The organism is Antarcticimicrobium luteum (assembly GCF_004358185.1).
In the GTDB taxonomy this organism is placed as follows: Bacteria; Pseudomonadota; Alphaproteobacteria; order Rhodobacterales; family Rhodobacteraceae; genus Antarcticimicrobium; species Antarcticimicrobium luteum.
The window spans coordinates 277,362-332,707 of sequence record NZ_SMUV01000074.1 but is presented as its reverse complement, the minus strand read 5'-3'; the positions used below and the strand labels follow the sequence as shown (position 1 = coordinate 332,707).

At 66.1% G+C, this 55,346-nt stretch carries 56 protein-coding genes and 1 tRNA gene (2 of these 57 cut by a window edge); 31 read left to right on the top strand and 26 right to left on the bottom strand.

Annotated elements, in window-relative coordinates; genetic code table 11:
- The 5 genes from atpA to E1832_RS21675 all read left to right on the top strand — a co-directional run.
- A protein-coding gene (gene atpA / locus E1832_RS21695) for a F0F1 ATP synthase subunit alpha (RefSeq protein ID WP_133361870.1) crosses the window boundary here: on the top strand, positions 1-813 show its 3' portion. 726 nt of this gene lie to the left of the window's left edge; the window shows 813 of its 1,539 coding nt (coding positions 727-1,539); the start codon falls outside the window, past its left edge; its stop codon occupies positions 811-813.
- Between the two features lie 14 nt (positions 814-827).
- On the top strand, positions 828-1,700 hold the full coding sequence (locus E1832_RS21690) for a F0F1 ATP synthase subunit gamma (protein ID WP_133361869.1): 873 nt from the start codon (positions 828-830) through the stop codon (positions 1,698-1,700).
- 19 nt (positions 1,701-1,719) lie between these two features.
- Entirely contained in the window at positions 1,720-3,144 is a 1,425-nt protein-coding gene (gene atpD / locus E1832_RS21685) for a F0F1 ATP synthase subunit beta (RefSeq protein WP_133361868.1), read from the top strand.
- 11 nt (positions 3,145-3,155) lie between these two features.
- Positions 3,156-3,572, top strand: coding sequence for a F0F1 ATP synthase subunit epsilon (locus E1832_RS21680; protein WP_133361867.1), 417 nt, complete (start codon positions 3,156-3,158; stop codon positions 3,570-3,572).
- Between the two features lie 123 nt (positions 3,573-3,695).
- Complete coding sequence (locus E1832_RS21675; RefSeq protein ID WP_133361866.1) at positions 3,696-4,046, top strand: H-type lectin domain-containing protein; 351 nt, start codon at positions 3,696-3,698, stop codon at positions 4,044-4,046.
- Positions 4,047-4,071: 25 nt separating this feature from the next.
- On the opposite strand, the gene E1832_RS21670 is transcribed toward E1832_RS21675, so the two are convergent.
- Positions 4,072-5,091, bottom strand: a complete 1,020-nt coding sequence (locus E1832_RS21670; RefSeq protein ID WP_133361865.1) for a ribose-phosphate pyrophosphokinase — start codon at positions 5,089-5,091, stop codon at positions 4,072-4,074.
- Between the two features lie 108 nt (positions 5,092-5,199).
- On the opposite strand from E1832_RS21670, the gene E1832_RS21665 reads away from it, so the two are divergent.
- Positions 5,200-5,802 (top strand): 2-hydroxychromene-2-carboxylate isomerase, encoded by a 603-nt coding sequence (locus E1832_RS21665; protein ID WP_133361864.1) that lies wholly within the window; start codon positions 5,200-5,202, stop codon positions 5,800-5,802.
- Positions 5,802-6,614: an alpha/beta fold hydrolase gene (locus tag E1832_RS21660; protein ID WP_133361863.1), complete on the top strand. Its 813-nt coding sequence runs from the start codon at positions 5,802-5,804 to the stop codon at positions 6,612-6,614. The genes E1832_RS21665 and E1832_RS21660 overlap by 1 nt, the downstream gene beginning before the upstream one ends.
- Positions 6,615-6,794: 180 nt before the next feature.
- Here the strand turns inward: E1832_RS21660 and E1832_RS21655 are convergent, their stop codons facing one another.
- The 7 genes from E1832_RS21655 to E1832_RS21625 all read right to left on the bottom strand — a co-directional run bounded on the left by E1832_RS21655 (position 6,795) and on the right by E1832_RS21625 (position 12,271).
- A complete protein-coding gene (locus tag E1832_RS21655) occupies positions 6,795-7,838 on the bottom strand; it encodes a threonine aldolase family protein (RefSeq protein ID WP_133361862.1) in 1,044 nt (347 codons plus the stop codon).
- Positions 7,838-8,308 carry a YcgN family cysteine cluster protein gene (locus tag E1832_RS21650; protein ID WP_133361861.1) on the bottom strand — a complete coding sequence of 157 codons (471 nt, stop codon included), beginning with the start codon at positions 8,306-8,308 and terminating at the stop codon, positions 7,838-7,840. The genes E1832_RS21655 and E1832_RS21650 overlap by 1 nt, the downstream gene beginning before the upstream one ends.
- Positions 8,305-9,237 carry a bifunctional riboflavin kinase/FAD synthetase gene (locus E1832_RS21645; protein ID WP_133361860.1) on the bottom strand — a complete coding sequence of 311 codons (933 nt, stop codon included), beginning with the start codon at positions 9,235-9,237 and terminating at the stop codon, positions 8,305-8,307. Before E1832_RS21645 ends, E1832_RS21650 begins: the two co-directional genes overlap by 4 nt.
- A 62-nt stretch (positions 9,238-9,299) precedes the next feature.
- Positions 9,300-9,743: a MaoC family dehydratase gene (locus E1832_RS21640; RefSeq protein WP_133361859.1), complete on the bottom strand. Its 444-nt coding sequence runs from the start codon at positions 9,741-9,743 to the stop codon at positions 9,300-9,302.
- A gap of 102 nt (positions 9,744-9,845) precedes the next feature.
- Positions 9,846-10,721: an HAD family hydrolase gene (locus E1832_RS21635; protein ID WP_133361858.1), complete on the bottom strand. Its 876-nt coding sequence runs from the start codon at positions 10,719-10,721 to the stop codon at positions 9,846-9,848.
- A gap of 156 nt (positions 10,722-10,877) precedes the next feature.
- Positions 10,878-11,288, bottom strand: coding sequence for a DUF1294 domain-containing protein (locus E1832_RS21630; protein ID WP_133361857.1), 411 nt, complete (start codon positions 11,286-11,288; stop codon positions 10,878-10,880).
- A 62-nt stretch (positions 11,289-11,350) separates the two neighbouring features.
- Entirely contained in the window at positions 11,351-12,271 is a 921-nt protein-coding gene (locus E1832_RS21625; protein ID WP_133361856.1) for a manganese-dependent inorganic pyrophosphatase, read from the bottom strand.
- A gap of 133 nt (positions 12,272-12,404) precedes the next feature.
- Here E1832_RS21625 and E1832_RS21620 point away from each other — a divergent pair, with 133 nt between their 5' ends.
- From E1832_RS21620 to E1832_RS21590, 7 genes are all read left to right on the top strand, one after another.
- The gene (locus E1832_RS21620; protein WP_133361855.1) at positions 12,405-13,076 is read left to right on the top strand and encodes a DUF2161 domain-containing phosphodiesterase; all 672 of its coding nucleotides are present in this window, start codon (positions 12,405-12,407) and stop codon (positions 13,074-13,076) included.
- A 150-nt stretch (positions 13,077-13,226) separates the two neighbouring features.
- Entirely contained in the window at positions 13,227-13,514 is a 288-nt protein-coding gene (locus E1832_RS21615) for a co-chaperone GroES (RefSeq protein WP_133361854.1), read from the top strand.
- A gap of 44 nt (positions 13,515-13,558) precedes the next feature.
- A complete protein-coding gene (gene groL / locus E1832_RS21610) occupies positions 13,559-15,202 on the top strand; it encodes a chaperonin GroEL (RefSeq protein ID WP_133361853.1) in 1,644 nt (547 codons plus the stop codon).
- 206 nt (positions 15,203-15,408) lie between these two features.
- Positions 15,409-16,548: a DUF8173 domain-containing protein gene (locus E1832_RS21605; protein ID WP_245514079.1), complete on the top strand. Its 1,140-nt coding sequence runs from the start codon at positions 15,409-15,411 to the stop codon at positions 16,546-16,548.
- A gap of 13 nt (positions 16,549-16,561) precedes the next feature.
- Positions 16,562-17,413 (top strand): DMT family transporter, encoded by an 852-nt coding sequence (locus E1832_RS21600; protein WP_133361852.1) that lies wholly within the window; start codon positions 16,562-16,564, stop codon positions 17,411-17,413.
- Positions 17,414-17,626: 213 nt separating this feature from the next.
- The gene (locus tag E1832_RS21595) at positions 17,627-18,400 is read left to right on the top strand and encodes an alpha/beta fold hydrolase (protein ID WP_133361851.1); all 774 of its coding nucleotides are present in this window, start codon (positions 17,627-17,629) and stop codon (positions 18,398-18,400) included.
- The gene (locus E1832_RS21590) at positions 18,397-19,548 is read left to right on the top strand and encodes an alpha-D-ribose 1-methylphosphonate 5-triphosphate diphosphatase (RefSeq protein ID WP_133361850.1); all 1,152 of its coding nucleotides are present in this window, start codon (positions 18,397-18,399) and stop codon (positions 19,546-19,548) included. Before E1832_RS21595 ends, E1832_RS21590 begins: the two co-directional genes overlap by 4 nt.
- Before the next feature lie 115 nt (positions 19,549-19,663).
- Here E1832_RS21590 and E1832_RS21585 read toward each other — a convergent pair whose 3' ends face one another.
- From E1832_RS21585 to E1832_RS21575, 3 genes are all read right to left on the bottom strand, one after another.
- Positions 19,664-20,749 (bottom strand): 5-(carboxyamino)imidazole ribonucleotide synthase, encoded by a 1,086-nt coding sequence (locus E1832_RS21585; protein WP_133361849.1) that lies wholly within the window; start codon positions 20,747-20,749, stop codon positions 19,664-19,666.
- Complete coding sequence (gene purE / locus E1832_RS21580) at positions 20,742-21,230, bottom strand: 5-(carboxyamino)imidazole ribonucleotide mutase (protein ID WP_133361848.1); 489 nt, start codon at positions 21,228-21,230, stop codon at positions 20,742-20,744. The genes E1832_RS21585 and purE overlap by 8 nt, the downstream gene beginning before the upstream one ends.
- 73 nt (positions 21,231-21,303) lie before the next feature.
- The gene (locus tag E1832_RS21575; protein WP_133361847.1) at positions 21,304-21,528 is read right to left on the bottom strand and encodes a YdcH family protein; all 225 of its coding nucleotides are present in this window, start codon (positions 21,526-21,528) and stop codon (positions 21,304-21,306) included.
- A gap of 163 nt (positions 21,529-21,691) precedes the next feature.
- Here E1832_RS21575 and E1832_RS21570 point away from each other — a divergent pair, with 163 nt between their 5' ends.
- On the top strand, positions 21,692-22,105 hold the full coding sequence (locus tag E1832_RS21570) for an Hsp20 family protein (RefSeq protein ID WP_133361846.1): 414 nt from the start codon (positions 21,692-21,694) through the stop codon (positions 22,103-22,105).
- Positions 22,106-22,110: 5 nt separating this feature from the next.
- Entirely contained in the window at positions 22,111-22,335 is a 225-nt protein-coding gene (locus E1832_RS21565) for a DUF1150 family protein (protein WP_133361845.1), read from the top strand.
- Positions 22,336-22,344: 9 nt separating this feature from the next.
- Here E1832_RS21565 and E1832_RS21560 read toward each other — a convergent pair whose 3' ends face one another.
- The 5 genes from E1832_RS21560 to trxB all read right to left on the bottom strand — a co-directional run bounded on the left by E1832_RS21560 (position 22,345) and on the right by trxB (position 29,230).
- Positions 22,345-23,211, bottom strand: a complete 867-nt coding sequence (locus E1832_RS21560) for a glycosyltransferase family 10 domain-containing protein (RefSeq protein WP_133361844.1) — start codon at positions 23,209-23,211, stop codon at positions 22,345-22,347.
- Between the two features lie 50 nt (positions 23,212-23,261).
- Positions 23,262-24,389 carry a glycosyltransferase family 10 domain-containing protein gene (locus E1832_RS21555; protein WP_165978949.1) on the bottom strand — a complete coding sequence of 376 codons (1,128 nt, stop codon included), beginning with the start codon at positions 24,387-24,389 and terminating at the stop codon, positions 23,262-23,264.
- A 134-nt stretch (positions 24,390-24,523) separates the two neighbouring features.
- Positions 24,524-26,242, bottom strand: a complete 1,719-nt coding sequence (locus E1832_RS21550; protein ID WP_133361842.1) for a bifunctional sulfate adenylyltransferase/adenylylsulfate kinase — start codon at positions 26,240-26,242, stop codon at positions 24,524-24,526.
- Positions 26,243-26,415: 173 nt separating this feature from the next.
- The gene (locus tag E1832_RS21545) at positions 26,416-28,101 is read right to left on the bottom strand and encodes an adenylate/guanylate cyclase domain-containing protein (protein ID WP_133361841.1); all 1,686 of its coding nucleotides are present in this window, start codon (positions 28,099-28,101) and stop codon (positions 26,416-26,418) included.
- A gap of 184 nt (positions 28,102-28,285) precedes the next feature.
- Positions 28,286-29,230: a thioredoxin-disulfide reductase gene (gene trxB / locus E1832_RS21540; protein WP_133361840.1), complete on the bottom strand. Its 945-nt coding sequence runs from the start codon at positions 29,228-29,230 to the stop codon at positions 28,286-28,288.
- A gap of 222 nt (positions 29,231-29,452) precedes the next feature.
- Here trxB and E1832_RS21535 point away from each other — a divergent pair, with 222 nt between their 5' ends.
- Positions 29,453-29,953 (top strand): Lrp/AsnC family transcriptional regulator, encoded by a 501-nt coding sequence (locus E1832_RS21535; protein WP_133361839.1) that lies wholly within the window; start codon positions 29,453-29,455, stop codon positions 29,951-29,953.
- 20 nt (positions 29,954-29,973) lie between these two features.
- On the opposite strand, the gene E1832_RS21530 is transcribed toward E1832_RS21535, so the two are convergent.
- From E1832_RS21530 to lgt, 5 genes are all read right to left on the bottom strand, one after another.
- On the bottom strand, positions 29,974-30,756 hold the full coding sequence (locus tag E1832_RS21530) for a Hint domain-containing protein (protein ID WP_133361838.1): 783 nt from the start codon (positions 30,754-30,756) through the stop codon (positions 29,974-29,976).
- Positions 30,757-31,006: 250 nt separating this feature from the next.
- Positions 31,007-31,138, bottom strand: a complete 132-nt coding sequence (locus E1832_RS23155; RefSeq protein WP_280960212.1) for a hypothetical protein — start codon at positions 31,136-31,138, stop codon at positions 31,007-31,009.
- Positions 31,139-31,302: 164 nt separating this feature from the next.
- The gene (gene pgeF, locus E1832_RS21525) at positions 31,303-32,058 is read right to left on the bottom strand and encodes a peptidoglycan editing factor PgeF (protein WP_133361837.1); all 756 of its coding nucleotides are present in this window, start codon (positions 32,056-32,058) and stop codon (positions 31,303-31,305) included.
- The gene (locus tag E1832_RS21520) at positions 32,055-33,125 is read right to left on the bottom strand and encodes a class I SAM-dependent methyltransferase (RefSeq protein ID WP_133361836.1); all 1,071 of its coding nucleotides are present in this window, start codon (positions 33,123-33,125) and stop codon (positions 32,055-32,057) included. Before E1832_RS21520 ends, pgeF begins: the two co-directional genes overlap by 4 nt.
- On the bottom strand, positions 33,122-34,036 hold the full coding sequence (gene lgt / locus E1832_RS21515) for a prolipoprotein diacylglyceryl transferase (RefSeq protein ID WP_133361835.1): 915 nt from the start codon (positions 34,034-34,036) through the stop codon (positions 33,122-33,124). The genes E1832_RS21520 and lgt overlap by 4 nt, the downstream gene beginning before the upstream one ends.
- A 95-nt stretch (positions 34,037-34,131) precedes the next feature.
- Between lgt and E1832_RS21510 the strand changes: the two genes are divergently transcribed.
- From E1832_RS21510 to E1832_RS21490, 5 genes are all read left to right on the top strand, one after another.
- On the top strand, positions 34,132-34,380 hold the full coding sequence (locus tag E1832_RS21510; protein ID WP_133361834.1) for an accessory factor UbiK family protein: 249 nt from the start codon (positions 34,132-34,134) through the stop codon (positions 34,378-34,380).
- Positions 34,381-34,699: 319 nt separating this feature from the next.
- Positions 34,700-35,200 carry a type III secretion system chaperone family protein gene (locus tag E1832_RS21505; protein ID WP_133361833.1) on the top strand — a complete coding sequence of 167 codons (501 nt, stop codon included), beginning with the start codon at positions 34,700-34,702 and terminating at the stop codon, positions 35,198-35,200.
- Between the two features lie 39 nt (positions 35,201-35,239).
- Positions 35,240-36,055 carry a pyrroline-5-carboxylate reductase gene (gene proC, locus E1832_RS21500; RefSeq protein ID WP_133361832.1) on the top strand — a complete coding sequence of 272 codons (816 nt, stop codon included), beginning with the start codon at positions 35,240-35,242 and terminating at the stop codon, positions 36,053-36,055.
- Positions 36,048-36,386, top strand: a complete 339-nt coding sequence (locus E1832_RS21495; RefSeq protein WP_133361831.1) for a tRNA-binding protein — start codon at positions 36,048-36,050, stop codon at positions 36,384-36,386. Before proC ends, E1832_RS21495 begins: the two co-directional genes overlap by 8 nt.
- On the top strand, positions 36,383-37,339 hold the full coding sequence (locus E1832_RS21490) for a 2-hydroxyacid dehydrogenase (RefSeq protein WP_133361830.1): 957 nt from the start codon (positions 36,383-36,385) through the stop codon (positions 37,337-37,339). The genes E1832_RS21495 and E1832_RS21490 overlap by 4 nt, the downstream gene beginning before the upstream one ends.
- Before the next feature lie 16 nt (positions 37,340-37,355).
- Here the strand turns inward: E1832_RS21490 and E1832_RS21485 are convergent, their stop codons facing one another.
- Entirely contained in the window at positions 37,356-37,949 is a 594-nt protein-coding gene (locus E1832_RS21485; protein WP_133361829.1) for a thymidine kinase, read from the bottom strand.
- Positions 37,950-37,976: 27 nt separating this feature from the next.
- Here E1832_RS21485 and E1832_RS21480 point away from each other — a divergent pair, with 27 nt between their 5' ends.
- Positions 37,977-38,192, top strand: a complete 216-nt coding sequence (locus E1832_RS21480) for a hypothetical protein (RefSeq protein ID WP_133361828.1) — start codon at positions 37,977-37,979, stop codon at positions 38,190-38,192.
- Positions 38,193-38,290: 98 nt separating this feature from the next.
- Positions 38,291-38,749, top strand: coding sequence for a hypothetical protein (locus E1832_RS21475; protein WP_133361827.1), 459 nt, complete (start codon positions 38,291-38,293; stop codon positions 38,747-38,749).
- Positions 38,750-38,806: 57 nt separating this feature from the next.
- Here the strand turns inward: E1832_RS21475 and E1832_RS21470 are convergent, their stop codons facing one another.
- Entirely contained in the window at positions 38,807-39,931 is a 1,125-nt protein-coding gene (locus E1832_RS21470) for a beta-ketoacyl-ACP synthase III (RefSeq protein WP_133361826.1), read from the bottom strand.
- 398 nt (positions 39,932-40,329) lie between these two features.
- Between E1832_RS21470 and E1832_RS21465 the strand changes: the two genes are divergently transcribed.
- The 3 genes from E1832_RS21465 (at position 40,330) to E1832_RS21455 (ending at position 43,132) form a co-directional block, all read left to right on the top strand.
- Complete coding sequence (locus tag E1832_RS21465) at positions 40,330-42,093, top strand: PHA/PHB synthase family protein (RefSeq protein WP_245514078.1); 1,764 nt, start codon at positions 40,330-40,332, stop codon at positions 42,091-42,093.
- A gap of 204 nt (positions 42,094-42,297) precedes the next feature.
- Entirely contained in the window at positions 42,298-43,008 is a 711-nt protein-coding gene (locus E1832_RS22735; RefSeq protein ID WP_133361825.1) for a hypothetical protein, read from the top strand.
- A gap of 48 nt (positions 43,009-43,056) precedes the next feature.
- Positions 43,057-43,132 (top strand) — tRNA-Ala (locus E1832_RS21455).
- A 227-nt stretch (positions 43,133-43,359) separates the two neighbouring features.
- Here the strand turns inward: E1832_RS21455 and carB are convergent.
- The 3 genes from carB to E1832_RS21440 all read right to left on the bottom strand — a co-directional run bounded on the left by carB (position 43,360) and on the right by E1832_RS21440 (position 49,951).
- Complete coding sequence (carB, locus tag E1832_RS21450; protein WP_133361824.1) at positions 43,360-46,719, bottom strand: carbamoyl-phosphate synthase large subunit; 3,360 nt, start codon at positions 46,717-46,719, stop codon at positions 43,360-43,362.
- Positions 46,720-46,913: 194 nt separating this feature from the next.
- Positions 46,914-48,536: a M10 family metallopeptidase C-terminal domain-containing protein gene (locus E1832_RS21445; RefSeq protein WP_133361823.1), complete on the bottom strand. Its 1,623-nt coding sequence runs from the start codon at positions 48,534-48,536 to the stop codon at positions 46,914-46,916.
- A 212-nt stretch (positions 48,537-48,748) separates the two neighbouring features.
- Positions 48,749-49,951: a class I SAM-dependent methyltransferase gene (locus tag E1832_RS21440; protein ID WP_342635573.1), complete on the bottom strand. Its 1,203-nt coding sequence runs from the start codon at positions 49,949-49,951 to the stop codon at positions 48,749-48,751.
- Between the two features lie 219 nt (positions 49,952-50,170).
- On the opposite strand from E1832_RS21440, the gene aspS reads away from it, so the two are divergent.
- From aspS to E1832_RS21420, 4 genes are all read left to right on the top strand, one after another.
- Positions 50,171-51,949: an aspartate--tRNA ligase gene (gene aspS / locus E1832_RS21435; RefSeq protein ID WP_133361821.1), complete on the top strand. Its 1,779-nt coding sequence runs from the start codon at positions 50,171-50,173 to the stop codon at positions 51,947-51,949.
- 115 nt (positions 51,950-52,064) lie between these two features.
- Positions 52,065-53,459: a DUF1800 domain-containing protein gene (locus E1832_RS21430; protein ID WP_245514077.1), complete on the top strand. Its 1,395-nt coding sequence runs from the start codon at positions 52,065-52,067 to the stop codon at positions 53,457-53,459.
- A gap of 11 nt (positions 53,460-53,470) precedes the next feature.
- The gene (locus E1832_RS21425) at positions 53,471-54,706 is read left to right on the top strand and encodes a DUF1501 domain-containing protein (protein WP_133361820.1); all 1,236 of its coding nucleotides are present in this window, start codon (positions 53,471-53,473) and stop codon (positions 54,704-54,706) included.
- Between the two features lie 40 nt (positions 54,707-54,746).
- Positions 54,747-55,346, top strand: partial view of a GNAT family N-acetyltransferase gene (locus E1832_RS21420; RefSeq protein ID WP_425358990.1) — the 5' portion only. Its footprint extends 129 nt past the window's final position; the window shows 600 of its 729 coding nt (coding positions 1-600); it begins with the start codon at positions 54,747-54,749; its stop codon lies beyond the right edge, outside the window.

The window sequence follows — 55,346 nt, the reverse complement described above, 5'->3', positions numbered from 1 at the left end:
CCGATGCAGTACCTGGCGCCCTATACCGCCACCGCGATGGCCGAGTATTTCCGCGACAACGGCAAGCACGCGCTGATCATCTACGATGACCTGTCGAAACAGGCCGTGTCCTATCGTCAGATGTCGCTGCTGCTGCGCCGTCCGCCGGGGCGTGAAGCCTATCCCGGCGACGTGTTCTATCTGCACTCCCGCCTGCTGGAGCGCTCGGCCAAGCTGAACGAGGATTTCGGCTCGGGCTCGCTCACCGCGCTGCCGATCATCGAAACCCAGGGTGGCGACGTGTCGGCGTTCATTCCGACCAACGTGATCTCGATTACCGACGGCCAGATCTTCCTGGAAACCGAGCTGTTCTATCAGGGCATCCGCCCCGCCGTGAACACCGGTCTGTCGGTGTCGCGCGTGGGCTCCTCGGCGCAAACCAGCGCGATGTCCTCGGTTGCCGGTCCGGTGAAACTGTCGCTGGCCCAGTACCGCGAGATGGCGGCCTTTGCCCAGTTCGGCTCGGACCTCGACGCCGCCACCCAGCAGCTGCTGGCCCGTGGCGCACGTCTGACCGAGCTGATGAAGCAGCCGCAGTATTCGCCGCTGACCAACGCCGAGATCGTCTGCGTGATCTTCGCCGGCACCAACGGCTATCTCGACAAGGTCGATGTCAGCGATGTGGGCCGCTACGAGGCGGGTCTGCTGGCGCACCTGCGCGGCAAGCATCAGGATCTGCTGGAATGGATCACCTCCGAAGATCCCAAGATCAAAGGCGACGCCGCTGATCGTGTCAAAGCTGCGCTCGACGAATTCGCCGCTGATTTCGCTTAAGGGGAGATAAGGCAATGCCAAATCTCAAGGACCTTAAAAACAGGATCGCGTCGGTCAAATCGACCCGCAAGATCACCAAGGCCATGCAGATGGTGGCCGCGGCGAAACTTCGCCGCGCCCAGGAATCCGCCGAAGAGGCCCGCCCCTATGCCGAACGGTTCAATGCCGTGATGGCGGGGCTGGCCGCCTCGGTCGGGGGCAGCGACAGCGCCCCCAAACTTCTGCGCGGCACCGGCAGCGATCAGGTTCATCTCCTGATCGTGCTGACGGCCGAGCGGGGCCTGTGCGGCGGCTTTAACAGCAATATCGCCAAACTGGCGCGCCAGCACGCGGCGTCGCTCAAGGCCAAGGGCAAGACGGTCAAGATCCTGACCGTCGGCAAGAAGGGCCGGGACGCGATGAAACGCGATTTCGGCAGTCTGTTCGTGGGTCACGTCGATCTGACCGAGGTCAAGCGGGTCGGCTATGCCGATGCGCAGGGCATCGCCAAGGACATCCTCGACCGCTTCGACGCGGGCGAGTTCGACGTTGCGACGATCTTCTTCGCGGAGTTCGTCAACGTGGTCACTCAGGTGCCGACCGCACAACAGATCATCCCGGCGACCTTCGATCAGGAGGCCGCGGGTGAGGGCACGCTCTATGATTACGAGCCCGACGAAGAGGCCATCCTGGCCGATCTTCTGCCCAAGGGTGTGGCGACCGCCATCTTCAGCGCGTTGCTCGAGAACGGCGCCTCGGAACAGGGCGCGCGGATGAGTGCGATGGACAATGCGACCCGCAACGCGGGCGAGATGATCGACAAGCTGACCATCCAGTACAACCGCTCGCGCCAGGCCGTGATCACCAACGAGCTGATTGAAATCATTTCGGGCGCGGAAGCCCTGTAAAAGAACCGGAGACGAAACAATGGCAAACAAACAAGGCAAGATCACTCAGGTGATTGGCGCCGTTGTGGACGTGCAGTTCGACGGCCACCTGCCCGAGATTCTGAACGCCCTGGAAACCGACAACAATGGCAAGCGCCTGGTGCTGGAAGTGGCCCAGCACCTGGGCGAAGGCACCGTGCGCACCATCGCCATGGACGCGACCGAAGGTCTGGTCCGTGGTCAGCTGGTGTCCGATACCGGCGCGCCGATCTCGGTGCCGGTGGGCAACGCGACCCTGGGCCGCATCCTGAACGTGGTCGGCGAGCCGGTCGATGAGAAGGGTCCGGTCGACGCGACGGAAACCCGTGCCATCCACCAGCCGGCCCCGGAATTCTCCGAACAGTCGACGGAATCGGAAGTGCTGGTCACCGGCATCAAGGTGGTCGACCTGCTGGCCCCCTACGCCAAGGGCGGCAAGATCGGCCTGTTCGGCGGCGCCGGCGTGGGCAAGACGGTTCTGATCATGGAGCTGATCAACAACATCGCCAAGGTGCACTCGGGCTTCTCGGTGTTCGCTGGCGTGGGGGAACGGACCCGCGAGGGCAACGACCTCTATCACGAGATGATCGAATCCAACGTCATCAAGCCGGACAACCTGTCGGAAAGCCAAGTGGCCCTGGTCTACGGTCAGATGAACGAGCCTCCGGGGGCACGTGCCCGTGTCGCGCTGACCGGCCTGACCCTGGCCGAGCAGTTCCGCGACCAGTCCGGGACCGACGTTCTGTTCTTCGTCGACAACATCTTCCGCTTCACCCAGGCGGGCTCCGAGGTGTCGGCGCTTCTGGGCCGTATTCCTTCGGCCGTGGGCTACCAGCCGACGCTGGCCACCGACATGGGCCAGATGCAGGAACGCATCACCTCGACCAAGGCCGGCTCGATCACCTCGATCCAGGCCGTCTACGTTCCCGCGGACGACCTGACCGACCCGGCCCCGGCCACGACCTTTGCCCACCTCGACGCCACCACCGTGCTGTCGCGTGCGATCTCGGAACTCGGCATCTATCCCGCCGTGGACCCGCTCGACTCGACCTCGCGTCTGATGGACCCGGCGATCCTGGGCGAAGAGCACTACAAGGTGGCGCGCGACGTGCAGGGTATCCTGCAGCGCTACAAATCACTCCAGGACATCATCGCCATCCTCGGCATGGACGAACTGAGCGAAGAGGACAAGCTGACCGTGGCCCGTGCCCGGAAGATCCAGCGTTTCCTCTCGCAGCCGTTCGACGTGGCCAAGGTGTTCACCGGTTCGGACGGTGTGCAGGTGCCGCTGGAAGACACCATCAAATCGTTCAAGGCGGTTGTCGCCGGTGAATACGACCATCTGCCGGAAGGCGCTTTCTACATGGTCGGCGGCATCGACGAAGTGATCGCCAAGGCCGAAAAGATGGCGGCTGACGCCGCTTAAGGAGCGCCCTCATGGCAGATACAATGCAATTCGACCTCGTCAGCCCGGAGCGCCGCCTGGCGTCGCTCCGCGCCAGCGCGGTCCAGATCCCCGGCGCCGATGGCGACATGACGGCGATGCCCGATCATGCCCCGCTCATCACCACGCTGCGCCCGGGCGTGCTGCGGATCGAAAGCCCGGAAGGCAATTCCGAGTTCGTCGTGACCGGCGGCTTTGCCGAAATCGGCAGCGACACCATGTCGGTTCTGGCCGAAAAGGCGATCCCGGTGACCGAGGTGACCCGTGCGCATCTCGATGAGCTGGTCGCCGAGGCCCGCGCCGCGCATGATGCGGCCAAGGGCGCGCCCGACGCGCATCCGAGCATCGTCGACGACGCGGCCAAGCTGCTCGCCGACATGGAGGCCCTGGGCGATCACATGAGCCTGTGATCGTCTGAGTCCTCTCTGGCGCAAGGCATTCAGACCGGCCCCCTCGCGGGGCCGGTTTTATTTTGACAAAACCAGCCTGGAAAGGCTTGCTGTGGCGACCCGCGAACAGAGTCATGGAACGGAATGAAGAAACTGGAAAACCATCTCATCGGCATCGATCAGGGCGACGTGTCCCTGTTTGCCGATTTCGAGGACGGCGGCGAGATGTGGACCGGCGAGGGCCCCCGCGAACGGCGCCGCGCGATCCGCTTTGGCGAGCCGTTCCGCGCGCCGCCCGCGGTTCATGTCTCGGTCTCGCTGCTCGACGCGGATACGGCCTCGGCGGTCCGCACCGAGCTGTTGGTCGACAATGTCACCAACGAGGGTTGCGAGATCGTGTTCCGGACCTGGCTCGACACCCGCATTGCGCGCATCCGCGTGGCCTGGATGGCGATCGGGGCGCTCAATCACGACGACGACTGGGTCATCGGCTGATGGCGGGCGCCCCCGCGCCCCCGGATCAGTCCGGCATGTAGAGCGACTCGTAGATCGGCGACAGCGTCTTGTCCTCGAACAGCGACGAGACGCTGGTGCCGTACCAGATGTTCAGGATCGCCTGGGCAAAGATCGGCGCCGTGGGGACGATGCGGATATTCGGCGCGGCCTGCACCGCCTTGCTGGGCTCGATGGTGTCGGTCAGAACCAGAGTCTTCATCACCGAATTGGTGATCCGTTCCACCGCCGGGCCGCTCATCACCCCGTGAGAGATATAGGCGTGCACCTCTTTGGCGCCGTTCTCCATCAGCACCTCGGCCGCCTTGCACAGGGTGCCGGCGGTGTCGCACATGTCGTCGACGATGATGCAGATCTTGTCGGTCACATTGCCGATCACCGTCATCTCGGCCACTTCGCCCGGCTTCTCGCGGCGCTTGTCCACGATCGACAACGGCGAATTGATCCGCTTGGCCAGTTCCCGCGCGCGCGCCACGCCGCCCACGTCCGGAGAGACCACCATCAGATCGCCCATCCGGTCCCTGAAATGCGCCTTGATGTCGAGCGCGAAGATCGGAGAGGCATAGAGGTTGTCGACCGGAATGTCGAAAAAGCCCTGGATCTGCGCCGCGTGCAGGTCCATCGTCAGAACCCGCTCGATCCCGGACTGGGTCAGCAGGTTGGCCACCAGCTTGGCGCTGATCGGCGTGCGGGCCTTGGTGCGGCGATCCTGGCGGGCATAGCCGAAATAGGGGATCACGGCGGTGATCCGCGCCGCGCTGGACCGGCGCAGCGCGTCGGCCATGATCAGCAGCTCCATCAGGTTGTCATTGGCCGGGTTCGATGTCGGCTGGATCAGGAACATGTCCTCACCGCGCACGTTCTCGTAAACCTCGACAAAGATTTCGCCGTCGTTGAACCGCTCGACGCGGGCGTCGACCAGATCGAGGTTGACCCCCCGATGCATACTCATGCGGCGCGCGATGGCCTCGGCAAGCGGAAGGTTGGCGTTCCCAGCGATAAGCTTGGGTTCGTTCAGAGTCGCCATGTGCTGATATCCCCGGGCAGCAAGGTCTGGTGTGACAGAATCGTGAAGTTGACACCGCTTAGCATGTGCGTACCTTCGCGCAAAGATTTGGGCGGGAGAAATGTTAAGATGCCACATCATGTAGATTACTTCTTTTCGACGCTGTCGCCCTATGTCTATCTCGCGGGCACGCGGCTGGAGCAGATCGCCGCGCGGCACGGCGCCACGATCACCTACAAGCCGCTGGACATCATCGGTCTGTTCCCGCGTACCGGCGGCGTTGCCCCGGCCGAGCGGCACCCGGCGCGGATGCAGTACCGGGCGCAGGAGCTGATGCGGCAGTCGAAAAAGCTGGGGCTGGCGTTCAACCTCAAGCCGGCGCACTGGCCGACCAACCCGGCGCCCTCGTCCTATGCGATCATCGCGGCGCAGGCCGCGGGCGGCGGTGACATGGGGGCGCTGATCCATGGCATCACCCGCGCCGTCTGGGCCGAAGACCGGGACATCGCCGAGGATACGGTGCTGCGCGCCTGCCTGGAGGCCGCCGGGTTCGATCCGGCGCTGACCGACAGCGGGCTGCTTGCGGGCGCCGAGGCTTATGCCGCCAATCTCGAAGAGGCCGCCGCGCGCGGTGTCTTCGGCTCGCCCTTCTACATTACCGGCGAGGACCAGAGATTCTGGGGCCAGGACCGGCTGGACGACCTTGAGGCCACCCTCGCGGGCGATCTGTGATGGACGGGCAGGGACTGCCGCAGCCGGTGTTCGCGCGGCAGTTCGGCCATGGCCCCCGACAGGTGCTGGCGATCCATTGCACGCTGGCCCATTCCGGCGCCTGGCGCGGGATTGCCGCGCAGCTGGAGGCCGAGGCGACCTTTACCGCCTTCGACATGCTCGGCCACGGACGCAGCCCCGATTGGGACGGGCAGGGCGACGTGCAGGACCGCATGACCGAGATCGGCGAAAGTTTCCTGACCGAGCGGATGGACGTGATCGGCCACTCCTTCGGCGCCACGGTCGCGCTGCGGCTGGCGGCAGCGCATCCGGACCGGGTGCGCTCGCTGACCATGGTCGAGCCGGTCTATTTCTGTTTCGCGATGCAGGACGACCCGGAGGCGCTGGCCCTGCACGAGGCCGATACCGCCGCCTTCACCGGCCCGCTCGAGCGGGGCGAATATGAGACCGGCGCGCGGCTGTTCAACGAATTGTGGGGCGGGGCGGGGGTGTCCTGGGACGACATGCCCGAGGCCGCGCGCGCCGGTATGGTGCGCAGCATCCGCTTTGTGCCCGCGTGCCGCCCGTCTCTCTACGACGACCTTGCCGGCATTCTCGGGCCGGACCGGATCGCCCGGGTTTCGATGCCCGCGCTGCTGCTCCGCGGCACCGTCAGCCATCCGGTGACCAGGGCGATCAATGACGCCATCGCCCGCCGCCTGCCCGATGCCCGGAACGTGGTGATCGAAGGGGCGGGTCATATGCTGCCGATCACCCACCCGGCAGAGGTGGCGTCACATCTGCGCGCGCTGTTTGAATGGGCCGGCGAGTAGCCCCGCGCTTTTCATCCGTCGGGCCGACCCAGGGCCGGGCGTGGCCCTCTGCGCCTGGACGTTGACAGGATATTCGGGCGCGCGCACCGCCACTTGCCTCCCGCCCCCTCTCAGGGGGACGGAGGGGGAAATGGGGCGAGACAGGGAGGGAGAAACCGGGAGGGGGGGCCTTGCCAGCCCTCAGCTCTTGGCCAGTTCCACGAACCGGTCGATCAGATCGGCGCTGATCGACCAGTCGCAGACCAGCCGGCAGCCCAGCGGCTCGTCACCGTCGCCGGTCTCCAGCGGGCCGCCCTGCAGGTAGTACATCGCGCCCTCGGCCTTGAGCCGCTGGTGCACGCGGCGGGGCAGGGCGGCAAAGATCATGTTGGCCTGCGGCACGTTCAGGAACTCGGCGCCCGCATCGCGCAGCCCTACGGCCAGGCGGGTGCAATTGGCGTTGGCCTGTTCGGCCATTTCCAGCCACAGCCCGTCCGCCAGATAGGCCTCCATCTGCGCCGAAAGATAGCGGTGCTTGGAAAACAGATGCGCCCCCCGCTTGCGCCGCAGCTCGAATTCCCAGCCCTGCGCGGGATCAAAGAACACCACCGCCTCGGCGCCCATCAGCCCGTTCTTGGTGCCGCCGAAGGACACCGCGTTGACGCTGGCCTGCCAGGTCATCTCTGCCGGGCTGCATCCCAGCGCCACCAGCGCGTTGGCAAAGCGCGCGCCGTCCAGATGCACCGGCAGGTCAAAGTCGTTTGCCACTGCGGTCAGTTCGCGCAATTCCTCCAGCGTATAGACTGATCCACGCTCGGTCACCTGGGTGATCGACACCGGGCCGCGCTGCGGCCCGTGCACGCCGCGGGTTTCTTCGCCCTCGATCGCCGCGCGCAGGGTTCTGGACGTCATCTTGTCGTCCGCGCCCACCAGCGTCAGCTTGGCGCCGCCGGAATAGAACTCCGGCGCGTTGCACTCGTCCTCCTGGATATGGGCGACGGGGGTGCAAAAAATAGTGTCCCAGGGATTGGCCAGCGTCGCCAGCGCCAGCGAATTGGCCGCAGTGCCGGTGGCGACGAGATAGACGGCCGCGTCGGGCGCCTCGAACACCTCGCGGATGCGGTCGCGCACCCGGTCCATCAGCGCATCGGCGCCATAACCCATGGCATAGCCGCTGTTGGCCTCGGCCAGCGCCTCCATTACCCTGGGGTGGACCGGGCCGGTATTGTCAGAGGCAAAGAACATCAGATCGGCTCCTCGATGATATACTCTTCCCAGTCCTCTTCCGGGATCTCGAATTCCGGCACGGTCCGGTTGCGTACGGAAACGCCGGCCGAATGTACGCTTTCGGCGGTGCCCGAGATCAGCGGGTGCCAGTCGAACAGCGGCTTGCCCTCCCAGAGCAGGCGATAGGCGCAAGTTCGCGGCATCCAATAGGCGTGCTCGTCGATATTGCCCGGGCGCAGGACGATGCATTCGGGCACGAACTGGTGCCGGATCTCATATTGCGCGCAGCGGCAGGTGGTGTCGTCCAGCAGCCGGCAGGCGACGCGGGTCAGGGCGACCTCGCCGGTGTCCTCGTCCTCCAGCTTGTTCAGGCAGCATTTGCCGCAGCCGTCGCACAGCGCCTCCCACTCCCGCTCGGTCAGCTTGCGAAGGGGCTTTCGTTCCCAAAAGCGCGGCGAGAGGCCGGAACGGTCGATCGGATCGCTCATAGATCGCCCAGGATGTCGCGGGATCGGGCGCAATCGCCATCCATCTGCGCGATCAGCGCGTCGAGGCTCTCGAACTGCATCTCGGGACGCAGGAATTCCACCAGCCCGACCGAGAGCGTCGCGCCATAGAGATCGCCGGAAAAGTCAAAGATATAGGTCTCGATATTGGGCACCTCGCCGCCGAACATCGGTCGCACCCCCAGCGAGGCGGCACCGCGATAGCTGCCCTTGTGCGGCCCGTCGAGCACATCGACCAGCACCGCATAGACTCCGAAGGCGGGCGGGTGCAGCCCCTCGATCGACATGTTGGCGGTGGGAAAGCCCAGCTCGCGGCCGCGCTGTTCGCCGCCAATCACGGCGCCCTCGATCCGGTGCCAGTGGCCCAGCATGGAGGCCGCCTCGCGTGGGCGGCCCTCGCTCAGCGCGGTGCGGATCGCGGTGGAGGAGACGGTGTTTTCCGACTGTTCCAGCAGCGGCGCGACGGTGACGCCGAAGCCCATCTCGCGCCCGAAGCGGACCAGATCCTGCGCGTTGCCGGCGCGGCCCTTGCCAAAGCAGAAATCGGCCCCCACCACCACATGCGCGACGCCCAGCCCCTCGGCCAGCACGCTGCGGGCGAAGGCCTCTGGCGTGAGGCCGGCCAGGGCGGCGTTGAAATTCAGCTCATAGAGCTTTTCGACCCCCAGCTTTTCCAGCCGGTGCGCCCGTGCGCCGCGGCGCATCAGGCGGAAGGGCGGGCTTTGCGGCGCGAAGTATTCGCGCGGATGCGGCTCGAATGTGATAATGCCCAGCGGTGCCTGCGGTGCCGCCCCGCGCGCCAGCCGGATCACCGACTGGTGGCCCAGATGCACACCGTCGAAATTGCCGATCGCGGCACTGGCGCCGCGGTCCTGGGTTTCGACGAACTGATGATCCCGGATGATCCGCATGGGCGATGCCTAGCGCCCCGCGCGCCTGGGCGCAAGACGCCCCGCGCCGGACCTGAATGGCCTCAGTCGAACTTGCGGCTGGGGGCGAGCACGGTCGCCTCGCCGATCAGCACCTTCTTGTCGTTGACCGAGCAGTGACAGTCCAGCTTGACGCGCCGCTTGCCCAGGTCGATGTCGATCACCTTGACCTCGGCATAGACCATGTCGCCGGGCCGCACCGGGGCAAGGAATTTCAGCGTCTGGCCCATGTAGACGGTGCCGTGCCCCGGCAGCTGTTCGCCGATCACCGCCGAGATCAGCCCGGCGGTCAGCATCCCATGCGCGATGCGCCCCTCAAAGATGGTGTCCTGCGCGTAATCGTCGTCCAGATGCACCGGGTTATGGTCGGTGGAGACCTGTGCGAACATCTCGATATCCTCGTCGGTCACCACTTTGCGCAGATGGCGGGTCATGCCCATCTCGATATCCTCGATGCAGATCGTTCCGCGGGGCAGGTTGTCCAACATATCGTCCTCTTGTCTCATCTGCGCGGCAATAAATGTGCGACTCTGGTGGTGGTGCGGCAACTTTATTACTTTGCAGGCGCAGAAAATCAAGCGGTTTTTCAGTCAGCGCAAATGCCCGATCGCATAGGTCGGGGCGGTCATTTCCGCCTCCAGAAAGGCCGCCAGCGCCGCAGGTTCCGGTTGTTGCGCGGTTTTCGTGTCCTGCGCCGCCAGTCCGCCGGTGATGAAGAGGGAATCGATATCCTCGCCCATGGCGCCGGCGATGTCAGTGTGGATGCCGTCGCCGATGGCCAGGATTGCCGCATTGCCCACGTCCTTGCCCAGATCCGCCAGACGGCGGCGGGCCAGATCGTAGATCGGCGGATGCGGCTTGCCGAAATAAAGGCTCTCTCCCCCCATTTCGGTATAGAGCCGGGCCAGCGCACCGGCGCACCATTCGCGGGTCTCGCCCCGGTCCACGACGATATCGGGATTGGCGCAGAGCAGTTTCAGCCCCTTCTGCTTGGCCAGCAGGAACTCGGGCCGGTTCACCGCCGGATCGGCCATCGGATCGAACGGGCCGCAGCAGACGATGCCCTCGGCCTGGTCCAGCGGCACGCGGGTGACCGGGGCGGGGTCGTGGATCACATGCAGCGGTTCGAAGAATTCGTGGTCACGCTCCCATTCGCCCATGAACCAGACCTTTTCACCGACCACGCCTTCGAACATCGCCGCGCGCGCGCTGTCGCCACTGGTGGCGATGGTGTCATAGGCGTCGTCCGGCACGCCAAAGCTGCGCATCTGGACGGCGACGCCGAGCCGGGGCTTGGGCGAGTTGGTGACCAGCACCACGGTGCCGCCGCGGGCGCGGTAGGCCTGCAGCGCCGCGACCGCCGCCGGATAGGCGCGCACGCCGTCATGCACGCAGCCCCACAGATCGACGAACAGCACGTCGTAGCGGTCGGAGATGTCGGCGAGGGCGTCGATGATCTGGGTCATGGGAGGGGCTTTCGGGCAATTGCGGTCGGCGCAGATATGGCGGTTTGACTGCTGCGGGGAAACCCTAAAAACGATGCGGGAAAGCCCCGGTGGGCGCCGCGCTGGCGCTGTCCGGGCAGGCCATCGTGATCTTCGCTCCGCCGATGGAGGCGGGCGTCAGTCCCGCGCCGACTGGAAGAACCGGTGGGTGCCTTGAGCGGGGCTGTCCCGTCCGACGCCGACCGACGGGAGGTGCGGGCGCGACTGGGTGAGCCAGGTGCTGAGCGGAGCCTCGGGCCAGCCAAAGGCCCGCGCGCGCAGCTCTGGCCCGGCGAGAGAGCCAAGCACCGCGACGGTCAGCAGATTGAGGCCGATCATCAGGGTCAACAGGGTCTTGAACGGCTGTTTGCGGGTCTTGTGGCGGAACAGCCATTGCCCGAGCTTAAGCGCCGGCCAGCCGCCGCAGAAGGCGAGAAACAGAAAGCTGCGTTCCGATATGCGCCAGCCCTGGCGGGCGGCCTGGCTCTTGTCCCAGTCGAACAGGAACAGGGTGAAGAGATTCAGGACGGTCAGGGCAACCGGGAGCATGTTGGACCTGAGATTACCGGAAACGAAAAGAGGCGCCCGCCGGGCGCCTCCTTGAACTCGGATCAGACCTTGAGGTTCGGAATGATCTGCTTTTTCCGGCTCATGATGCCGGGCAGCACCACGGTGTCGCCGGTGGCGGTTGCGCCAAAGCTTTTCTCGGCAACGGTTTTCACCAGATCGTTCGGCACCAGCAGCGTGGCCTCTTCGTTCAGGATGTCGATGACGAAAAGCAGAACCTGATCGGCGCCGTCTTCCTTGGCGACATCGACCATCGAGGCCATCAGGCTGTCCTTGCGGTCCAGCACGATCTTCGGCGCGGTGGTCTCCAGCACCGAGACGCGGAATTCGGTGCCGTCGATGGTGTATTCCTTGGAGTCCATCCGCAGCAGCTCTGCGTCGGAGAAGGCGGAGACATCCGATTTCGCCTCGAACAGCTCGGCGGCGTAGGAGGCGATGTCGATGCCCAGATCGGCGGCCAGCTTCTCGGCCACGGCGCGGTCGTGGTCGGTGGTGGTCGGGCTGCGGAATTCCAGCGTGTCGGACAGGATGCAGGACAGCGCCGCGCCCTTGATCGCCTCGGGCATCTTGGCGGCGTCTTCGCCCATCAGGTCGATCATGATGGTGGCGGTGCAGGCCAGCGGGCGCACGGTGATGTCGATCGGACCCTTGGTCTCGATGCCGCCGACCAGCTTGTGGTGGTCGATGATGGCGCGGATATCGGCGGCGTTGATGCCCTCGGGCAGCTCGGCGGGGTTGTTGGTGTCGACGATGACCACCGGCGCGTCGGCCTCGACGCCCGAGATGATCTCGGGCTTGTCCAGGTTCCAGCGCTGCAACACAAAGGCGGCCTCGGTGTTCGGCTCGCCCAGCAGTTTCGGCGCGGCGGCCTCGCCCTTCACCTCGGTCAGGTACCAGGCCCAGATGATCGGCGAACCGGTGGAATCGGTGTCGGGGGATTTGTGGCCAAAGACTTGGATGGTCATAATTGCGTCCTGTGCAATGAGGGGTGGATTTTGCGCGCGTTATAGGCAGGGCGGCCGGGCTTGTCACGTGGGGTTTCAAGGCCGGGCCGGTGTCAATTGGACGCGCGAAACCGGATCGGCTAGGGTCGCGGCGATGAGTCTGGAGCAGGATCTATATCCGCCGGTCAAGGCGTTGCTGGAGCGGCAGGGGTATACCGTCAAGGGCGAGGTCGGCCCGGCCGACGTGATGGCGCGGCGGGGCGATGAGCCGCCGGTCATCGTCGAGCTGAAGCTGCGGTTTTCGCTGAGTCTGTTTCATCAGGCCATCGCGCGGCTGTCGGTCACCGATCTGGTCTATGTCGCGGTGCCGCGCCCCAACGGCCGGACCGCGCGCGGGGCGCTGCGGGACAATCTGGCGCTGTGCCGCCGGCTCGGGCTGGGGCTGATCACGGTGCGCGGCGACGGTCGGGCCGAGGTGCATTGCGATCCCGGTCCCCATGCCCCGCGCAAGTCGAAAAAGCGCAGCGCGCGTCTGTTGCGCGAATTCGACCGGTTGCAGGGCGATCCCAATTCGGGGGGCGCCACCCGGCATGGCATCGTCACCGCCTATCGGCAGGACGCGCTGCGCTGCGCCGCGCATCTGGCCGAGAGCGGGCCGGCAAAGGGGGCGCTGGTGGCCCGTGCCACCGGGGTGGCGGCCGCCACGCGGCTCATGTCCGACAACCACTATGGCTGGTTCGAGCGGGTGGACAAGGGCATCTACCGGCTGACCCCTGCCGGCGCCGAGGGGCTGGTGCACTGGGCCTACAGCTGGGACGACCAGTGACTCGATTTTAGCAAAGACTTGTGTTGACACGCGCACGCGCTCTGCCTAGCTATGCGCCGTTAGCACTCCCACATGGTGAGTGATAACGGCTCTCCCGGGGAGTGGAGAGCCCGATGAAAAACGAACTTTGAGCCTCAAGGAGCTGCAAAGATGGCATTCAAACCACTTCATGACCGGGTGCTGGTGCGCCGTGTTGAAGGCGAAGAAAAAACCGCCGGTGGCCTGATCATTCCCGACAGTGCGAAAGAAAAGCCTGCCGAGGGGATCGTCGTGTCCTGCGGCGAAGGCGCCCGTAAGGACAGCGGCGAGCTGATCCCGATGGCGGTCAGCGCCGGCGACAAGGTGCTGTTCGGCAAATGGTCCGGCACCGAAGTCACCGTCGAAGGTGAAGAAATGCTGATCATGAAGGAAAGCGACATTCTCGGCATCATCGCCTGAGATCGCGCCCTTCCCTGAAACCAAATTAGACGAGGAAAACAGCAATGGCTGCCAAGGACGTCAAATTCAGTACCGCTGCCCGCGACAAGATGCTCAAGGGCGTCAACATCCTGGCCGACGCCGTCAAGGTCACGCTGGGCCCGAAAGGCCGCAACGTGGTCCTGGACAAGAGCTTCGGCTCGCCCCGCATCACCAAGGACGGTGTGTCGGTCGCCAAGGAAATCGAACTGGAAGACAAGTTCGAGAACATGGGCGCCCAGATGGTGAAAGAGGTTGCCTCTCGCACCAATGACGAGGCCGGCGACGGCACCACCACCGCCACCGTGCTGGCCCAGGCCATCGTGAAAGAGGGCATGAAGGCGGTTGCCGCCGGCATGAACCCGATGGATCTCAAGCGCGGCATCGACCTGGCCACCGACAAGGTCGTGGAGGCCATCAAGGCCGCCGCGCGTCCGGTCAGCGATTCGGCCGAGGTTGCCCAGGTCGGCACCATCTCGGCCAACGGCGAGGTCGAGATCGGCCAGCAGATCGCAGACGCGATGCAGAAGGTCGGCAACGAGGGTGTCATCACCGTCGAAGAGAACAAGGGTCTGGAAACCGAGACCGACGTGGTCGAGGGGATGCAGTTCGACCGCGGCTACCTGTCGCCGTACTTCGTGACCAACGCCGACAAGATGACCGCCGAGCTGGAAGACTGCATGATCCTGCTGCACGAGAAGAAACTCTCGTCGCTGCAGCCGATGGTGCCGCTGCTCGAGCAGGTGATCCAGTCGCAGAAACCGCTGCTGATCATCGCCGAGGACGTCGAAGGCGAAGCGCTGGCCACCCTGGTGGTCAACAAGCTGCGCGGCGGTCTGAAGATTGCCGCCGTCAAGGCACCGGGCTTCGGCGATCGCCGCAAGGCCATGCTGCAGGACATCGCGATCCTGACCGGTGGTCAGGTGATCAGCGAAGACCTGGGCATGAAGCTGGAAAGCGTCACCATGGACATGCTTGGCACCGCCAAGAAGATCCAGATCACCAAGGACGAGACCACCATCGTTGATGGCGCCGGTGACAAGGCCGAGATCGAAGCGCGCGTGGCTCAGATCCGCAACCAGATCGAAGAGACCACCAGCGACTACGACCGTGAAAAGCTGCAGGAACGCGTGGCCAAGCTGGCCGGCGGTGTGGCTGTCATCCGCGTTGGCGGCATGACCGAAACCGAGGTGAAAGAGCGCAAGGACCGCGTCGACGACGCGCTGAACGCGACCCGCGCCGCGGTTCAGGAAGGCATCGTCGTGGGCGGCGGTGTCGCTCTGGTGCAGGGCGCCAAGATGCTGGCCGGCCTGGAAGGCGCGAACAGCGACCAGAACGCCGGTATCGCCATCGTGCGCCGCGCCCTGGAAGCTCCGCTGCGCCAGATCGCCGAGAACGCAGGCGTCGACGGCGCCGTCGTGGCCGGCAAGATCCGTGAATCGGACGACCTGAAGTTCGGCTTCAACGCGCAGACCGAAGAGTATGGCGACATGTTCGCCTTCGGCGTGATCGACCCCGCCAAGGTGGTCCGCACCGCGCTGGAAGACGCCGCGTCGATCGCCGGCCTGCTGATCACCACCGAAGCGATGGTGGCCGACAAGCCGCAGAAAGAAGGCGCAGGCGCCGGTGGCGGCATGCCCGACATGGGCGGCATGGGCGGTATGATGTAAGACGGCGAATTCGCGTCAGCGAATTCTGCCGGGGGCGACAGGCCCCCCGTCATACCCGAAAATATGGCAAAGGCGTCCTCAGGGGCGCCTTTGTCGCGTTTTGGCCGCCGCACCGCTGCGGTTTTCTTGATCCGACACGCAGATGTGTCCTATCCCGAAGGCAGCTTTGCGCTATGGGCTTCTGATTTTCACGCAGGGGGATTGAGATGCGTCTGGTTCGTTGTTTTCTGTTGAGTGCGCTACTGGCGACGGTCTCGGGACCGGCCGCGCAGGCCGGCGAGGACGGTGATCGGTTCGCCATCGGCGATGACGCCTTTCGTGCCGCCCAGACCGTGACCTTTGCCGAGCCGGGCCGCGCCGACCTGTTTCTGGGCGGTGAACGGGTATCGGCAACCTCGGATATTTCCGGCACGGCACATCTGGCGGGGCGCTGGCTGACCCTGTCGGGCGCTGTCGGCGGCAATGCCTATGCACTGGGTCAGCAGATCGCGGTGACAGGCACCGTGGCCGGAAACGCCACGCTGTTCGGGCAGGAGGTGACGGTGCGCGGTCCTGTGGCGGGCAATCTGCGCGCCTCGGGGTCCGAATTGGAGATCACCGGCGATATCGGGGGCTATGCCCTGCTGGCCGGTGAACGGGTCGCGCTGGACAGCGCCATTTCCGGCGACCTGGCGCTGACCGCGCGGCAGGTCGATTTCGGCCCCGGCGCGCGTGTCGCGGGCACCCTGACCCTTTATGAAAGCACCCCGGGCAGCCTGAGCGTGCCCGCCTCGGTCGCCCCGGCCGAGCGGGTCGAGCGGCGCCGGATCGAGCAGTGGGAGCACGACTGGGGCGGCCCGCAGATGGTGTCCTGGCGCGGTGCGCTGGGCGGATTCGTGTTCGGCGTGCTGCTGGTGGCCGGGGTTGCCGCGCTGATCGCGGCGCTGGTGCCCGAGGCGCTGGCGGCGATGCGCCGGCGAATCCTGGACCGGCCCCTGCGCACACTGGGGGCCGGGTTCGTGGCGCTGTCCGCGATTTCGGGCGCCGGGCTGGTCGTGGCCCTCACCGGCATCGGTCTTTTGCTGACCCCGGCCTTTTTCCTGCTGGCGGCTCTGGCCGGGTTCTTCGGCTATGTGGTGGGGGCCTATGCCTTTGGCGTGGCCCTGCTCTCGGCGGCGGGGCGGGCACTGCCGGACAGGATCGGCGAGCGCGCGCTGGCGGCGGGCGTCGGCGCACTGGCGGTCGGGGTGATCGGGCTGGTGCCGTTCCTCGGCTGGCTCTTCGTGCTGCTGGTGCTGCTGACCGGGCTGGGGGCGCTGGCGATCCGGCTGCTGCCTGACCACCTGCTGGGGTCTCCACGGTATTGAGCGGCGCGCGCAGATGACCCGCCTCGCGCTTCCGGTCGCCCTGGCCATGGCAGCCTTTGCCGCCAACTCGCTGCTGAACCGCGCGGCGGTGGACAGCGGCGCCATCGGTCCTGCGGCCTTTGCCGCCGTCCGGGTTCTGGCAGGGGCGGCGATGCTGGGCGTTCTGGTCCTGATCCGGCGCCAGGCGCTGCCGCTGTGGCACCGGCGGCGCTGGGCCGGGGCGCTGTCGCTGACCGCCTATATGGTGGGGTTCTCGGCCGCCTATCTGACGCTGGACGCGGGGCTGGGCGCGCTGATCCTGTTCGGGGTGGTCCAGATCACCATGTTCGCCTTTGGCGCGCTGGGCGGCGCCCGCCCCTCGGGCCGGCAGCTGGCGGGGGCGGGCGTCGCCTTTGCCGGGCTGGCCTGGATCCTTTGGCCGGCGGGCGGCGCGCGGGTGCCGCTCAGCGGTGCGCTGTGGATGGTGGCGGCCGGGATCGGCTGGGGTGTCTACACCCTGAGCGGCCGGGGCGAGCCGGCGGCGCTGGCGGCGACGGCTGCCAATTTCTGCCTCGCCCTGCCGCTCACGGCGCTGCCGCTGCTCTGGGTGCGGGACGCGGCGCCGATGACCGTGCCCGGGGTCGCGCTGGCGGCGCTGGCGGGGGCGGTGACCTCTGGTCTGGGCTATGCGCTGTGGTACGCCCTGGTGCCGCGGATGACGCCGGCGACGGCGGCCACGGTGCAACTGAGCGTGCCGGTGATCGCGCTGGCGGCCGGTGCGGCGCTGCTGGGCGAGGCGCCGGGGTGGCGGCTGATCCTCGGCGCGGCGGTGGTGCTGGGGGGGATCGCACTGGCGCTGCCGCGCCCGCGCCCGGCGCGGGGGTAGGACAAAACACATTTCACCCAAGCCGGCCTGCGTTTTTCAGCGGAGAATGACACGCATTGCCTTGCATGGCGCAAGAGGCCCGCTTCGGGCTTGAACCCGCGCAGGGGAGCATTCGCCCGAATGCCCGTTGCAGGGCACGCCGCAGGCTCTTCGGACGAGGCTGTGCGCCACATATGCCTTCCCTCCCGGCGCCAAAGCCCCTATCTGGCCCCCATGCGCATCCTGCTTTTCCTCCTTATGTTCTGGCCCGCTTCGGCGATGGCAGATTGCGTCGTGCTGCTGCACGGGCTGGCGCGGACCGAGGCCTCTTTCACCATCATGGACGAGGTGCTGCGCGGCCGCGGCTACCGGGTGGTGCGGCCCGGATACCCCTCGACCGAGCTGCCGATTCCGGCGCTGGCCGGGCAGGCCATTCCGGCGGCGATGGCAGACTGCGGCGCCGGCACGGTGCATTTCGTGACCCATTCCATGGGCGGAATCCTGCTGCGCTACTGGCTGCGCGACCACCGGCCCGAACGGCTGGGCCGCGTCGTCATGCTGGGGCCGCCCAACCAGGGCAGCCAGCTGGTTGACGAACTGGACGACTGGCAGGTCTTTGGCCTGATCAACGGCCCGGCGGGAAAGCAGCTCGGCACCGGACCGGACAGCGTTCCGCGGACCCTGCCGGGGGTGGATTTCCCGCTCGGCGTGATTGCCGGCACCAATTCGATCAACCCGGTCTTCTCGGCGCTGATCGACGGACCCGATGACGGCAAGGTCGCGGTGGCCGAGACCCGGGTGGCGGGCATGGCGGCGCATCTGACCCTGCCGGTGACCCATACCTTCATGATGAACAACCCGCGGGTGATCGCGCAGGCGGTGCATTTCATCGAGACCGGCCGTTTCGACCCGGAGATCACCTGGCTCGACGCCCTGCTGGGCGATATTGACCGCATCTGCCTCACCGGCACTTGCCCGCCCGAGCCGAAATCGGAGGCGACACGATGAGCGAACTGGCGCTGGATCTGACCGGGGCGAAACTGCTGCGCCCGGGCGAGGGGCTGCGAGCCGGCACACTGTCCTTTGCCGAAGGTCAGATCGCGGCTGAGAGCGCCGGCCGGGCCATCGACCTCACCGGCTGTCTGATTCTGCCCGGGATCGTCGATCTGCATGGCGATGGGTTCGAGCGCCACGTCGCCCCCCGGCGCGGGGCGATGACCGATCCTGAGGAAGGGATCGCGGCGGCAGCGTCCGAGCTGGCCGCCCATGGCATCACCACTGCCGTCATGGCCCAGTTCCACAGCTGGGAAGGCGGTCTGCGCGGGCCGGAGTTCGCCGCCCGGGTGATGCCGGCCATCGCCGCGACCCGCGCCCGCGTGGTGCCCGACCTGATCCCGCAGCTGCGGTTCGAGACCCATTTGCTCGACGACTACGCCGGTCTGCCCGAGCGGCTGGCCGACTGGCAGGTGCCTTATGTCGTGTTCAACGACCATCTGCCGCATGACCGGCTGGCCGAGGGACGCAGGCCAAAACAGTTGACCGGGCAGGCGCTGAAGGCGGGCCGCAACCCCGAGCGGCATTTCGAGATGCTGCTGGACCTGCACGCGCGCGGGTCCGAGGTGCCGGCCGCGCTCGATGCGCTCTGCGCCCGGCTGGCCGGTCTGGGGGTGCGCATGGGCAGCCACGACGATCATACCGCAGAGGCGCGCGCGGCCTGGCGCGCGCGGGGGGCGGGGATCGCCGAATTCCCCGAGACGCTGGAGGCCGCCGCGGCCGCGCGCGACGGCGGTGACGCCATCGTGCTGGGGGCGCCCAATGTGGTGCGCGGCGGTTCGCACAAAGGCAATGTCAGCGCGCTGGATCTGGTGACGATGGGGCTCTGCGATGCGCTGGCCTCGGATTACCACTATCCCAGCCCGCGCCGCGCCGCGCTGATGCTGGCGCGGACCGGCGTGCTGGAGTTCGAGGCGGCCTGGGATCTGGTCTCGGCCGGCCCGGCGGCTGTGCTGGGGCTGACCGACCGCGGCACGCTCGTGCCCGGAAAACGCGCCGATTTCTTGGTTCTTGAGCAGGATACCGGCCGCGTCGCCGCCGTCTTTGCCGGCGGGCGCGTGGCCTATATGGCGGGTGAGGTGGCGGCGCGGTTCCTGGCGTGACAGGCCGCCGCGCTTGGCACGCGCGGCGGGACCGTCCCTATCTGGAAAGCGAAGACGCCGCAGGCAGGGCGCCCGGATCTCGAGCTCGCCCCGACTCAGCGGCCCTCAGCGGCGCTTAGCGGCCCGGGCGGATCACCCGGTTGACATGGCCCATCTTGCGGCCCGGCTTGACCTCGGTCTTGCCATAGAGGTGCAGCGCGGTGTCGGGCTGGCGCGCCAGTTCCGGAACCCGGTCCATGTCGTCGCCGATCAGGTTCTCCATCACCGCATCCGCGTGGCGCCGGCCGTCGCCCAGGGGCCAGCCGGCCACGGCGCGGATATGCTGTTCGAACTGATCGATCGCGCAGCCATTTTGCGTCCAGTGGCCGGTGTTATGCACCCGTGGGGCGATCTCGTTCACCACGAGGCCCGCCGGGGTCACGAACAGCTCGACCCCCATCACGCCCACATAGTTCAGCGCGTTGAGGATGTTGGCCGAGAGCAGCACCGCATCGCTGCGCTGCGCCGGGGTCAGCCGCGCCGGCACCGTCGTGGTGCGCAGGATGCCGTCCCGGTGCACGTTCTCGCCCGGATCGAAACAGGCGACCGATCCGTCGGCCCCGCGCGCGGCAATCACCGAAACCTCGTGGCTGAAGTCGACGAACCCCTCGAGGAGCGCCGGTGCGCCGGCCATGTCGGCCAGCGCCTGTTCGGCGTCCTCGGGCGCCATGATCCGTGCCTGCCCCTTGCCGTCATAGCCGAAGCGGCGGGTCTTGAGGATCGCCGGCGCGCCGATCTCCGCCAGCGCCTCGGCCAGATCCACGGCATCGTCGACGGCGGCAAAGGGGGCGGTCTTCAGCCCCAGATCGGAGAGAAACGCCTTTTCCACCAGCCGGTCCTGGCTGACCTTCAGCGCGGTGCGGCCGGGGCGGATCGGGCGCAGCGGCTCCAGCAGGTCGAGCGCCGATGTCGGGATGTTCTCGAACTCGTAGGTGATCACATCGACGGTTTCGGCAAAGGCGGTAAGGGCGGCCGCATCGTCGTAACCGGCGGTGGTGACCTGGGCGGCGACCTGGCCCGCCGGTGGGTTGGCGCCGGGCTCATAGATATGGGCAGCGAACCCCAGCCGGCTGGCCGCGACAGACAGCATGCGGCCCAGCTGGCCGCCGCCGAGGATGCCGATCACCGCGCCGGGTTTGAGGGGGGCGAGCGGGTCACTCATCGACCGGCACCTCCGGGATCGAGGCGGAAAGGGCGGCGCGCCAGGCGTCCAGCCGTTTGGCCAGGCCTTCATCCTGCAGCGCCAGGATGCCGGCGGCCATCAGCCCGGCGTTGGCGGCGCCGGCGGCGCCGATCGCCATGGTCGCCACCGGATAGCCCTTGGGCATCTGCACGATGGAATAAAGCGAATCCACCCCCGACAATGCCCGGGTCTGCACCGGCACGCCGATCACCGGCACGCGGGTTTTCGAGGCCATCATGCCAGGCAGATGCGCCGCGCCGCCGGCGCCGGCGATGATTGCCTGTAGCCCGCGGTCGACCGCCGTCTTGCCATAGTCCCAAAGCCGGTCCGGCGTGCGGTGCGCCGAGACGATCCGCGCCTCATAGGCGATCTCCAGGGTGTCAAGGATATCGGCGGCCTCTTTCATGGTGGGCCAGTCCGACTGGCTGCCCATGATGATGCCCACGGAAGGTTTGGCCATGAATCGCCCCTTGCTGCGCGGTTTCTGTGAAAGAGCGCGCACTATAGCCAAATCATGGTGTCAGGCAATGCGGTCAGGCGATGATATCCGGCGTCAGCCGGTCCTCGATCAGCGCGATCATGTCCTTGAGCCTGAGCTTTTGCTTTTTCAGCCGTTTGATGGTCAGCGCGTCGCCGGTGCCGCGTTCCACCAGTGCGGTGATCGCCTCGTCCAGATCGCGGTGCTGACGGCGGAACACCTCAAGCTCGACGCGCAGCACCTCGTCGGTTTTCATCGAGATGTCGGTCAGAGCGTTCATGGCGGCGACTCATGGGTTGTGTCATCGGCTGACGCTCAGACTACGCCGATCTGCCTGTTTCGCCTAGCCCTTGTTAATCCACGGCATTCTGCCCATATTTATCTCGTGCGGCTGCCTGAAGGGGCCGTGCGGGCCGTCGCTTTGATGAAAAAGGACGAATGACGTGTCGAAACTTACCCTGGGCTCCTACCCGCAACTGCTTGGGTTCGAGCAACTGGAACGCCTGCTGGAACGCTCGGCCAAGTCGGGCAACGAGGGCTATCCTCCCTATAATATCGAGCAGACTTCGGATCACTCCTATCGCATCACTCTGGCCGTGGCCGGGTTCGCCGAGGAGGATCTGTCGATCACCGTCGAGGATCGCCAGCTGGTGATCCGCGGCCGTCAGAGCGATGACAGCCAGGGGCGGGTTTTCCTGCACCGGGGAATCGCCAGCCGCCAGTTCCAGCGCATGTTCGTGCTGGCCGATGGCGTCGAGGTTGGCGAGGCGATCATGGAAAACGGTCTGCTGCATGTGGACCTGACCCGCGCCAGACCGGAAACCGTGGTGCAGACCATCAACATCAGAAAGGGGTAACGGAAATGAACACGCCTTTTGATTTCAATCAGGATGGCCGCCGGATCGTTTACGTGAAGGAGGTCGACGTCGCCGATCTGCCCGAAGAGGTCCGGGCCGAGGCCGGGGACCGCGAGCATCTTTATGCGGTGCACGATTCCGAGGGGCAGCAGCTCGCGCTGGTGGCCGATCGCCGCATGGCCTTCGCGTTGGCGCGGCAGAACGATTTCGCGCCGGTCGCGGTGCACTGATCGACCGGGTCAGCCCGCGCCGAGAACGGCAAGGGCGGCCCGTTTTTCGGTCTCTCCCAGATCGGCCGCGGTTTCCTTGATCGCCCGCAGGGCGGGAAGTTTCTGGTTGAACAGCGCCTCCGAGGCGCTCAGGACCGCCTGCCGGATATCGTCGGTAGTGTCGCAGATGATCATGCCGTCGGTCGGCAGAAAGCGGTCGATATTGGGACAGCCCAGATAGATCGGCACCGTTTCGCACAGGATGGCGTCGATCAGTTTTTCGGTGAAATAGTTCGGCTCTCTCGAATTTTCGATGACAACGGAGAACCGATAAGGGGCGAGGCCCTCGGATTTCCTGTCGAAGGGCTTGTAGCCGCGCCCGATGGCGTCGAGCGTAACCGGGGCCGTTCTGGCCCAGTCGACGATCTCGTGACGCGGAAGATGTCCCGGCTGCGACCGTTTGGCCGTGGCGATCAGCGAGACCATGCGCGTCTTGGTCACATCCACATCGCGCCATTCCGGCACCCATGTGCTGCCGAACGGAAAAAAAATCCCATTGGGAATATCCGACAGAAGTGCCTCGTTCGCGGTGAGAACCCGGTAAAACCGGCGGTGGTATCTGCGCATCTTGTCCATGTGCCGCCGGTGCACCGCCTCCGGTTCCAGGATCATCACCGATACCCGCGCCCGGGTTCCGAACCCCGGCCGGTAATAGGAGGTGCTGCGCGGATAGAGGATCAGGTGATCCTGCCGGCCCAGATGCCGCAGCTTTTTGCCGATCAGCCGCTCCGGCTGGCCCAGAGGCCAGTGCAGCCGGTCCAGCGGGTAGCTGCCGGGGAAATAGCCGAGGTATTCGGTATGGGGCAGAATGCCGACCGCGGGGGTGTCATGAGCCATGGGAACCTTGTCGGTTGCGCGTCCCGGATCGGGTCGCGGGTGATCTGGGGCTAGGGGGTGCGGTTTTCAAGTCTGGCGAGCCGGCGCTGGCGGCGCCGGGTGCGTGCCGCCTCGAGCCGGCGGCGCAGCCCCAGCGTTTTCAGCTCGATGCCCCTGTCGAAGGTCATCAGGCCGTTGCGGAGCGCCCAGTCGGCAAGGTTGCCGCGCGCCCCCGGTTCGGGCCAAAGGGATTTCTCGGACCAGATATAGCGCATCGGCGCGGCCGGATCGGGCGCCGGCGCCTGATGTGCCGACCTGGCCAGCCTGAGAAGCTGGAAGGCGAGGCTATGCTCGCGCAACAGCCGCTGGCGCGCCGCCTCGATGGCCCCGAGCGAGCGGCTCCAGAGGTCGTCGCGCACGGCCTTGACCATCTGGTCCGCCATGCGTTGGGGATCATCCAGATCGACATAGACAAAGCTGCCTTGCGGAAAATAGGTCTCGACATTGGTGCAGCCGCTGTAGAACGGCAACGCCCAGCACAGCAGCGGATCGGCCAGCTTTTCGGTCCAGGTGTCGTCGCCGTGGCTGTTTTCCAGCGCGAGGTGATATTTGCAGGGCAACAGGGCCTCGGCCTTGTCGTCGACGGACCGGTACCCGCGCCCGAAGATTTCCAGATGCTCGGGGATCCTGTCGATGATGGCGTCAAGAAAGGCGACGCGCTTTTTGTGGTAGTCGGTGAAAACCTTGTTCGAGGTGACCACCGAAATCCTGTCCCGCTTTTCAGGAACCGGCAGCGCCGCGAAATAGTCGTGGCCCTTCATGTATTCCAGTTCCCAGGGCTTGGAAAAATCGATGCCCGCGAACCAATACCAGCTGGGGGCGGTTTTCCAGTGCCGGGTGGACAGATGTTTGCTGGTGGCGGAAACGACGATGCCGAACTGATCCAGATAACGCGCGCTATAGGGATGAATCGCCTCGGGTTCGGCAGCGATAAAGGCGGTCCGCGCCACCGGCAGCCGGGTGCCGAGGCTATAAGAGGCCCGGTTGAAAACGATCAGAACGTCGATTGCATCGGGCACCTGTGGTCCGAACGAGAAACGAAAGCCCTCCAGTTCCGGGATCGCGCCGGGGAACTGCTTTATGAACACGGCTTCGGGGGCATCGGTGAAGACATGCACAAGGACGGGCGAAGCGGCCATTTTCATCGGGTTGCGGCGTTGCTGCGAGATTGGCGTACCCTATCAGGGCTGCCCCCGCAAAACCATTGCAGAGGTGGAAAAACAAGCGCGGCCACCGTTTCCGATGGCCGCGCCCGCATTCAAAGCAATCCGGATCAGCTCAGGCCGATCAGGCCCATCTGCTCCAGTTTCAGCAGCACCTGATGGGCGCAGTTGTCGACATCGACATTCTCGGTCTCGACGCGCAGCTCGGGGCTCTCGGGCACGTCATAGGGGTCGGAGATGCCGGTGAACTCCTTGATCTTGCCTTCGCGCGCCAGCTTGTACAGCCCCTTGCGGTCGCGGCGCTCGCACTCCTCGATGGTGGTCGCCACATGCACCTCGACAAAGGCGCCATAGGCCTCGACGTCCTCGCGCACGGCGCGGCGGGTGGTGGCATAGGGCGCGATCGGGGCGCAGATGGCGATGCCGCCGTTCTTGGTGATCTCGCTGGCGACATAGCCGATGCGGCGGATGTTCAGGTCGCGGTGCTCTTTCGAGAAGCCCAGCTCGGAGCTGAGGTTCTTGCGCACGATGTCGCCGTCAAGCAGCGTCACCGGACGCCCGCCCATCTCCATCAGCTTGACCATCAGCGCGTTGGCGATGGTCGATTTGCCGGAGCCGGAGAAGCCGGTGAAGAACACGGTAAAGCCCTGCTGCGAACGCGGCGGCCTGGTCTTGCGCAGTTCGGTCACCACCTCGGGGAAGGAGAACCACTCGGGGATCTCCAGCCCTTCGGCCAGACGGCGGCGCAGTTCGGTGCCCGAGATGTTCAGGATCGTGACCTCGTCCTTGTCCTTGATCTCGTCCATCGGCTCGTATTGCGCGCGTTCCTGCACCCAGACCATGTGCTTGAAGTCGACCATTTCGACGCCGATCTCGTCCTGATACTGGCGGAACAGATCCTGCGCGTCATAGGGGCCATAGAAATCCTCGCCGGCAGAGTTCTTGCCGGGGCCGGCGTGGTCGCGGCCGACGATGAAGTGGGTGCAGCCGTGGTTCTTGCGGATCAGCCCGTGCCAGACCGCCTCGCGCGGGCCGGCCATGCGCATGGCCAGGTTCAGCAGGCTCATGGTGGTGGTTGCGGCCGGATACTTGTCCAGCACCGCCTCATAGCAGCGAACGCGGGTGAAATGGTCGACGTCGCCCGGCTTGGTCATGCCGACGACCGGGTGGATCAGCAGGTTGGCCTGGGCCTCTTTCGCGGCGCGGAAGGTCAGCTCCTGGTGCGCGCGGTGCAGCGGGTTGCGGGTCTGGAACGCCACGATGCGGCGCCAGCCCAGCTTGCGGAAATAGGCCCGCAGCTCGTTCGGGGTGTCGCGGCGGGCGCGGAAATCATAGTGGACCGGCTGTTGGATGCCGGTGACCGGACCCCCGAGATAGATTTTGCCGGCGGTGTTGTGCAGGTAGTTGACGGCCGGGTGCGCGCTGTCATCGGCGCCAAAGACCATCTCGGCCTCGCGCGACTTGTTCGGCTCCCAGCGGTCGGTCACGGTCATGGTGGCCAGGATCACGCCTTCCTGGTCGCGCAGCGCGATGTCCTCGCCCAGTTCCAGCCCTTCGGCAACAGCTTCCGAAACGTCCAGGGTGATCGGCATCGGCCAGAGCTGGCCGTCGGCCAGACGCATGTTTTCGACAACGCCGTTGTAATCGGCTTCGCTCAGGAATCCTTTCAGCGGGTTGAACCCGCCGTTCATCAGCAGCTCAAGATCGCAGATCTGGCGCGGGGTCAGGTCCAGGCTTTTCAGCTCACCTGCCTCGACCTTCAGTTTCTGGGCTGATTCATAAGAAACATAAAGCTCCGGGATCGGGGCCAGATTGCTAAGCATTGTCATTTCAAATCTCTCGGTTTTCGGTTTATTGGTGCGGTTCCGTCGGACCGGTCGCGCGCGGCATAGACTCGGAACAGGTGGAAAGTCCAGCCGTGCGCCCGGGTTTTTAGGGGCGCGGAGTGTCTATTGTGCCGCAAACGCGGTATTCCGCCGGTATGCACCGGCTGGTCCGGGGGTCAGGTCGTCGGCGCGCCGCCCGCCAGCAAAGACTTCAGATCCTGCCCGCTCGACATCGCCAGCGCCGAAAGCGGGGCGGCAACGCCGCGCAGCTCCAGCGTCTGCAGCTCCAGCGCGCCGGTGTCGATCCCGGCGCTGTCCAGGACCGCCCGTGAGACCAGCAGTTCGACGCCCAGTTCTTTCGTCTTGCCCTCCAGCCGGCTGGCCGCGTTGACGGTATCGCCGATGATGGTGCGCGGCGCGTTGCCCGCCGCGCCGATTTCACCCAGCACCAGCCCGCCCAGATGCAATCCGGCGCCGATGCGGATGGGGGCGACCCCCTCGACCGACAGCCGCGCGTTGAACGCGGACAGCGCCGCGCTGAGCCGTTCGGCGGCGCGCAGCGCGGCGCGGGCCGAGCTGCCCTCGTCGGCGGTCTCGAACACCGCCAGTAGCCCGTCGCCCAGGTATTTGTCGACGCTGCCGCCCTCGGCCAGGATCGGCGGCACGATGGCGTCGAAGAACCGGTTGAGCAGGAACACCACGTCATAGGGCAGCTGCCCGGCGGTGCGGGCGGTGAACCCGCGCATGTCCAGAAACAGGATCGCCAGCCGTCGCTCCTGCCCGTGGCTGGCATGCGCCCGCCCGCGCCGCCCGTCGGGCAGAAACACGCGGAACACGGTCGCGGGATCGATGGGCCGGATCTGGCAGGCCAGCCGCGTGTTCGGCGCGGCATTCACCGCGCGCAGGCTGTTCAACTCGGCCGGTTCTGGGGGATGCAGATGCGCGGCGCCGTCCTCGATCACCACCCGGCAGGTGGTGCAGCGTCCGCGCCCGCCGCAGAGCGCGGTATGCGGCACCCCGTGCAGCCGCGACATCTCCAGCAGCGTAAGCCCGCGCGGCGAGGAGACCTCGGGCCCGTCCACATAGCGGACCCGGACCGAGCGGCGGCGCCGTACGATCCGGCGCCCGAAATGTACGATCGCGGCCAGCGCCAGCAACGCGACAAAGATCCAGAACCCGGCGCGCGAGATCCCGATCAGCTCGCCGAAGGTGGCCGCATCCGGCCAGTTGAACTCTGCCATCGCCGCGGCGCGCGTGGCGGGCTCGGCAAAGACCGCGCGCATCCGCCGCCCCTCGGTCAGGAACCCGGCCAGCGCAAAGGCGGGCACCAGCGCCGCGACGACGATCAGATAGGGGGTGAGCCGCCGCCACCACGGCGCAAGCCGCAGCCAGAAATGCAGCCCGATGCAGCCGTGGGTCCACACCAGCAGCAAAAGCAGTGCCTGGAGCCAGCCGTCGGGCGTGTTCCAGATCAGCGCCGGGATATAGCCCATCTGGTCGTTCACGCCGTAAAGCTCATACGCCAGACGGGTGTGGACCACATGGGCGATCAGAAACACCGGGATCAGCAGGCCAAAGGCGAATTGCAGCGCGTTCCACAGCGGCATGCGCAAGGTGCGGCGGCTGGCCAGGCTCCACAGCGCCAGCAATGCGTGGGTCAGGAGCGCGCCATGCAGGATCACCCCGCCCAGCGTGGTCCGGGTGATGGTCTTACGCAGATCTTCCATCGTATCCATCGCCCCGGGCGAGATCAGGCCCAGACCGATATTGATAAAATGGAAAAAGGCGAAGGTGAACAGGATCAGGCCGGAGGCAATCCGGGCACGGGTGATCCAAGTCCCCCGCCAGAGCGTGCTTGCCACGGGTCGATCCCCCTCGCGCGTGTCTTTGTGCCAGACTGGGTCGCAGGAGCGGGGCGGTCAAGGGCTGGACTGCACACCCCTGGTGCGGCCGGCGCGGCGGGCAGAGCGCGCGCGTCGCGCCGCCGCCACCTGCCCGCGCCGGGAAATTGTCAGCCGAAGCCGTGGCGGCGCGCCCGGCGCCGCCTCAGTCCTGCTGCGCGGCCAGCCAGTGTTCGGAGTCGAGCGCGGCCATGCAGCCCATGCCGGCGCTGGTCACCGCCTGGCGGTATTTGTGATCGGTCAGATCGCCGGCGGCGAAGACGCCGGGCACCGAGGTCTCGGTGCTGCCCGGCTTGACCTGGACATAGCCGCCGTTGTGCAGGTCGAGCTGGTCCTTGACCAATTCGCTGGCCGGGGCGTGGCCGATGGCGACGAAGACGCCCTTGCAGGGGATCTCGGTGATCTCGCCGGTCTCCACATGTTTCACGCGCACCGACTCGACGCCCTTGGGGTTGTCGGTCCCGACAACCTCTTCCAGCACGTGATGCCAGAGCGGTTCGATCTTTTCGTTCTTCATCAGCCGGTCGATCAGGATCCGTTCCGCGCGCAGCTCGTCACGGCGGTGGATCAGCGTGACCTTGGAGGCGAAATTGGTCAGGAACAGCGCCTCTTCCACGGCGGTGTTGCCGCCGCCGATCACCACGATCTCCTGGCCGCGATAGAAGAAACCGTCACAGGTTGCGCAGGCCGACACGCCGAAGCCCTTGAACGCCTCTTCCGACGGCAGACCGAGCCATTTGGCGCGCGCGCCGGTGGCCAGGATCACCGCGTCGGCGGTATAGGTGGTGCCGCTGTCGCCCCTGGCGGTGAACGGGCGCCGGGAGAGGTCCAGATCGGTGATGATGTCGCCGACGATCTCGCAGCCCATCGCCTTGGCGTGGGCCTCCATCCGCACCATCAGGTCGGGGCCTTGAACCTCGGTATCGCCGGGCCAGTTCTCGACCTCGGTGGTGGTGGTCAGCTGCCCGCCCGGTTCGATCCCCTGCACCAGCAGCGGCTCCAGCATGGCGCGGCTGGCGTATACGCCAGCGGTATAGCCGGCCGGGCCGGAGCCGATGATCAGAACCTTGGTGTGGCGCGTCTCAGTCATGTTTTCCCCGCAAATCAGCAGCGCGACGGCCCCGGCCGCCACAATCCGTTTCGCATATAACCCTGCCGGCAGGGGGCTTAAAGACCCTTGTCGGGGCTATTCGCCACAGGCGGCTTTGCCCGCTTTTCATGCAGGCCTTTGAGGAATATTGCGCTTTGGCGAAAGAATATTGCGCGCGGCCTGCGCGCTGCTATAAGAAACGCAAAACGAGGGGAACTTGAAATGGCGACAACACGACTTGATCCGATCGATCGCAAGATCCTGTCGGAGCTGCAGGCCGACGGCAGGATGACCAATGTCGAACTGGCCAAGCGTGTCGGCATCTCGGCCCCCCCCTGTTTGCGGCGTGTGCGCACGCTGGAGGAGTCGGGGCTGATCGGCGGCTATCATGCGGATGTGAATGCGCGCGAGCTGGGCTTCGAGGTGCAGGTCTTTGCGATGGTCGGGCTCGACAGCCAGGCCGAGACCGAGCTGAGCGCCTTCGAGGCGCGGTGCCGGGGCTGGCCGCTGGTGCGCGAGTGTCACATGCTCAACGGCGAGGTCGATTTCATTCTCAAATGCGTGGCCCCCGATCTGAGCTCTTTCCAGAGCTTTCTGACCGGAGAGCTGCTGACCACGCCGAACGTGGCCAGCGTCAAGACATCGCTGGTGATCCGTTGCGCCAAGGATGAGCCGGGGGTGCCCTTCGACGTGCTGGAAGAGCGGCTGAGCCGCTCTGCCTGAGCCTGAATCCCGGGCGCGGATCAGGCGCTGATGGCGTCGATCTGACCGTCGCCGGCGCGGGCAAAGCATTGCGGCCCGAAATCGCCGATCCCGGAAAGATGCGGGAACAGCTTGAGAAAGACCTCGCGCATCGTCGGGCTGACCATGCGCAGGGCGTTGGTGCCCGGATGGTAGGTCTCGAACTCCAGCCCGGCGACGCGGATCACGGCGTGACGTTGCAGGCAGAGGTGATAGAGCTGAACGGCGGTCGGCGGGGCGGTTTCGATCACCTGCATCCCGTCAAGGAATTCGCCCACCGGGGTCAGCAGCGGCGCATCGCCGGTCAGGCCGCGCAGGTGGCCGGGAGTTTTCAGAATCCGCGCCGAGGGGCCGGCGAGCACGTCGGACATCGGCATCTGCATGCCGAAACTGTCGGCCATGACCCGCACCAGCGGGTGATAACGGCCCTTGGCGTCCGGGCGTCCGGGCACGATCTGGGTGCTGCCCTTCCACATAAGGGTCTGGGCGATGCCATCGTGGCCGAGGATGCGGTCGCCGGGCAGCAGGTCTTCGACGGCGACGGGGCCGGCCTCGGTCTCGATCAACGAGCCGCGGGTAAAGGCCGAGAAGGCGGTCTCGAACAGCGGCAGCGCCGGGGCGATATGGCGGCTGTCCAGAATGTCGCCATTTGGCGCGAGCACGCTGACCTCATATCGGCGTAGCTGCGGCCGCGAACTGGCGCGCAATGCGGCGGGATCTTGCAGAATCGGGCTGGTTTCAATGGCGTTGCGGGCAGCACGCGCAAGCGAGGTGGGGATCGTCATTTATCGGCCCTTTCTACGGGTCGCATCTGCGTCGGCCCCCACCGACAACGACAGACGGACACGGTTGAAAACGTGATCGGCATCTGTACGGGCAGGGTTTTGCCAGAATTTAGATTGAATTGTCAAAAATTTGCCGTATTTCCGCGTCCGGCGGGGTCAATCCGCCGGACATCACCGGTATTGTTTCCTGGAATCTGGGCAGTCTTGCCACAATTTGGCCATTAACCGATTCCCAGAACGTCAGCGGCGGCTAGGCGCGCCGCTTGACGTTGCGGCCGGTCGAGGCGCGCGGCGTCCGGGTTTGGCGGGCCCAGGGCAGGCGGGGGTCGCTGCTTCTGGCGGTTTCGACGACCGACTTGAGAAAGCGCGTGGTTTTTTTCATGGGGTCTGCTCCTACCTGTGGCCGCGATATGCTTCGCGGCGGGTTCGTTGAGCTGACTATCGCGCGCCATTCGGGCAGGCTTTGGACCAAGCCGGGGAAATTCCGCGCCGCATTGCGGCAGGTCCGGGGCAAATGCGGCGGTTTGGCGGCGGCGCCCGCCGCGCTCAGAGGCGGATGGCCGAGAGCAGCCGGCCGTAATCGGCCTCGCGGGCATGGGTGGTGCGGCGGTAGGAATAGAACCGGTCCGGGTCCTCATAGGTGCAATGGCGGGTCCATTCGGCCGCGCCGATGCCGGCACGCCGCAACCGGTGCAAACCGAAGCCGGGCAGGTCGAACAGATAGCGGTCGCCGGCGCCATTGGCGAAGAACCGGGCGTTCTCGGGATCGTCCATCAGGAAATCGTCGAGGAATTCCGGCCCGACCTCATAGGCCTTCTGGGAAATCGTCGGGCCGATCACCGCGACGGTATCCGCGCGGCGGGCGCCGAGCGCCTCCATCGCCTCCAGCGTCGCCTCGAGGATGCCGTCCAGCGCCCCGCGCCAACCGGCGTGCGCCGCGCCGATCACGCCGGCCCCGTGGTCGGCGAACAGCACCGGCTGGCAATCGGCCGTCAGCACCGAGAGCGCCAGACCCGGCGTCGCGGTGACCAGCGCATCGGCGCGCGGTTTGTCCTTTGGCGCGGCGGTCACGGCGATCGCGTCGGCCGAGTGCACCTGATGGACGCCGGCCAGCGCCTCGGGGTCGAGCCCCAGCGCAGCGGCGGCGCGGGCGCGGTTGATGGCCACCGCCTCGGTCTGGTCAGAAGAGCCGGGGCCGCAGTTGAGCCCGGTGAACACCCCCGAGGAAGCACCGCCGCGACGGGTGAAGAACCCATGTTGCAGCGGGGCGAGACGATCCGAGGTGAGGATTTCCAGTGTCATGGGTCCAATCCGGGCAGCGGGGCGGCATGGGTCGGATAAAGACCCAGCACCTTGAACAGGTTTCCCATTTCCCCCGGGTGCGTCAACCGGCGATGTGCCTGCACCAGATCGTCGATGGCCGCGCCCGCGCGCCCCCGCGTCAGCGCCTGCGCCCGCGTGGTGATGCCCAGACGTTCGAGGAAAACCCCCTGCGGGGTCAGCCGGCTATGGGCGCAGCCGGCGGCGCGGGCGGCCTCGGCGAGCGGCTCGAAATCCACATGTGCGGTCAGATCGGCACTGCCCGGGCCCTCCAGCACATCGGCGTGTTCATGGGCGCGCAGGGCCTGCAGCGTGTCGCCGAGGCTGCGCCAGTCGCCGTAGTCCACGATCAGCGCGGCGCCGCCGCGGGTGGCGATTCGGGCGGCAAGCTCTGCGGCGATCCGCGGCGCTGCCTCGCAAAGCTCCACCAGATCGCCGTCGCGGGTATCCTCCAGCCGATGCGCCAGCGCCGGTTGCGGCGCGGCGGCCCCCAGCCCGAAAGCGAGCTTTCCGTCCCGCAGCCCGATCAGCCGCTCGCACCAGCCATCGCCCTGCCGCACAAACTGGCGCACCGGCAGCGCGTCGAAGAATTCATTCGCCACGGCAAACAGCGGCAGGTCAGCGGGCAGATCCTCAACCCGGTCCAGCCATCTGGGGCCGTGATCCTTCAGCGTTTCCGCCTGCATCGCGCGCAGGGCGGGGGAGGCCTCGATCAGGCAGATCTGGGCGGCCTCGACAAATCCGGGCACCGCGCGCCCGGCCCGCAGCAGATCGGCCATCAGTGTGCCGCGCCCCGGCCCCAGTTCGGCCAGAACGAAGCGGTGGGGCCGCCCCTGGTCCAGCCAGCTTTGCGCCAGCGCCAGGCCGATCAACTCGCCGAACATCTGGCTGATCTCCGGGGCGGTGGTGAAGTCGCCCTCGGCGCCCAGCGGGTCGCGCGTGGTGTAATAGCCGAATTCCGGATGCAGCAGGCAGTCGGCCATATAGGCGGCCAGGCTCATCGGGCCGTCCTCGCGGATGCGGGCGGCGAGATGGTCGATCAGGCTCATGCCGCCCCCTGACGCCGATCCTGACGCCGATCCTGCCGACGCGCCCGAAGCGCGAAAAAGAGCCCTAGCGCGATCATCGGCAGCGACAGCAACTGCCCCATGGTCAGACCGTAGCCACCCAGATGCAGCGCCAGCCCCAGCGGGTTGCCGGGCGAGACGAATTGCGCATCCGGCTGGCGGGCGAATTCGACGATGAAACGGGCCAGCCCGTAGCCCGCCAGGAAGATGCCCAGGATCAGCCCCGGCCGTTTCAGCGCTCCGCGCCGGTAGACCAGCCAGAGCAGCAGTGTGCCAAGCAGCAGCCCCTCCAGACCGGCCTCGTAGAGTTGCGAGGGGTGGCGCGCGCAGGCCCCGGTCCCGCCGGGACAGTCCTGCGCCATCGGGCCGGGAAAGATGACGCCCCAGGGCAGCTCGGTGGGCCGGCCCCAAAGCTCGGCGTTGATGAAATTGGCGAGCCGGCCGAGCATCAGGCCGGGTGCCACGGTATGGGCGATGAGATCCGCCGCGCCGATCCGGGAAATGCCATGCCGCGCGGTAAAGGCCCAGGCGGCGGCGATCACCCCCAGCAGTCCGCCGTGGAACGCCATGCCGCCCTGCCAGACCATCACGATCTCGGCCGGGTGGGACAGGTAGTAGGCGGGTTGATAGAACAGCACGAATCCCAGCCGCCCGCCGAGGATCACGCCCAGGATGATCCAGGTCAGCAGCTCTTCGATCTGCGGCGGCGTCATCGGCGCACCGGCAGGCCCCCAGAGCGCGGCGCGCTTCACCGCATGCACCGCCAGCCGCCAGGCGATCAGGATACCGGCGATATAGGCAAGCGCGTACCAGCGCAGCGCGAACTCCATCCCCAGCAGGGTGAAGGAGAGCAGCTCGGGCGAGAGGTCGGGAAATCGGATGGCGGCCTGCATGGCCTCTCCTTGCCCGGCACCGCGGGGCGAAGTCAACCTTGCCGCGCCGCCGCATAAGGCCCATATAGAGGCCAACCGCGATACGGAGACGACAGATGCAGACCCGCAACAAGATCCTCGACGACATCTCGCAGCTGATGACCAATGCGATGGGTGTCGCCCAGGGCGCCAAGGACGAGGCCGAGACGGCGATGAAATCCATGCTGGACCGCTGGCTGGCCGACCGGGATTTCGTCACCCGCGAAGAATTCGATGCGGTGCGGACCATGGCCCAGAAGGCGCGCGAGGAAAACGCCGCGCTTGCCGCCCGCATCGCCGTACTGGAAGAAAACCGCGACGGCTGAGCCGTAACCGGCGGACCGCCTTGACTAATCGGACAACGACCACGGCCGGCCGGCTGTGGTCGTTGTGCGTTGTGGAGGGGCGTTTGTGGCGGGTGGTGTCCGGTTTGGAGGTGCGGTTTATGCGGTGACGATATTTTGACGTCCTGCCTTATTCCTCCACAAGTTATTGGTGTTATCCACAAAATAATGGTTGCCAGATCCCCTTTCTGCCCGCACCATATCTGGTATAGACGCGGGGGATCGCCCCGGTCTGTAGAGCAGGCACCTAGCGCTGGGGCGCTACTGGCCCCACGCCGCTAAAGAGCAACGAGGTGGCATCATGGCCCTGTCCGAGTACATCCTGGAAGACGATATTCACCCGATCGACATCGTCGAGCATCTGGCCGAATACCACGATTGGGATTTCGACCGGATCGGCGATGATCAGATTGCCATGGCGGTCGAGGGACAATGGCGCACCTATTCCATCACCCTGGCCTGGTCCGGCTATGACGAGACGCTGCGGCTGGTTTGCACCTTCGAGATGGACCCGCCCGAGGACCAGATCGGCAGGCTTTACGAGTTGCTGAACGCGATGAACGATCAGTGCTGGGCCGGCGCCTTTACCTATTGGGCCGATCAGAAACTGATGGTCTACCGCTATGGTCTGGTGCTGGCGGGCGGTCAGGTGGCCAGCCCCGAGCAGATCGACACGATGATCAATGCCGCGGTGCTCAGCGCCGAACGCTATTATCCGGCGATCCAGCTTCTGGTCTGGGGCGGGCGCACTCCGCGCCAGGCGATGCAGGCCGCCATTGCAGAGGCCTACGGCCGCGCGTAAACCTTGGCCCCGAACCGCAACCAACGGGAGGGGCGTTCGATGGATTTCTCGCGCATCGCGGATCAGGGGCTGGTGCTTCTGGGCTGCGGCAAGATGGGGTCGGCCATGCTGGCCGGATGGCTGGGTCGGGGGTTGCCCGCGGCCGAGGTCTGGGTTGTCGATCCCAATCCCTCTGACTGGCTGCGGGCGCAGGGCGTGAACATCAACGCGCCGCTGCCCGAAAGACCCGCCATCGTGCTGATCGCGGTCAAGCCGCAGATGATGCGCGAGGCGTTGCCGGGGCTGCGCCGGCTGGGCGGCGGCGAGACGCTGTTCATCTCGGTCGCCGCCGGCACCCCGATCACCGCCTATGAGGAGATGCTGGGCGAGGGTACGCCGATCGTGCGCGCCATGCCCAACACGCCCGCCGCTGTGGGCCGCGGCATCACCGCGCTGATCGGCAACGCGCGGGCCAGCGCCGACGATCTGGACACCGCCGAGGGGCTGCTGTCCGCCGTCGGCCAGACCGTGCGGCTGGAGGCGGAGAGTCAGATGGACGCGGTCACCGGCGTCAGCGGCTCCGGTCCGGCCTATGTCTTTCACCTGATCGAAACGCTGGCCGCGGCCGGCGAGGCGCAGGGGCTGTCGGCCGATCTGGCGATGACGCTGGCCAAGGCCACGGTCGCCGGCGCCGGCGCGCTGGCCGAGGCGGCGGAGGAAAGCCCGGAGCAGTTGCGCATCAATGTGACCAGCCCCAATGGCACCACCCAGGCCGCGCTGGAGGTGCTGATGGACGCCGGGGCCGGGTTGCCGCCGCTGATGCGGCGCGCCGTGGCCGCCGCCGCCGACAGATCGAGGGAGCTGTCCCGTGGCTGAGATCACCTTTGACGATTTTCTCAAGGTCGACATCCGCGTCGGCCGCGTGACCCGCGCCGAGCCCTATCCCGAGGCGCGCAAGCCCGCGATCAAGCTCTGGGTCGATTTCGGCCCCGAGATCGGGGAAAGGAAATCCTCGGCCCAGATCACGGCGCATTACGACCCGCAAACGCTGGTGGGCAAACAGGTGATGGCGGTGATGAACTTTCCGCCGCGCCAGATCGGACGGTTCATGTCCGAGGTTCTGGTGCTGGGGCTGCCGGACGACGCGGGCGAGATCGTGCTGATCGGTCCCGATGGCCCGGTGCCGGTCGGCGGGCGCATGCACTGATGCGGGTTCTGCTGTCGCGGCCGATGCCGCCCGCCACCATCGCCGCCGCCGAGGCATTGTTCGAGGTCGAGGTGCGCCAGAGCACCCAGCCAATGAGCGCCGCCGAATTGCGCGCGGGCTTTGCGGTCTACGACGCGATGATGCTCACCCTGGGCGACCGGGTGACCGCCGGGATCCTGCAGGATTTCGGCCGACCCCGCTGCAAGATGATCGCCAATTTCGGGGTCGGCTACAATCATATCGACGTCGAGGCCTGCCGCGCCCATGGCGTCACCGTGTCGAACACGCCCGGCGCGGTGACCGATGCCACCGCCGACATCGCCATGACGCTGATTCTGATGGCCTGCCGCCGCGCCGGCGAGGGCGAGCGGCTGGTCCGGTCCGGCCAGTGGCAGGGATGGCACCCGACGCAGATGCTGGGGCTGCACGTGACGGGCCGGAAACTGGGGGTGATCGGAATGGGCCGGATCGGCCAGGCGGTGGCGCGGCGCTGCCATTTCGGTTTTGGCATGGAGGTGGGCTATTTCAACCGCTCGGAAAAGTCGCTCGACTTCCCCGCGACGCGGATCGGAACGCTCACCGATCTGGCGGGCTGGGCCGATATCCTCGTGCTGGCCACGCCGGCCACGCCCGAGACACATCGCCTGGTCGGGGCAGAGGTGTTCGCCGCGATGCAGCCCCATGGCGTCTTCGTCAACATTGCCCGCGGCGATATCGTCGATGAGGCGGCGCTGATCGCGGCCCTGCAATCGGGCCGGATCGGGGCGGCTGGCCTCGATGTCTATGAACATGAACCGCATGTGCCCGAGGCGCTGATGGCGCAGGACAACGCGGTTCTGCTGCCGCATCTGGGCACCGCCTCACTCGAGGTGCGCGAGGATATGGGCGCCATGGCGGTCGAGAACCTGCGCGCCTTTGCGGCGGGCGACGTGATCCCGAATCGGGTGAATTGAAGCGCGGCGCTGGGGCTCAGCCCTGCGCCGGGCGACCCTCCATCGCCGCGCGCCAGTGACGGCGGCAGAGCGAGACATAGGTTTCATTGCCGCCGATCTGGATCTGCGCGCCGTCGCGCAGCGGGCGGCCGTCGGGGCCCTGGCGGATCACCATGGTCGCCTTGCGCCCGCAGCGGCAGATCGTGCGCACCTCGCGCATCTCGTCGGCCAGCGCCAGCAGCGTGGCCGAACCCGGAAACAGCTCGCCCCGGAAATCCACCCGCAAGCCGTAGGCCAGCACCGGCAGGTTCAGATCGTCAACCACCCGGGCCAGTTGCCAGACTTGATCCGGCTCCAGAAACTGGGCCTCGTCCACAAAGACGCAGGCCAGAGGCAGCGCCGCATGCCGCGCGGCGATCCGAGTGAACAGATCGTCCCCGGCCGAGAATGTCTCGGCCTCGGCCCCGATCCCGATGCGCGAGGCGATCCGGCCGGCGCCGGCCCGGTTGTCGAGATCAGCGGTCAGGAGCAGGGTGTTCATGCCGTTTTCGCGGTAATTGTGCGACGCCTGCAACAGGACCGTCGATTTCCCGGCATTCATTGTGGAGTAGTTGAAGAACAGCTTGGCCATGGCCTTCGTCTACGACCGGAACGCGCCGTGGGCAAGATGCCCGGCCCCGGTTTCGGGACCGCCGCTGCAGGTGCCCCGATCCGGGACAAAATAGCCCTGGGGATGGATGGAACACACCTGCAACGGCGGCGTTTTGGCCAAATGGGCCGAAGCGACGGGTGGGAAAGACAAGGCACCCGCCGCCCTGAAAAACAGCAGATGCACAATGCCATCCGCAACTGGCTAAACGCCCTCGAAATCTGAGGGATAGAAAAAATTTCGCAGGTCGACTAAGAGATGAAAATGGGAAAACATATGGGCGCTTCCCCCTGTTCGGGGATGCGTAAACTGGGGCAGGTGGCATGGCGACGGCGAGAACCTATCTGAAACGGCATACCGAGGCGCTGGTCAAGGATGTGGGGATCGAGGTGGCCTGTGAGATCACCGGCAAGTCGAAGGCGACGCTGGGCCGCTATTATTCGGACCATCCCGAACATGCGGACCGTTTCATACCGGTGGATGTGGTCTCGCAACTGGAGGCCAAGGCCAGCTATCCCCATGTCACCAGCGCTTTGGCCGAATTGCAGAAAATCACGATTTCCTTCGACGACCGGCGCCCCAACGCCACGCCCAGCGGCGGCGTGAATAGCGACGTGATCGCGCTGAGCCAGCGTTTTGCCATGCTGATGGGCGAATACCAGCAGGCCATCGAGGATAACATCATTACCGTGAACGAGGCCAAGCGGCTGCTGCGGGAGACCGTGATGCTGCAACAGGTGCTGATCGACATGAAACTGCACCTGGAGGAAGAGGGCGCCTGAGGCGCCCCTTTCTGGTTCGTTGGTCTCTGGCCGGAAACGGACCCTGCGCGGGCTCGCTCAGAGATGCCGGCGCAGCAGCACCGATCCGACAGAATAGCCCGCCCCGAAAGAGCAGATCAGGCCGATGTCGCCCTCGGCCAGATCGTCGGAGTTCTGCGAAAAGGCGATGATCGAGCCGGCCGAGGAGGTATTGGCATAGTCCTGAAGGATATTGGGCTGTTCCGCAGGCTCGGGCGTGCGGCCCAGAACCTTCTTGCCGATCAGGTCGTTCATCGACTTGTTGGCCTGGTGCAGCCACATCCGTTTGAGCGAATCGCTGCCCAGTCCGGCGTCGTCCATATGCCCGGCGATGTGCTGGCTGACCATCGGCACCACCTCCTTGAACACCTTGCGGCCGTTCTGCATGAACTGCATGTCGCGGCGGTCGGCGACGCCGTCGGGCCGGGTGCGGCGCAGAAATCCGTTGTTGTTTCGGATGTTGTTGGAAAACTGCGTCGCGCAGCGGGTGGAAAGGATCTCGAAATGCGGCCCACTGGCCGCCTCCTTCCGTTCGATCACGCAGGCGGTCGCCACGTCGCCAAAGATGAAATGGCAATCGCGGTCGCGCCATTCCAGATGCCCTGAACAGATCTCGGGGTTGACCACCAGCGCGGCGCGGATCGAGCCCGCGCGCACCATGTCGGCGGCGGTCTGGATGCCAAAGGTGGCCGAGGAGCAGGCGACATTCATGTCAAAGGCAAAGCCTGCGATTCCCAGCAGGTTCTGGATCTCGATCGCCATCGCTGGATAGGCGCGCTCCATGTTGGAGGCGGCGCAGATCACCAGGTCGATGTCCGCGGGCGTGCGGCCGGCCTGCGCCAGCGCCTTTTTCGCGGCGTCCAGCGCCATTTCCGCCATCAGCGACGGCTCGTCGTCGCTGCGCTGGCGGAACAGCGGATGCATCACCTGCGGGTCGAGGATGCCGGTCTTGTCCATCACATGGCGCTGCTCGATCCCCGATGCCCTGACGATGAACTCTTCCGAGGAATGGGCCATTGGCTCGCACTGGCCGGCGTCGATCGCCGCCGCGTTCTCGGCGTTCATCCGGTCGGCATAGGCGTTAAAGCCCGCGACCAGCTCGGCGTTGGTGATGATCTCATCGGGGGTAAAGACCCCGGTGCCCGTGATGGCGGGTGTATGCATGTCCGGCCCTCCTGCGCGGTTTGCCGATCTGGCCCAAAAGGAGGCCAAAGGTCAAGCGCGAGGCAGAGCCGCGACCGGACCCGGGAGGGTCAGATCAGCGGAACCAGAGGGATGCCGCCGCAGGCGGCGAGGGTCAGCAGGCTGATCAGGGCAAGGGCAAGGCGCATGGGATTTTCCGGAATTGCTCGATTGCGGCCAGTCTTGGCCGCTGCGCCGGGCGCGGTCAAGCCGGCTGGGGGCACGGGGGCCGATTGCGGCGCGGGGGGCACAGGTGGGCGGCAGGCCCGAAAAACCGCCGGTTCGGGATTCACAAAGGTGAAATCATGAATAGATAGGACAGGGACCGGAGCGGCGACAGGGCATCTTTGGCCGCGCCTCGAGACAGGTAGGATTTTTCAGTGATCGATTCCAACGCGACCTCCGATCCGCGGGGCCAGCAAACGCCGCACGAGCCCGAACGCGAGCTGGCCAACATGCTCGACACCGCCTTTCGCGCGGCGATCAGCCAGGTGACCTCGGGGCTGTCCCCGGCCGCCCTGATGCAGCACTATGCGGAATGGGCGCTGCATATGGCGACCTCGCCGGGCAAGCAGGCGCAGCTGGGCCATATGGCGTTTGAGAACTGGGCCGATTTCACCCGCTACCTGACCCGTTGCGCCCTCAGCCGCGATGGCGGGGCCTGCGAGGAGCCGGATGCGCGCGATCGCCGCTTTCGTCACGAGGGCTGGAAACACCAGCCGTTCAACGCCTATCAGCAGGCGTTTCTGCTGACCCAGAAATGGTGGGACGAGGCGACCACCGGCGTACGCGGGGTATCGCGCGCGGATGAACGGGTGGTGAATTTCACTGCGCGCCAGATCCTCGATGCGATGGCCCCCAGTAATTTTGTCGCCACCAACCCGGAAATCCTGCAACGGACCTGGGAAACCGGCGGCGCCAACCTGATCGCCGGGGCGCGCAATTTCCAAGAGGATCTGCAGCGCGCGCTGTTGCAGGAAAAGGAACCGCTGTCGGAGGAGTACCGGGTCGGCGCCTCGGTCGCGGTGACGCCCGGCAAGGTGGTCTTTCGCAACCACCTGATCGAGCTGATCCGCTATGAGCCGGTCACCGGAACGGTCCAGCCCGAGCCGGTTCTGATCGTGCCCGCCTGGATCATGAAATATTACATCCTCGATCTCAGCCCGGAAAACTCGATGGTGAAATACCTGACCGAACAGGGGTTCACGGTGTTCATGATCTCCTGGCGCAATCCGGGGGCCGAGGATGCCGATTATGGCATGGAAGAGTATCTGGAGCAGGGCCCGATGGCGGCGCTGGACGAGGTACAGCGGCGCACAGGCGCGGCGCGCGTCCATGCGGTGGGGTATTGTCTGGGCGGCACGCTGATGAGCATCGCGGCCGCCGCCATGGCGCGCGATGGCGACGACCGATTGGCCAGCATGACCCTGCTGGCCGCGCAGATGGACTTCACCGAGGCCGGCGAGCTTACGCTGTTCATCAATGAAAGCGAGGTGTCCTTTCTCGAGGACATGATGTGGAAGAACGGCTATCTCGATGCGGCGCAGATGGCCGGGGCCTTCCAGCTGCTGCGGTCCAACGACCTGATCTGGTCGCGGTTGCAGCATGAATACCTGATGGGGGACCAGCCGCAGCAGAACGACATGATGGCCTGGAACGCGGATACAACGCGGATGCCCTATCGGATGCATTCTGAATATCTGCGGCAGCTGTTCCTGGAAAATGCCTTTGCGGCGGGCAAGTTCCTGGTGGGCGGGCATCCTGTGACACCGCGCGACATCCAGGTTCCGATCTTTGCGGTGGGCACCGAGGCCGACCATGTTGCGCCCTGGAAATCGGCCTACAAGACCGGCTCGCTGACCCGCTCCGAGGTGACCTTTGCACTGACCAACGGTGGCCATAACGCCGGCGTGGTGTCCGAGCCGGGGCATCATCATCGCCACTTCCGGCTGGGGCGGATCGTCAGCAATAATCACCACATCCCGGCGGGGGAGTGGGCCGAGACCGCGGCCGAACACGAGGGCTCCTGGTGGCTGGCCTGGGTCGACTGGCTGAAGGCGCATCAGACCGGCACGCCGATCCCGCCGCCCGCGATGGGCAAGGTGATCTGCGACGCGCCGGGAACCTATGTGCTGATGCGATAGGCTCGGATCGCCGGCCCGATGATCGCTGCGGGCGCGACGGACGTGGGCCCGCCGGGCATCCGGTGTCTCCGGTTGCGACCCGCCGCACCGGAAAAGCCTTGCTGCGGGCGCTCTGGGGCCAGGCGTGAATTCTTTGCCGCCGCGGAAGGGCGCGGCGTTTCGGGCCGACCGGCATCCGTGCTATGGTTCCGGTCGGAGGCCCGCATGAAAATTCTCACCCTGTTTCTGATCCTGTCCCTTGCGCTGGCGCTGCCGGCGCTGGCCCAGGGAAATGATGGCAATGGCGGTAACGGGGGGGGCGGTGGCAACGGCGGGGATGCCGGCGGGGACAATGGCGGAACTGGCGGAACTGGCGGCACCGGCGGAACTGGAGGCTCGGGTGGCTCCGGCGGCGCCGGCGGGAATGCCAGCGGCGGCGGCACGGGCGGCGTGTTCGGCACCGGATCGGCGACCGGCACTTCGGGGCGGGTGACCAGGGCGGTGACGCGCACCCTGAACCGCGATTTTCGCAATTGCCAGCGGTTGAGCCCGGTCTATCGCTTCGATTGTTATCTGCGCACCTACAAGCTGGCGATCGACCAGATGGCCGGCCTGCCGGCCTATCGCCCGGCCAAACAGGCGCTGGAGGGGGTCGAGGAAACGCTGCAGCGCATTGTCGCCCGCGATGCCGACCGGTCAGCGCCGCGCAAGAATGTGGGATTCCAGAGTTATCGCGCCATCACTGCCGCCGCGGTGCCCGGCGCCAAGCGCGAGTTGAACCGCGCGCTGGAAGAGGCGGAAACCAAGCTGTTGCGCTCGGCCAAACAGGGCAACACCCAATTCGCCTCGATCGCCGAGGCGGTGAACTCGAACAAGGTGCTGTTGCGCTCTGCCCTGCTGGAGATCTCGGGCCGGGTTCTGGCCATGCTGAACTGACGCACCCCCCTTGCAATTGCCGCGATTTTGGACAATCTAGCGCCTGTCGGGGCCGTAGCTCAGTTGGGAGAGCGCGTCGTTCGCAATGACGAGGTCAGGGGTTCGATTCCCCTCGGCTCCACCACGCTCAGCAAGCAAGTAATTGATATTTATTATCTTTTACGCGCGCATCGGCACTTCCCCCCCCCTCCTGCCATATCTGTTTAAAGAGAAGCCTATTTCGAGATGAGGCTGGCCATCCCGCAAAGCCGACAGATGACGGTGGAAGCGAGACACAAGACCCCATCGCGGCTGCGGAGTTGCGGGGTGGGGCTCGATCCCCACCCCGGCACAGCCCATGGGCGCTGGGCGTTATGCCTGCAGCGGTTTTACGTCCACATCCCCTTCGGCCTGCGCCTTGATCGCCAGGGCCGCAGCATGGCTGCCGGCGGCGGTGGTGAAATAAGGGATCTTGTCATAGAGCGCGACCGAGCGGATGTCCTTGGAATCCTCGACCGCCTGCGCCCCCTCGGTGGTGTTCATCACCAGTTGGATCCCGCCGTCCTTCATCATGTCGACGATGTTCGGGCGTCCCTCATAGACCTTGTTGACCACTTCGCAGGCGACGTCGTGCCCGGCCAGCCAGCCCTGGGTGCCGCGGGTGGCCACTATGGTAAAGCCCAACGCGACCAGCGTCCGTGCGGCCTCCAGCATCAGCGCGGTCTTGTCATCGTCCTTGATCGAGACAAAGGCGCGGCCGGTGCGCGGCAGCGCCATGCCCGCCCCCATCTGCGCCTTGAGGAAGGCGCGGGGGAAATCACGGTCCCAGCCCATCACCTCGCCGGTGGAGCGCATCTCGGGGCCGAGAAGGGTATCGACGCCGGGGAAACGGGCAAAGGGCAGCACCGCCTCCTTGACCGAGAACCAGGGCATCATCGGATCGGCCAGCGTCATCGGGTCGGCCAGCGGCAGGACGGTATCGTAATCGGCGTCCTGCTGATAGGGCGCGCGGCGCGGGAAATCGGCCAGCTTTTCGCCCGCCATCACCCGTGCCGCAATCGAGGCGATCGCCGAGTCCGTGGCCTTGGCGACAAAGGGCACCGTGCGCGAGGCGCGCGGGTTCACTTCGATCAGGTAGATTTCGCCATCCTTGATCGCGAACTGGATGTTCATCAGCCCGACCACGTTCAGCGCCATGGCCAGCGCGTGGGTCTGAACCTTGACCTCGGCGATCAGCTCGGCCGACAGCGAATAGGGCGGCAGCGAACAGGCGCTGTCGCCGGAATGCACACCCGCCTCTTCGATATGCTGCATGATGCCCGCGACATGCACGTCGGTGCCGTCGCAGAGCGCGTCCACGTCAAGCTCCACCGCGCCGGAGAGGTAGCTGTCGAGCAGCACCGGACTGTCGCCCGAGACCACCACCGCCTCGTTGATGTAGCGTTTGAGGTGATCCATGTCGCGCACGATCTCCATCGCGCGCCCGCCCAGAACGTAGGAGGGACGGATCACCAGCGGAAAGCCGATCTCTTCGGCGATCTTCAGGGCCTGCGCGTCGGTCGAGGCGATGCCGTTGTGCGGCTGTTTCAGACCCAGCTTGTTGACCAGATCCTGGAAGCGTTCGCGGTCCTCGGCGAGGTCAATGGCGTCCGGGGTGGTGCCGAGGATCGGGATACCCTCGTCCTGCAGCGCATTGGCCAGTTTCAGGGGGGTTTGGCCGCCGAACTGTACGATCACCCCGTGCAGGGTACCCTGCTGCTGTTCGACCCGCAGGATCTCCATCACGTGCTCGAAGGTGAGCGGCTCGAAATAGAGCCGGTCCGAGGTGTCGTAATCGGTGCTGACGGTCTCGGGGTTGCAGTTGATCATGATGGTCTCATAGCCCGCGTCGGTCAGCGCGAAACAGGCATGGCAGCAGCAATAATCGAACTCGATCCCCTGGCCGATCCGGTTCGGGCCTCCGCCCAGAATGACCACCTTCTTGCGATCAGACGGGCGCGCCTCGCATTCCACCTCGCCCATCATCGGGGCCTCGTAGGTAGAGTACATATAGGGCGTCTGCGCCTCGAATTCGGCGGCGCAGGTGTCGATCCGCTTGAACACGGCGGTGACGCCCAGATTGCGGCGGGCGCGGCGCACGTTGTCCTCGTCCCGGCCGGTGAGCGCGCCGAGACGGGCATCGGTGAAGCCCATCATCTTGAGCCGCCGCAGCCCCTCTTCGGTAACTGGCAGGCCGGTCTTGCGCAGCTCGGCCTCGGTCTCGACGATTTCGCGGATGCGGGCGAGAAACCAGGGATCGAACATGGTGACGGCGTGAATCTCGCCATCGCCCAGGCCATGGCGCATCGCCTGAGCGATGGTGCGCATACGGTCCGGTGTCTGCTGGCTGATCGCCTTGATGACGGCGGCCTTGTCGGCGCCGGCGTCCTCCCACAGGCCGGCCGCAACGCCGGGGATCGCAACCTCGTCAAAGCCGGTGAGACCGGATTCCATCGAGGCCAGCGCCTTTTGCAGCGATTCATGGATGGTGCGACCGATCGCCATCGCCTCGCCGACCGATTTCATTGCGGTGGACAGCAGCGGTTCGGCGCCGGGGAATTTCTCAAAGGCGAATTTCGGAATCTTGGTGACGACATAGTCGATGGTCGGCTCGAAGCTGGCCGGGGTCACCTTGGTGATGTCGTTGTCCAACTCGTCCAGCGTATAGCCGACCGCCAGTTTCGCGGCGATCTTGGCGATGGGGAAGCCGGTGGCCTTGGAGGCGAGCGCCGAGGACCGTGACACCCGCGGGTTCATCTCGATCACCACCATGCGGCCGTTTTCCGGGTTCACCGCCCACTGCACGTTCGATCCGCCGGTTTCGACGCCGATCTCGCGCAGCACGGCGATCGAGCCGTTGCGCATGATCTGGTATTCCTTGTCGGTCAGCGTCAGCGCCGGGGCCACGGTGATCGAATCGCCGGTATGCACGCCCATCGGATCGACGTTCTCGATCGCGCAGACGATGATCGCGTTGTCCGCCTTGTCGCGGACCACCTCCATCTCGAATTCCTTCCAGCCCAGCAGGCTCTCATCCACCAGGATCTGGTTCACCGGCGAGGCATCCATGCCGGACCGGCAGAAGTGGATGTAATCCTCGCGGTTGTAGGCGACGCCGCCGCCGGTGCCGCCCAGGGTAAAGGCGGGGCGGATGATCGCCGGCAGGCCGATATCCTCGAGCGCGTCCAGCGCGATCTGCACCCCGGCCTCCAGATCGGCCTGGCCGTTGTCTTTCTTGGGGGCGGTGACGATGGTGGCGCGCGGGTTCTCCAGGCCGATCCGGTCCATCGCCTCGCGGAACAGCTTGCGGTCCTCGGCCATTTCGATGGCGTCGCGCTTGGCGCCGATCATCTCGACGCCGAACTTCTTCAGAACGCCCATCTCCTCCAGCGCCAGCGAGGTGTTCAGCCCGGTCTGTCCGCCCATGGTGGGCAGCAGCGCGTCGGGGCGTTCCTTCTCGATGATCTTGGCAACCACCTCGGGGGTGATCGGTTCGATATAGGTGGCATCGGCCAGGCCGGGGTCGGTCATGATCGTGGCCGGGTTGGAATTGACCAGGATGACGCGATACCCCTCTTCGCGCAGCGCCTTGCAGGCCTGGGCGCCGGAATAGTCGAACTCGCAGGCCTGCCCGATCACGATGGGGCCGGCCCCGATGATCATGATCGACTGGATATCGGTTCTTTTGGGCATGGCCTGTTCCTTCGATCTGGTCGTGGGTCCATGAGTCGCCGGTGGCGGGCGGCGCTCAAATTGACCCGCTTTATAGGGATGGAAAGGAAAGGTGCAAGGGGGGGAGGCGCCTGTGCCGCCGCCGGCCGAGCCTGGGTGGTGACAATAAAAAATCCCCCCGCCGAAGCGGGGGGATCGGTTCGTTTCGCTTCGGCTCAGGCCAGGCCGAAGGAGAAGTCGGAGGCGTCTATATCCGCAGCCAAGGTGTCGGTCACCTTGGCGAAATCGATGCCGTCGATCTCCAGGATCACGTCGTCGCCGACCTGAGTGACGCCGATGTCCGCGAAGCTGCGCACGACCGTGTCGAGAATCTCGAAGGAGTCGACACCGTCGTTGTAGCCGACCACCGTATCGACCGCGTTCATTTCAACCACCTCGAACTGGAAGGTGTCCGCGCCGGTGCCGCCCTTCAGCTTGTCCTTGCCGAGGCCGCCGTTCAGCACGTCGTCCCCCTTGAGGCCCAGCAGAGTGTCAGCGCCGATGCCGCCATCGAGGAAGTCGGAACCGCCCTGGCCCTTGAGCAGGTCGTCGCCCTTGCCGCCCAGCAGATCGTCTTTGCCGACACCGCCGCGCAGCACGTCGTCGCCGTCACGGCCCTTCATCTCGTTGTCGGCGTTGTTGCCGATGATGACGTCATCCTGATCGGTGCCGATGGCATTCTCGATCAGGGTGTCGGTCGCCTCGGAAATGCCGCCTTCGATCGCGTCGATGATGTCCGAGCTGTCCGAGCTGAGATCAACAACCGTACCGAAACCGAAGAAGTCGACGATGTCCTGATAGGCCTCGGTGACCGTGGTGCCAAAGTCGGACACGGCGAAGATCGGGATGATCCCGCCCTTCAGCAGGGCATCCTTGACCTGGTCGAGCGTGGGGTAATCCTCGCCGGTGCCGTCATCGCCGGGGCCGTCGGTGATGGCGTCGCCGTCGTTGGACGGAACGGTGGAGAAATCTCCCGCCACATGCGGCACCGCGTCGGTGGCCAGCACGACAACCTTGAGCGCATCGCTGGACCAGCCGACTTCCGCCGTCCGCAGCGCCACCTGCATCAGGCCGGTCAGCTGCGACTCGGGGCCGTCGGCGCCGCTGCCCAGCACCAGATCGTCAAGCGCGGTCTTCCAGGTGTCATAGTCGCCCGTCAGCGCGAGCTGGGTCTGGTATTCATGGTCCGAGGTGCTCCCGAAGGGGGAGATCGGCTTGTCGATGAAGCTGGCCAGGCCGAGTTCCACGTCCGTCGCCAGACCCGAGATTGCGGTGACCAGATCGTCGGCCAGGCCGCGCACTGTCGAGATGTCGTCGCCGAACGAGCCGGACAGATCCTCCAGCAGGACCATTTCCAGCGCCCGCGCGCCGTCGTCGTCGGACAGGCCGGTCAGTTCGATGGTCCGGTCATCGACGGTCGAGATCGCGCCGGCGTTCATGTCGATACGCGCGCTGGTGATGCCGCCCGAGAAATCGATCGTGTCATTGTTCCCGGCGGTGTCGGTGATCACCACGTGATCGCCGGCGAACCCGTTGACGACGAAATGGTCGCTGCCATCGCCGCCAAAGGCGGTGTCGTCGCCCTGGGTCAGTTCAAAGACGTCGCGGTTCGCACCGCCCAGCATCAGGTCGTCGCCGATGCCGCCGACAAGAACGTCGTCGCCGTCGCCGCCTTCGAGGATGTCGTCACCCACGTGACCGAGCAGCACGTCGTCGCCGCTCAGACCGATGAGTTGGTCGTTGAACAAAGAACCGGATAGGACGTCATCGACGCCGTCTTCGCCAAGGTAAATTTTCATAGCTATTCTCCCATTTAGGCTTCGAAACACCCTCCTGAAACTGCGGCCGGGAGGGCGGGTTAGTAAAAATCAACTAATCAGTTGTACAAGTTTACCGTCGAATCACTGCGCTAAGCAATTGAAAGATTTGTCGCAGGATCCGCGCGCGTTTCCGCAATGAGCATAAATATGCCGACGCCTGAGGCGGGGTCGGGCAGGCGGATTTAGGGCTCCTATTCCGCCGCTTCGTGGAAGTCGCCGGCGGACCGGCCGGCATAAAGATAATCCCGTGTCAGGGGCGCGGCGTCGCGCCGGTGGCCGAGCTGGAACTGGAACACTGCCTGATGATCCTCTTCGAAGGTCATGTAACAGGCGACCAGGTAATACCGCCACATGCGGATGAACCTTTCGTCATAGCTTTGGCGCACGGTGTCGAGATTGGCGTCGAAACGTGTCAGCCAATGGCGCAGGGTCAGCGCATAGTGCAGGCGCAGCACCTCGATGTCCAGCGCCCACAGACCGGAGCGTTCCAGCGCCGGCGTCAGCTGCGACAGCGTCGGGATATAGCCGCCAGGAAAGATGTACTTGTTGATCCATTCGGCTTGTGCGCCGGGCGGGGCGAGGCTGCCGATGGTATGGATCAGCGCCACGCCGTCGCGGTCGAGCAGGTTTGCCACCTGCGCGAAATAGTCGCCGAAAAACGCCACGCCCACATGTTCCAGCATGCCGACCGAAACGACCCGGTCAAAGCTTTCGTGCAGGTCGCGGTAATCCTGCAGCCGGAACTCGGTCCGCGCGCTCATCCCGGCCTCGGCGGCGCGCCGCCGCGCGGTGGCCAACTGGTTCTCGGACAGGGTGACGCCGGTGACATGGGCGCCGTAATCACGCGCCAGCGTCAGCGCCATGCCGCCCCATCCGCAGCCGATGTCGAGAACGCGCATCCCCGGCTCGATCCGCAGCTTGGCCGCGATATGGGCCTTTTTCTCGACCTGGGCCTGGTCCAGCGACATGGCCGGATCGGGGAAATAGGCGCAGCTGTACTGCATGTCCTCGTCGAGGAAGAGCCGGTAAAGCTCGTCGGACAGATCGTAGTGATGGGCGACGTTCCGGCGCGCCAGCCCGGGGGTGTTGCGCCGCAGCCAGCTTTGCGCGCCATAGCGCAGGGCGGCATAGGCCCGCGCCCAGATCGGCAGATCGTCGTGCCGCCGGTTGCGCAGCAGAACGCGCAACAGCCCCTCGATGTCATCCCCGGCGATCTGGAGCGTATTGTTCATATAGCATTCGCCCAGGGCCAGTTCCGGGTTCAGGCAGAGCGCGCGCAGCGCGGCGTCCTCGGTGACACGGACCGATGCGGCAGGCTCGGCCTGGGTGCCATATGTCTTGGCGCGGCCATCAGGAAATGTGACATGCAGCTGTCCGGTCTGGATCAGACGCATCAACATACGATCAAAAATGTCTTTCCACATGGGCATAGCCCCGGCTCTCCGGTTCGCTTTATCCTTGCTTTGAAAAAACGTTACACCAGCCTTTTCGAATCCCCAATACCGTTGCGAATCCCGTTGCGTCACCTGTTGCTCCCTTGACTTCCGGGGCCGGGCACGGTGTATCGGCGCGACATTCATGACCGCCCAGACCGCCCGAAGGGGAGCCACCCGATGCACGCCTATCGCAGCCACACCTGCGCAGACCTTACCGCCGCCGATGTCGGCAAGACCGTTCGCCTGTCCGGCTGGGTTCACCGGATCCGCGATCACGGCGGCATCCTGTTCATCGACCTGCGCGACCATTATGGCATCACCCAGGTTCTGTGCGACCCCGACAGCCCGGTCTTCGCGGCGGTCGAAAAGCTGCGCAGCGAATGGTGCGTGCGCATCGACGGCGAGGTCAAGGCGCGTGCGCCCGAGCTGATCAACGCCAAGCTTCCCACCGGCGAGGTCGAGGTTTTCATCCGCGACATGGAGGTTCTGGGCCAGGCCGGCGAGCTGCCGCTGATCGTGTTCGGCGATCAGGAATATCCTGAGGAAACCCGCCTGCGCTATCGCTACCTGGACCTGCGCCGTGAGGCGATGCAGAACAACATGACGCTGCGCAGCGACGTGGTGGCCAGCATCCGCCGCCGCATGTGGGATCAGAAGTTCCGCGAATACCAGACCCCGATCATCACCGCCTCCAGCCCCGAGGGCGCGCGCGACTTTCTGGTGCCCTCGCGGCTGCATCCGGGCAAGTTCTACGCGCTGCCGCAGGCGCCGCAGCAGTTCAAGCAGCTGATCATGGTCAGCGGGTTCGACAAGTATTTCCAGATCGCGCCCTGTTTCCGCGACGAGGATCCGCGCGCCGACCGCTCGCCCACCGATTTCTACCAGCTCGACCTGGAGATGTCCTTTGTCACCCAGCAGGACGTGTTCGACACCATCCAGCCGGTGCTGGAGGGCGTGTTCGAAGAGTTCGGCGGCGGCCACAAGGTGGACAAGCACTGGCCGCACATCACGTACAAGGAAGCCGCGCTTTGGTACGGGACAGACAAGCCCGACCTGCGCAACCCGATCAAGATGCAGGACGTCAGCGAGCATTTCCGCGGCTCGGGCTTTGCCATTTTCGCCAATCTGCTGGAGCAGGAGGGGACCGAGATCCGCGCGATCCCGGCCAAGGGCGGCGGCAGCCGCAAGTTCTGCGACCGGATGAACTCCTATGCCCAGAAAGAGGGCCTGCCGGGGATGGGCTACATCTTCTGGCGCGACGGCGAGAACGGGATGGAGGCGGCTGGCCCGCTGGCCAAGAACATCGGCCCCGAACGGACCGAGGCGATCCGCCTGCAACTGGGCCTGGGCAAGGGCGACGCGGCCTTCTTCCTCGGCGGCAAGCCGTCGAGCTTCGAGGCGGTGGCGGGGCGTGCGCGAAACGTCATCGGCGAGGATCTGGGCCTGACCGACAAGGACCGCTTCGCGTTCTGCTGGGTGGTCGATTTCCCGATGTACGAAAAGGACGACGAGACCGGCAAGATCGACTTCAGCCACAACCCCTTCTCGATGCCGCAGGGTGGGATGGAGGCGCTGGACGGCGATCCGCTTGAGGTTCTGGGATACCAGTACGACCTGGCCTGCAACGGCTATGAGCTGGTCTCGGGCGCGATTCGGAATCACAAGCCCGAGATCATGTTCAAGGCGTTCGAACTGGCTGGGTATGGCGAGGACGAGGTGCGCAAGCGGTTCGGCGGCATGGTCAACGCGTTCCAGTACGGCGCACCGCCGCACGGCGGCTGCGCCGCCGGCATCGACCGCATCGTGATGCTGCTGGCCAACGAGGCCAACATCCGCGAGGTCATCATGTTCCCGATGAACCAGCGCGCCGAGGACCTGATGATGAACGCCCCCAGCGAGCCGACCAGCGATCAGCTGATGGATCTGGGCCTGCGGGTGATCCCGCGCGAGGGGTGACGCGCCCGGCGGTCCTTCGCCGACAGACGAATAAATGATCTTGGCGCGGCCCGTTCGACTAGGAACCGGGCCGCGCTGCTGTTTAAGCTGGGACCAATGACGCAACCCGAGTCGCGTGGTCCCGATCGTGAGCTTTTCCCCCGAACGTGCAGAGATCCGCTTTGGCTGCGGGCTATCGCCGCAGATCGCGCCGCCGCAGTCGATTGGCGCGATGCTGGCCGGGCTCGATGGGCCCGACCTGATGGCGGCGCGGTTTCCGGTGCTGTCCCATGAGGCCTATTGGCAGCGCCGGGCGCAGTGGCTGGAGCTGAAAAAGAAGCGGCGTCAGGCCAGCGGCGCGCGCGCCCAGGCGCTGGCGGATCAGACCAATGCGATCAACCGCAGCTTTCGCGCCGATCTGCTGAACGGCATCGGCCAGACCGTGCTGCGCTGGTCGCTGACCGGCGAGGGTCTGCGCGAACGTCTGACGCTGTTCTGGGCGGATCATTTCACCACCGTGGGCAAGACCGGGCCGCAGCGCAGCGCCGTCTCGAGCTATATCGACGCGGCGATCCGGCCCAACCTGTCGGGCCGCTTTGCCGATCTGCTGATCGCGGCGGTCACCCATCCGATGATGCTGTCCTATCTGGATCAGCAGATCTCTGTCGGCCCCGGAAGCGGTTTTGCACGGCGTCAGAACAAGCCCCGCGGGCTGAACGAGAATCTGGCCCGCGAGGTGATGGAGCTGCACACGCTGGGCGTGGACGGCCCCTATACCCAGACCGACGTGCGGCAACTGGCCGAGCTGTTCACCGGGCTGGGCATCGACAAGGCCGGTGCGCTGCAGTTTCAGCCGCGCCGGGCCGAGCCGGGGGCGGAAACCGTTCTGGGCCGCAGCTATGGCGGCGATCCGGCCCGGCTGGAGGCGGTGCACCGGGCGCTTTACGATCTGGCGGTGCATCCGGCCACGGCGGACCACATCGCGCGCAAGCTGGCGGTGCATTTCGTCTCGGACGCGCCCGATCCGGATCTGATAGGGCATATGGCGGCACGGTTTCTGGCCACCGACGGCGACCTGCGCGCGGTTTATGCCGCCATGCTGGAACATCCGGCGGCCTGGGCGGAGGGACCGGGCAACGTCAAGCCGCCGTTCGATTTCATGGCCTCGTCCTGCCGGGCGCTGGCGGTGCCGGAGCCCCGGCTGCGCGACGCCGCCCCGGCACAGGTGAACCGGCTGCTGCTGCAACCGATGCGGGCAATGGGCCAGTACTGGCAGCGTCCGGCCGGCCCCGATGGCTGGCCCGAGCAGGACGCCGCCTGGATCACCCCGCAGGGGCTGTCGGCGCGGCTGCGCTGGGCGATGGCGGTGCCGCGCCGGCTGTTGCCGGAGCTGCCCGACCCGCGCCGGTTCGTCGATGACGCGCTGGGCGCCGCCGCGCCCGAACCGGTGCGGTTTGCCGCGCGGGCGGCCGAGACCCGGGCCGAGGCTGTGGGGCTGATCCTGTCCGCCCCCGCCTTTCAGCGCCGATAGAGGAGGATACGATGACCGACAGGCTCTCCCGACGCGCCTTTCTCGCCCGCGGCGCCGTGCTGGGCTGTTCGGCGGCGGCCAGCCCGTTCCTGACCCGGGTCAGCTATGCCGCCGCCCCCTGGGACACCCGGCTGGTGGTGATCATCCTGCGCGGCGGCATGGACGGGCTGGATGTGGTGCAGCCCTATGGCGCCCCCGAATATGCCACGCTGCGCCGCACGCTGGCCGGCGGGCCGGGGCGGGGGGCCTCGGATCTCGACGGCTTTTTCGCGCTGCATCCGGCGCTTGCGCCGCTGATGCCGCTCTGGGCGCGGGGCGAGATGGGCTTCGTTCATGCCGTTTCCACCCCCTATCGGGACAAGCGCAGCCATTTCGACGGTCAGGACCTGCTGGAGGCCGGGACCGCCGATCTGGGGTCGGTGCGGGACGGCTGGCTCAACCGCATGCTGCAACTGGTTCCCGGGATCGAGGCGCAGACCGCCTTTGCGCTGGGCCATGGCGAGATGAAGGTTCTGACCGGCGCCGCTCCGGTGGCCGACTGGTCCCCCGAGGCCGAGCTGAGCATGAGCCCGCAGGCGATGCGGCTGGCGGAACTGGTGATGCAGGACGACCCGCTGTTCCATCCGGCGCTGGCCGAGGCGCTGATGCTCTCGCAGGCGGCGCCGGCGGGGATGGCCGGGAACGGGGACGAGGACGGGGACGGGGACGGCGCGGGAACGATGATGCTGCCGCCCACCGCCGGCACCGGCAAGGGCATGGTCCCGGTCGCCGAATTCGCCGCCCAGCAGCTGCGCGGCGACAGCCGGCTGGTCTCGTTCTCGATCACCGGCTGGGATAGTCATCGCAACCAGTCCCGGGTGCTGGGCGGCGCGCTGGGCCAACTGGCCGAGACCGTCACCACCCTGCATGACGGACTGGGGCCGGAGATCTGGGGCAAGACCGCCATCGTGGCGATGACCGAGTTTGGCCGCACCGTGGGTGAGAACGGCACCGGCGGCACCGATCACGGCACCGGCGGGGCAATGGTGCTGGCGGGCGGCGCGCTGCGCGGTGGGCGGGTGCACGGGCGCTGGCCGGGGCTGGACGAGGCCGCGCTCTATGACCGGCGCGACTTGTTGCCGACCGGCGATGTGCGTGCCGCCGCCGCCTGGATCCTGCGCGGGGTGGCCGGCCTTGATCGCGCCGGGCTGGAGCGCACGGTCTTTCCCGGGCTCGACATGGGCGAAGACCCGCGCCTGCTGCGCTGAGCGTCTTGCCGGGCGCCGTACCGCGCCCTAGGCTCGGACCATGGCCATGACCACGACCGATCCCGACCGCCCGCTGGGCCCCCCGGTTCACACCTGGACCCCGCCGCCCGCGCCCACCGGCGCGGTGCTGGAGGGGCGCCATGCCCGGCTGGAGCCGCTGTCGGCCGAGGCGCATGCGGCGCTGTTGTTCCGGGCCTATGAGGGGCATGACTGGCTGTGGGACTACATGGCCTACGGGCCGTTCCATTCGGCGGCACAATATCACCGCTGGGTGCGCGATACCGTGGCGAATACCGATCACCTGTTCTATGCCATCCGCGATCTGGACAGCGGCGGCTGGGGCGGGGTCGCAAGCTATTTGCGGATCAAGCCGCAGATGGGGGTGATCGAGGTGGGCAACATCAACCTGTCGCCCGCGCTGCAACGCACCCGCGCGGCGACCGAGGCGGTGGCGCTGATGATGGGCTGGGCGTTTGACGCAGGCTATCGCCGGTACGAGTGGAAATGCGATGCTCTGAACCGTCCCTCGCGCGCCGCCGCGCAGCGGCTCGGGTTCAGCTATGAGGGGGTGTTCCGTCAGCACATGGTGATCAAGGGGCGCAACCGCGATACCGCCTGGTTTGCGGTCACGGATACGGAC

Excerpts from the sequence above, each read along its gene's own strand:
- E1832_RS21690 (WP_133361869.1), top strand. The coding sequence starts at position 828 with ATGCCAAATCTCAAGGACCTTAAAAACAGGATCGCGTCGGTCAAATCG.
- atpD (WP_133361868.1), top strand. The coding sequence starts at position 1,720 with ATGGCAAACAAACAAGGCAAGATCACTCAGGTGATTGGCGCCGTTGTG.
- E1832_RS21680 (WP_133361867.1), top strand. The coding sequence starts at position 3,156 with ATGGCAGATACAATGCAATTCGACCTCGTCAGCCCGGAGCGCCGCCTG.
- E1832_RS21675 (WP_133361866.1), top strand. The coding sequence starts at position 3,696 with ATGAAGAAACTGGAAAACCATCTCATCGGCATCGATCAGGGCGACGTG.
- E1832_RS21670 (WP_133361865.1), bottom strand. The coding sequence starts at position 5,091 with ATGGCGACTCTGAACGAACCCAAGCTTATCGCTGGGAACGCCAACCTT.
- E1832_RS21665 (WP_133361864.1), top strand. The coding sequence starts at position 5,200 with ATGCCACATCATGTAGATTACTTCTTTTCGACGCTGTCGCCCTATGTC.
- E1832_RS21660 (WP_133361863.1), top strand. The coding sequence starts at position 5,802 with ATGGACGGGCAGGGACTGCCGCAGCCGGTGTTCGCGCGGCAGTTCGGC.
- E1832_RS21655 (WP_133361862.1), bottom strand. The coding sequence starts at position 7,838 with ATGTTCTTTGCCTCTGACAATACCGGCCCGGTCCACCCCAGGGTAATG.
- E1832_RS21650 (WP_133361861.1), bottom strand. The coding sequence starts at position 8,308 with ATGAGCGATCCGATCGACCGTTCCGGCCTCTCGCCGCGCTTTTGGGAA.
- E1832_RS21645 (WP_133361860.1), bottom strand. The coding sequence starts at position 9,237 with ATGCGGATCATCCGGGATCATCAGTTCGTCGAAACCCAGGACCGCGGC.
- E1832_RS21640 (WP_133361859.1), bottom strand. The coding sequence starts at position 9,743 with ATGTTGGACAACCTGCCCCGCGGAACGATCTGCATCGAGGATATCGAG.
- E1832_RS21635 (WP_133361858.1), bottom strand. The coding sequence starts at position 10,721 with ATGACCCAGATCATCGACGCCCTCGCCGACATCTCCGACCGCTACGAC.
- E1832_RS21630 (WP_133361857.1), bottom strand. The coding sequence starts at position 11,288 with ATGCTCCCGGTTGCCCTGACCGTCCTGAATCTCTTCACCCTGTTCCTG.
- E1832_RS21625 (WP_133361856.1), bottom strand. The coding sequence starts at position 12,271 with ATGACCATCCAAGTCTTTGGCCACAAATCCCCCGACACCGATTCCACC.
- E1832_RS21620 (WP_133361855.1), top strand. The coding sequence starts at position 12,405 with ATGAGTCTGGAGCAGGATCTATATCCGCCGGTCAAGGCGTTGCTGGAG.
- E1832_RS21615 (WP_133361854.1), top strand. The coding sequence starts at position 13,227 with ATGGCATTCAAACCACTTCATGACCGGGTGCTGGTGCGCCGTGTTGAA.
- groL (WP_133361853.1), top strand. The coding sequence starts at position 13,559 with ATGGCTGCCAAGGACGTCAAATTCAGTACCGCTGCCCGCGACAAGATG.
- E1832_RS21605 (WP_245514079.1), top strand. The coding sequence starts at position 15,409 with ATGCGTCTGGTTCGTTGTTTTCTGTTGAGTGCGCTACTGGCGACGGTC.
- E1832_RS21600 (WP_133361852.1), top strand. The coding sequence starts at position 16,562 with ATGACCCGCCTCGCGCTTCCGGTCGCCCTGGCCATGGCAGCCTTTGCC.
- E1832_RS21595 (WP_133361851.1), top strand. The coding sequence starts at position 17,627 with ATGCGCATCCTGCTTTTCCTCCTTATGTTCTGGCCCGCTTCGGCGATG.
- E1832_RS21590 (WP_133361850.1), top strand. The coding sequence starts at position 18,397 with ATGAGCGAACTGGCGCTGGATCTGACCGGGGCGAAACTGCTGCGCCCG.
- E1832_RS21585 (WP_133361849.1), bottom strand. The coding sequence starts at position 20,749 with ATGAGTGACCCGCTCGCCCCCCTCAAACCCGGCGCGGTGATCGGCATC.
- purE (WP_133361848.1), bottom strand. The coding sequence starts at position 21,230 with ATGGCCAAACCTTCCGTGGGCATCATCATGGGCAGCCAGTCGGACTGG.
- E1832_RS21575 (WP_133361847.1), bottom strand. The coding sequence starts at position 21,528 with ATGAACGCTCTGACCGACATCTCGATGAAAACCGACGAGGTGCTGCGC.
- E1832_RS21565 (WP_133361845.1), top strand. The coding sequence starts at position 22,111 with ATGAACACGCCTTTTGATTTCAATCAGGATGGCCGCCGGATCGTTTAC.
- E1832_RS21560 (WP_133361844.1), bottom strand. The coding sequence starts at position 23,211 with ATGGCTCATGACACCCCCGCGGTCGGCATTCTGCCCCATACCGAATAC.
- E1832_RS21555 (WP_165978949.1), bottom strand. The coding sequence starts at position 24,389 with ATGGCCGCTTCGCCCGTCCTTGTGCATGTCTTCACCGATGCCCCCGAA.
- E1832_RS21550 (WP_133361842.1), bottom strand. The coding sequence starts at position 26,242 with ATGACAATGCTTAGCAATCTGGCCCCGATCCCGGAGCTTTATGTTTCT.
- trxB (WP_133361840.1), bottom strand. The coding sequence starts at position 29,230 with ATGACTGAGACGCGCCACACCAAGGTTCTGATCATCGGCTCCGGCCCG.
- E1832_RS21535 (WP_133361839.1), top strand. The coding sequence starts at position 29,453 with ATGGCGACAACACGACTTGATCCGATCGATCGCAAGATCCTGTCGGAG.
- E1832_RS21530 (WP_133361838.1), bottom strand. The coding sequence starts at position 30,756 with ATGACGATCCCCACCTCGCTTGCGCGTGCTGCCCGCAACGCCATTGAA.
- E1832_RS23155 (WP_280960212.1), bottom strand. The coding sequence starts at position 31,138 with ATGAAAAAAACCACGCGCTTTCTCAAGTCGGTCGTCGAAACCGCCAGA.
- pgeF (WP_133361837.1), bottom strand. The coding sequence starts at position 32,058 with ATGACACTGGAAATCCTCACCTCGGATCGTCTCGCCCCGCTGCAACAT.
- E1832_RS21520 (WP_133361836.1), bottom strand. The coding sequence starts at position 33,125 with ATGAGCCTGATCGACCATCTCGCCGCCCGCATCCGCGAGGACGGCCCG.
- lgt (WP_133361835.1), bottom strand. The coding sequence starts at position 34,036 with ATGCAGGCCGCCATCCGATTTCCCGACCTCTCGCCCGAGCTGCTCTCC.
- E1832_RS21510 (WP_133361834.1), top strand. The coding sequence starts at position 34,132 with ATGCAGACCCGCAACAAGATCCTCGACGACATCTCGCAGCTGATGACC.
- E1832_RS21505 (WP_133361833.1), top strand. The coding sequence starts at position 34,700 with ATGGCCCTGTCCGAGTACATCCTGGAAGACGATATTCACCCGATCGAC.
- proC (WP_133361832.1), top strand. The coding sequence starts at position 35,240 with ATGGATTTCTCGCGCATCGCGGATCAGGGGCTGGTGCTTCTGGGCTGC.
- E1832_RS21485 (WP_133361829.1), bottom strand. The coding sequence starts at position 37,949 with ATGGCCAAGCTGTTCTTCAACTACTCCACAATGAATGCCGGGAAATCG.
- E1832_RS21475 (WP_133361827.1), top strand. The coding sequence starts at position 38,291 with ATGGCGACGGCGAGAACCTATCTGAAACGGCATACCGAGGCGCTGGTC.
- E1832_RS21470 (WP_133361826.1), bottom strand. The coding sequence starts at position 39,931 with ATGCATACACCCGCCATCACGGGCACCGGGGTCTTTACCCCCGATGAG.
- E1832_RS22735 (WP_133361825.1), top strand. The coding sequence starts at position 42,298 with ATGAAAATTCTCACCCTGTTTCTGATCCTGTCCCTTGCGCTGGCGCTG.
- carB (WP_133361824.1), bottom strand. The coding sequence starts at position 46,719 with ATGCCCAAAAGAACCGATATCCAGTCGATCATGATCATCGGGGCCGGC.
- E1832_RS21445 (WP_133361823.1), bottom strand. The coding sequence starts at position 48,536 with ATGAAAATTTACCTTGGCGAAGACGGCGTCGATGACGTCCTATCCGGT.
- E1832_RS21440 (WP_342635573.1), bottom strand. The coding sequence starts at position 49,951 with ATGCGTCTGATCCAGACCGGACAGCTGCATGTCACATTTCCTGATGGC.
- aspS (WP_133361821.1), top strand. The coding sequence starts at position 50,171 with ATGCACGCCTATCGCAGCCACACCTGCGCAGACCTTACCGCCGCCGAT.
- E1832_RS21425 (WP_133361820.1), top strand. The coding sequence starts at position 53,471 with ATGACCGACAGGCTCTCCCGACGCGCCTTTCTCGCCCGCGGCGCCGTG.